The 57,671-nt window shown below is 41.9% G+C and carries 48 protein-coding genes and 2 pseudogenes (1 of these 50 only partly in view); 16 read left to right on the top strand and 34 right to left on the bottom strand.

Annotation, left to right across the window (positions count from 1 at the left end):
- From CDG76_RS19920 to CDG76_RS19910, 3 genes are all read right to left on the bottom strand, one after another.
- On the bottom strand, window positions 1–1,266 hold the 5' portion of the coding sequence (locus CDG76_RS19920) for a DUF3086 domain-containing protein (RefSeq protein ID WP_094350674.1). The gene continues 9 nt to the left of window position 1, outside the view; 1,266 of the gene's 1,275 nt are visible here — the first part of the coding sequence; its start codon is at window positions 1,264–1,266; the stop codon falls past the left edge of the window.
- Window positions 1,267–1,424: 158 nt separating this feature from the next.
- Window positions 1,425–1,811: a DUF3119 family protein gene (locus CDG76_RS19915; RefSeq protein ID WP_094350673.1), complete on the bottom strand. Its 387-nt coding sequence runs from the start codon at window positions 1,809–1,811 to the stop codon at window positions 1,425–1,427.
- Window positions 1,812–1,938: 127 nt separating this feature from the next.
- Window positions 1,939–2,733 (bottom strand): MlaE family lipid ABC transporter permease subunit, encoded by a 795-nt coding sequence (locus CDG76_RS19910; protein ID WP_094350672.1) that lies wholly within the window; start codon window positions 2,731–2,733, stop codon window positions 1,939–1,941.
- A gap of 448 nt (window positions 2,734–3,181) precedes the next feature.
- Here CDG76_RS19910 and CDG76_RS19905 point away from each other — a divergent pair, with 448 nt between their 5' ends.
- From CDG76_RS19905 to aroH, 3 genes are all read left to right on the top strand, one after another.
- Entirely contained in the window at window positions 3,182–3,478 is a 297-nt protein-coding gene (locus tag CDG76_RS19905) for a hypothetical protein (RefSeq protein ID WP_094350671.1), read from the top strand.
- A 544-nt stretch (window positions 3,479–4,022) separates the two neighbouring features.
- Window positions 4,023–4,844, top strand: a complete 822-nt coding sequence (gene sppA, locus CDG76_RS19900) for a signal peptide peptidase SppA (RefSeq protein ID WP_094350670.1) — start codon at window positions 4,023–4,025, stop codon at window positions 4,842–4,844.
- 147 nt (window positions 4,845–4,991) lie between these two features.
- Window positions 4,992–5,402, top strand: a complete 411-nt coding sequence (gene aroH / locus CDG76_RS19895; protein WP_094350669.1) for a chorismate mutase — start codon at window positions 4,992–4,994, stop codon at window positions 5,400–5,402.
- A gap of 16 nt (window positions 5,403–5,418) precedes the next feature.
- Here the strand turns inward: aroH and CDG76_RS19890 are convergent, their stop codons facing one another.
- The 10 genes from CDG76_RS19890 to CDG76_RS19840 form a co-directional block, all read right to left on the bottom strand.
- Window positions 5,419–5,820 (bottom strand): type II toxin-antitoxin system VapC family toxin, encoded by a 402-nt coding sequence (locus CDG76_RS19890; protein WP_094350668.1) that lies wholly within the window; start codon window positions 5,818–5,820, stop codon window positions 5,419–5,421.
- Window positions 5,817–6,176, bottom strand: a complete 360-nt coding sequence (locus tag CDG76_RS19885) for a CopG family transcriptional regulator (protein ID WP_094350667.1) — start codon at window positions 6,174–6,176, stop codon at window positions 5,817–5,819. The genes CDG76_RS19890 and CDG76_RS19885 overlap by 4 nt, the downstream gene beginning before the upstream one ends.
- 122 nt (window positions 6,177–6,298) lie before the next feature.
- Window positions 6,299–6,517 carry a type II toxin-antitoxin system HicA family toxin gene (locus tag CDG76_RS19880; RefSeq protein ID WP_094350666.1) on the bottom strand — a complete coding sequence of 73 codons (219 nt, stop codon included), beginning with the start codon at window positions 6,515–6,517 and terminating at the stop codon, window positions 6,299–6,301.
- Window positions 6,518–6,736, bottom strand: coding sequence for a type II toxin-antitoxin system HicB family antitoxin (locus CDG76_RS19875; protein WP_094350665.1), 219 nt, complete (start codon window positions 6,734–6,736; stop codon window positions 6,518–6,520).
- A gap of 123 nt (window positions 6,737–6,859) precedes the next feature.
- Window positions 6,860–7,237, bottom strand: coding sequence for a type II toxin-antitoxin system VapC family toxin (locus CDG76_RS19870; RefSeq protein WP_262984353.1), 378 nt, complete (start codon window positions 7,235–7,237; stop codon window positions 6,860–6,862).
- 22 nt (window positions 7,238–7,259) lie between these two features.
- Complete coding sequence (locus CDG76_RS19865; protein ID WP_094350663.1) at window positions 7,260–7,520, bottom strand: DUF2281 domain-containing protein; 261 nt, start codon at window positions 7,518–7,520, stop codon at window positions 7,260–7,262.
- A gap of 134 nt (window positions 7,521–7,654) precedes the next feature.
- The gene (locus tag CDG76_RS19860; protein ID WP_094350662.1) at window positions 7,655–8,230 is read right to left on the bottom strand and encodes a hypothetical protein; all 576 of its coding nucleotides are present in this window, start codon (window positions 8,228–8,230) and stop codon (window positions 7,655–7,657) included.
- A 155-nt stretch (window positions 8,231–8,385) separates the two neighbouring features.
- Complete coding sequence (locus CDG76_RS19855; RefSeq protein WP_442946355.1) at window positions 8,386–9,633, bottom strand: ISL3 family transposase; 1,248 nt, start codon at window positions 9,631–9,633, stop codon at window positions 8,386–8,388.
- 576 nt (window positions 9,634–10,209) lie between these two features.
- Window positions 10,210–10,452, bottom strand: a complete 243-nt coding sequence (locus CDG76_RS19845; RefSeq protein ID WP_094350660.1) for a hypothetical protein — start codon at window positions 10,450–10,452, stop codon at window positions 10,210–10,212.
- 220 nt (window positions 10,453–10,672) lie between these two features.
- Complete coding sequence (locus CDG76_RS19840) at window positions 10,673–12,886, bottom strand: transketolase (RefSeq protein WP_094350659.1); 2,214 nt, start codon at window positions 12,884–12,886, stop codon at window positions 10,673–10,675.
- Between the two features lie 186 nt (window positions 12,887–13,072).
- Between CDG76_RS19840 and CDG76_RS19835 the strand changes: the two genes are divergently transcribed.
- The 3 genes from CDG76_RS19835 to crtO all read left to right on the top strand — a co-directional run bounded on the left by CDG76_RS19835 (window position 13,073) and on the right by crtO (window position 17,331).
- Complete coding sequence (locus CDG76_RS19835; RefSeq protein WP_094350658.1) at window positions 13,073–14,455, top strand: cytochrome P450; 1,383 nt, start codon at window positions 13,073–13,075, stop codon at window positions 14,453–14,455.
- A 315-nt stretch (window positions 14,456–14,770) separates the two neighbouring features.
- Window positions 14,771–15,529, top strand: a complete 759-nt coding sequence (locus CDG76_RS19830; RefSeq protein ID WP_094350657.1) for an LmeA family phospholipid-binding protein — start codon at window positions 14,771–14,773, stop codon at window positions 15,527–15,529.
- Between the two features lie 107 nt (window positions 15,530–15,636).
- Window positions 15,637–17,331, top strand: a complete 1,695-nt coding sequence (gene crtO, locus CDG76_RS19825) for a beta-carotene ketolase CrtO (protein WP_094350656.1) — start codon at window positions 15,637–15,639, stop codon at window positions 17,329–17,331.
- A gap of 52 nt (window positions 17,332–17,383) precedes the next feature.
- Here crtO and CDG76_RS19820 read toward each other — a convergent pair whose 3' ends face one another.
- Window positions 17,384–19,108 (bottom strand): trypsin-like serine protease, encoded by a 1,725-nt coding sequence (locus CDG76_RS19820; protein WP_094350655.1) that lies wholly within the window; start codon window positions 19,106–19,108, stop codon window positions 17,384–17,386.
- Between the two features lie 947 nt (window positions 19,109–20,055).
- Here CDG76_RS19820 and CDG76_RS19810 point away from each other — a divergent pair.
- The 4 genes from CDG76_RS19810 to CDG76_RS19795 all read left to right on the top strand — a co-directional run bounded on the left by CDG76_RS19810 (window position 20,056) and on the right by CDG76_RS19795 (window position 25,063).
- Window positions 20,056–20,799 carry a tetratricopeptide repeat protein gene (locus CDG76_RS19810; protein ID WP_094350653.1) on the top strand — a complete coding sequence of 248 codons (744 nt, stop codon included), beginning with the start codon at window positions 20,056–20,058 and terminating at the stop codon, window positions 20,797–20,799.
- 196 nt (window positions 20,800–20,995) lie between these two features.
- Window positions 20,996–21,868: an SDR family oxidoreductase gene (locus CDG76_RS19805; RefSeq protein ID WP_094350652.1), complete on the top strand. Its 873-nt coding sequence runs from the start codon at window positions 20,996–20,998 to the stop codon at window positions 21,866–21,868.
- Window positions 21,869–22,594: 726 nt separating this feature from the next.
- The gene (locus tag CDG76_RS19800) at window positions 22,595–23,146 is read left to right on the top strand and encodes a PEP-CTERM sorting domain-containing protein (RefSeq protein ID WP_190240907.1); all 552 of its coding nucleotides are present in this window, start codon (window positions 22,595–22,597) and stop codon (window positions 23,144–23,146) included.
- A 327-nt stretch (window positions 23,147–23,473) separates the two neighbouring features.
- A complete protein-coding gene (locus tag CDG76_RS19795; protein WP_094350650.1) occupies window positions 23,474–25,063 on the top strand; it encodes an alkaline phosphatase D family protein in 1,590 nt (529 codons plus the stop codon).
- Between the two features lie 265 nt (window positions 25,064–25,328).
- On the opposite strand, the gene gcvP is transcribed toward CDG76_RS19795, so the two are convergent.
- The 3 genes from gcvP to gcvT all read right to left on the bottom strand — a co-directional run bounded on the left by gcvP (window position 25,329) and on the right by gcvT (window position 30,083).
- Window positions 25,329–28,241 (bottom strand): aminomethyl-transferring glycine dehydrogenase, encoded by a 2,913-nt coding sequence (gene gcvP / locus CDG76_RS19790; RefSeq protein ID WP_094350649.1) that lies wholly within the window; start codon window positions 28,239–28,241, stop codon window positions 25,329–25,331.
- 190 nt (window positions 28,242–28,431) lie between these two features.
- Window positions 28,432–28,821 (bottom strand): glycine cleavage system protein GcvH, encoded by a 390-nt coding sequence (gcvH, locus tag CDG76_RS19785; protein ID WP_094350648.1) that lies wholly within the window; start codon window positions 28,819–28,821, stop codon window positions 28,432–28,434.
- Window positions 28,822–28,946: 125 nt separating this feature from the next.
- On the bottom strand, window positions 28,947–30,083 hold the full coding sequence (gene gcvT / locus CDG76_RS19780) for a glycine cleavage system aminomethyltransferase GcvT (protein ID WP_094350647.1): 1,137 nt from the start codon (window positions 30,081–30,083) through the stop codon (window positions 28,947–28,949).
- 216 nt (window positions 30,084–30,299) lie between these two features.
- On the opposite strand from gcvT, the gene CDG76_RS19775 reads away from it, so the two are divergent.
- On the top strand, window positions 30,300–30,797 hold the full coding sequence (locus CDG76_RS19775; RefSeq protein ID WP_094350646.1) for a pentapeptide repeat-containing protein: 498 nt from the start codon (window positions 30,300–30,302) through the stop codon (window positions 30,795–30,797).
- An 83-nt stretch (window positions 30,798–30,880) separates the two neighbouring features.
- On the opposite strand, the gene CDG76_RS19770 is transcribed toward CDG76_RS19775, so the two are convergent.
- The 3 genes from CDG76_RS19770 to CDG76_RS19760 all read right to left on the bottom strand — a co-directional run bounded on the left by CDG76_RS19770 (window position 30,881) and on the right by CDG76_RS19760 (window position 34,866).
- Window positions 30,881–32,647 carry a tetratricopeptide repeat protein gene (locus CDG76_RS19770; protein WP_094350645.1) on the bottom strand — a complete coding sequence of 589 codons (1,767 nt, stop codon included), beginning with the start codon at window positions 32,645–32,647 and terminating at the stop codon, window positions 30,881–30,883.
- Between the two features lie 357 nt (window positions 32,648–33,004).
- The gene (locus tag CDG76_RS38500; protein ID WP_223265303.1) at window positions 33,005–33,247 is read right to left on the bottom strand and encodes a DUF3368 domain-containing protein; all 243 of its coding nucleotides are present in this window, start codon (window positions 33,245–33,247) and stop codon (window positions 33,005–33,007) included.
- A gap of 410 nt (window positions 33,248–33,657) precedes the next feature.
- Window positions 33,658–34,866 (bottom strand): tetratricopeptide repeat protein, encoded by a 1,209-nt coding sequence (locus CDG76_RS19760; protein WP_143854125.1) that lies wholly within the window; start codon window positions 34,864–34,866, stop codon window positions 33,658–33,660.
- On the opposite strand from CDG76_RS19760, the gene CDG76_RS19755 reads away from it, so the two are divergent.
- Complete coding sequence (locus CDG76_RS19755; RefSeq protein ID WP_094350644.1) at window positions 34,848–35,102, top strand: hypothetical protein; 255 nt, start codon at window positions 34,848–34,850, stop codon at window positions 35,100–35,102. The genes CDG76_RS19760 and CDG76_RS19755 overlap by 19 nt on opposite strands.
- Window positions 35,103–35,687: 585 nt before the next feature.
- On the opposite strand, the gene CDG76_RS19750 is transcribed toward CDG76_RS19755, so the two are convergent.
- The 3 genes from CDG76_RS19750 to nfi all read right to left on the bottom strand — a co-directional run bounded on the left by CDG76_RS19750 (window position 35,688) and on the right by nfi (window position 39,224).
- Complete coding sequence (locus CDG76_RS19750; RefSeq protein ID WP_094350643.1) at window positions 35,688–37,646, bottom strand: FHA domain-containing protein; 1,959 nt, start codon at window positions 37,644–37,646, stop codon at window positions 35,688–35,690.
- A gap of 253 nt (window positions 37,647–37,899) precedes the next feature.
- Complete coding sequence (locus CDG76_RS19745; RefSeq protein WP_094350642.1) at window positions 37,900–38,451, bottom strand: FHA domain-containing protein; 552 nt, start codon at window positions 38,449–38,451, stop codon at window positions 37,900–37,902.
- 107 nt (window positions 38,452–38,558) lie between these two features.
- Window positions 38,559–39,224, bottom strand: coding sequence for a deoxyribonuclease V (gene nfi / locus CDG76_RS19740; protein WP_094351059.1), 666 nt, complete (start codon window positions 39,222–39,224; stop codon window positions 38,559–38,561).
- A gap of 242 nt (window positions 39,225–39,466) precedes the next feature.
- Between nfi and CDG76_RS19735 the strand changes: the two genes are divergently transcribed.
- The 3 genes from CDG76_RS19735 (at window position 39,467) to CDG76_RS19725 (ending at window position 42,456) form a co-directional block, all read left to right on the top strand.
- On the top strand, window positions 39,467–39,982 hold the full coding sequence (locus CDG76_RS19735; protein WP_094350641.1) for a hypothetical protein: 516 nt from the start codon (window positions 39,467–39,469) through the stop codon (window positions 39,980–39,982).
- 168 nt (window positions 39,983–40,150) lie between these two features.
- Window positions 40,151–41,329 carry a hypothetical protein gene (locus CDG76_RS19730; RefSeq protein ID WP_143854124.1) on the top strand — a complete coding sequence of 393 codons (1,179 nt, stop codon included), beginning with the start codon at window positions 40,151–40,153 and terminating at the stop codon, window positions 41,327–41,329.
- A 161-nt stretch (window positions 41,330–41,490) separates the two neighbouring features.
- Entirely contained in the window at window positions 41,491–42,456 is a 966-nt protein-coding gene (locus CDG76_RS19725) for an aldo/keto reductase (protein WP_094350639.1), read from the top strand.
- 31 nt (window positions 42,457–42,487) lie between these two features.
- Here CDG76_RS19725 and CDG76_RS19720 read toward each other — a convergent pair whose 3' ends face one another.
- The 7 genes from CDG76_RS19720 to purC form a co-directional block, all read right to left on the bottom strand.
- Window positions 42,488–43,744, bottom strand: a complete 1,257-nt coding sequence (locus CDG76_RS19720; RefSeq protein WP_223265302.1) for a DNA cytosine methyltransferase — start codon at window positions 43,742–43,744, stop codon at window positions 42,488–42,490.
- Window positions 43,745–43,833: 89 nt separating this feature from the next.
- Entirely contained in the window at window positions 43,834–45,003 is a 1,170-nt protein-coding gene (gene lpxB, locus CDG76_RS19715) for a lipid-A-disaccharide synthase (protein WP_094350637.1), read from the bottom strand.
- 228 nt (window positions 45,004–45,231) lie between these two features.
- Window positions 45,232–46,050 carry an acyl-ACP--UDP-N-acetylglucosamine O-acyltransferase gene (lpxA, locus tag CDG76_RS19710; protein WP_094350636.1) on the bottom strand — a complete coding sequence of 273 codons (819 nt, stop codon included), beginning with the start codon at window positions 46,048–46,050 and terminating at the stop codon, window positions 45,232–45,234.
- A gap of 311 nt (window positions 46,051–46,361) precedes the next feature.
- Window positions 46,362–46,892, bottom strand: coding sequence for a 3-hydroxyacyl-ACP dehydratase FabZ (fabZ, locus tag CDG76_RS19705; protein ID WP_094351058.1), 531 nt, complete (start codon window positions 46,890–46,892; stop codon window positions 46,362–46,364).
- A gap of 104 nt (window positions 46,893–46,996) precedes the next feature.
- Complete coding sequence (lpxC, locus tag CDG76_RS19700; protein ID WP_094350635.1) at window positions 46,997–47,863, bottom strand: UDP-3-O-acyl-N-acetylglucosamine deacetylase; 867 nt, start codon at window positions 47,861–47,863, stop codon at window positions 46,997–46,999.
- Between the two features lie 204 nt (window positions 47,864–48,067).
- Window positions 48,068–50,611, bottom strand: a complete 2,544-nt coding sequence (locus CDG76_RS19695) for a BamA/TamA family outer membrane protein (protein ID WP_094350634.1) — start codon at window positions 50,609–50,611, stop codon at window positions 48,068–48,070.
- Between the two features lie 173 nt (window positions 50,612–50,784).
- Window positions 50,785–51,522 (bottom strand): phosphoribosylaminoimidazolesuccinocarboxamide synthase, encoded by a 738-nt coding sequence (gene purC, locus CDG76_RS19690; RefSeq protein ID WP_094350633.1) that lies wholly within the window; start codon window positions 51,520–51,522, stop codon window positions 50,785–50,787.
- A gap of 639 nt (window positions 51,523–52,161) precedes the next feature.
- Between purC and CDG76_RS19685 the strand changes: the two genes are divergently transcribed.
- Window positions 52,162–52,437 (top strand): DUF7219 family protein, encoded by a 276-nt coding sequence (locus CDG76_RS19685; protein ID WP_094350632.1) that lies wholly within the window; start codon window positions 52,162–52,164, stop codon window positions 52,435–52,437.
- A gap of 125 nt (window positions 52,438–52,562) precedes the next feature.
- On the opposite strand, the gene CDG76_RS19680 is transcribed toward CDG76_RS19685, so the two are convergent.
- The 4 genes and pseudogenes from CDG76_RS19680 to CDG76_RS19670 form a co-directional block, all read right to left on the bottom strand.
- Entirely contained in the window at window positions 52,563–55,160 is a 2,598-nt protein-coding gene (locus CDG76_RS19680) for a GAF domain-containing protein (RefSeq protein ID WP_442946382.1), read from the bottom strand.
- Window positions 55,140–55,928: pseudogene (locus tag CDG76_RS38495) on the bottom strand (glycosyltransferase family 4 protein); the annotation flags it as partial. The gene CDG76_RS19680 and the pseudogene CDG76_RS38495, both read right to left, overlap by 21 nt.
- Before the next feature lie 233 nt (window positions 55,929–56,161).
- Window positions 56,162–57,316: an NAD-dependent epimerase/dehydratase family protein gene (locus CDG76_RS19675; protein WP_094350630.1), complete on the bottom strand. Its 1,155-nt coding sequence runs from the start codon at window positions 57,314–57,316 to the stop codon at window positions 56,162–56,164.
- A 172-nt stretch (window positions 57,317–57,488) separates the two neighbouring features.
- Window positions 57,489–57,671 (bottom strand): annotated as a pseudogene (locus CDG76_RS19670) (hypothetical protein); the annotation flags it as partial.

The following is a 57,671-nucleotide window of genomic DNA, read 5'->3' as shown; positions in this document are numbered from 1 at the left end:
ATCATCATAGTTTCTCATCATTTTGGGGTCAGGAGCAAAGGCTAACCATAGGGGAAATTGCAGCAGTGACAAACTGATTTGTTCTTCTGAATCGTCAATGATAATTAAGGGCAGTTGATTGGCTTTCGTCAATCGCTCTGCTTTTTGAGCGAGAGCGTCAGATGCCTCAAATAATACCACACCCCGGTCTGGGCCGAAATCTGGGCGACCGATTCCTAAACAATCTTGCAAGCCACGCCGCCATTCGCCTAATCGCTCCGGCGTATTAGCTAAGACTAAAGTACGGACGCGATCGCCATACAGCTTGTGTAATATCGAAATTGCAGCTGAGGCAATCAGAATATTCTGTAAGCGGCTACCCATTGTCCGCAAACCACCTCGTCCTCCTTGGGTAAAAAACCAGTTGGAGATTCGTTCAGCGTGGATTGGTTCAAAGGTACGGCGTAGTTGCCACGGTGGACCGTAGTAATCTGGTTTATTGCGGTATTGATCGATTAGGCGGCGAATTTGTTTTGTAGTATCTTGAAACTGCTGTTGGGCAAATTGGGGTATTCCAGGTTGGGGTTCGGCTGGTTTAGCCTCTTTGACAGGTGGTTTTTCTCGTTCTACCACACTTGGGGTCAGTTGCAACTGTTCAGCGGCAACAGCCAAATCTTGTAAACTACCCGTGAGATAGTCTTTAAAACCCTGCACCCGAATTGCCAAGTCTTGGGATGCACCAGCAAAAGTGGTTCGCATCTCATTGCGGATACGTTCTTGACGGCGTTCTAATTGTTCTACAGAAATTTGCAGGGTTTGTTTGCGTTGTTCTAACTGTACTAGCGACTCTTGCACGAGTCGCCCCAGTGAGGTTTGAGTTTCACTCACCTGTGTCTGAAGCTTTTCGTAAGAAGCTTGCAGTTTGGCTATTTCTAACTTGAGAGCTACTTCAGCACTCTGCAACTCTGCTATCCGCTGCTCTGCTTCTACATATAATGAATGATTTCCTGATTCTATTTCAGACCCCAAGGCGGCATTTTCCACTTCTAATTGCGCTACAAACTCGCCATTTGAATTTTCTGTTAGCTCTACTGTAGAATCTACCACTTCTGCATTGGAAATGAGTGGCTCAAAATTTGTGTAGTCCTCTGATGAGCTAATGGCTTTTGTGTCTACCACTGACTCAACTGATGGATTTACTGGATGTTCAACTGCATTGTTATCTTCTGGTTTTTCTGTCAACTGCTCATCAATTGGTTCTGGGGTTTGAGATGCCTCTGGGTTCATAAACAATAGTGTAATTCCTATGACGCGAATAAATAGCTTTCAGAAATATTACAATTGACCTGCCATAAAAGTCCTGAGCATGAGTGCTGAGTTCTGAGTCTATATCAAAACGACTCAGAACTCAGCACGGGCTAAACGCCCCGCTACCGCTAACAGCACTAAATACGCGGACAACGTTGTTCTAAGCAAGTTTTCAAGGTGTTGGGGTCAAATAAAATCGGCAAAAAGTGAATACTTTTAATTTCTTTAAAGTAAAACAAAATGGGGACTCTATTCCAAAATATCCGCCAGTTTTGCCATTCCTGGTAGGGAAAGCGCCGAATCAATTTTTCGCCTCTGTAAATATCTAAATCGGTAACGGTAAATTGCAAACGCAACGTTAACGCCTGAAACATGAGAAACAAACCAAACAGCGTAAAAACGGAGCCTACCCACGGTTGTACCAACAGTAGTGGAATCGCGGCAATCACCAACACTATGGGTATATTGTAACTAGGCTTGAGTTCCACAGTTGATGTGGAGTTAGAAGCAAATGAGCTGGTCACAGTTTTAAATCCTGCTTTGTTTAGTAGGCATCTCTCCTATTTTAGGAGTCAGGAGTTAGAAGTTAAGAGTTAGGAGTTAGGAGTGAAGAGTTTTAACTCATAACTCCTCACTCCTCACTTCTAACTTCTACAGCCCTATGAATGCACTGCCAGTCCCCTGAAACATTAACCAAGAAAGAAAGAAGTTGCTCACAAATATAATCAGCAAGGCAGTCACAACAGCAGTTGTAGTTGACTGTCCTACACCTTTAGCACCTCCTGTTGTCGTCAACCCCCAACTGCAACCAATTACAGCGATTAAAATCCCAAAACAACACGCCTTAATCATGGCGCTTAAAATATCCCAGATACCAAGAAAGTTACGGGCTGAGTCTAGAAATACTGTATCAGACAGGTTGTAGATATTTGTCGCAATGATGAATCCTCCGAACATCCCCGTTATCAAAGACAGGAGGGTTAAAATTGGTAACATTAAACAGCAAGCAATAACGCGGGGAATAACTAGATAATCGATTGGATCTGTTTTTAACATCAACATGGCATCGATTTGCTCTGAGACTCGCATGGTACCGATTTCTGCTGCAAAGGCAGAACCGACTCGTCCCGCCAAAACGACTGCTGTCAATACAGGAGAGAGTTCTCGTGTCAACGCTATAGAAAGCACTCCGCCGATAATGTTTCCTGCGCCAAAGTTGATAAATTCCCGCGCCACCTGAATGGTAAACACCGCACCAACGAAAATAGCCGTCAATAGGGCAATAAATAAGGAATCTGGCCCAACTGCTGCCATTTGTTCTAAGGTGTTACGCCGATGGATTTTGCCTCTCAATAGGTGAACTAGTACTTGCCCACCCAGAAAAATCGCTGCCAGCAAACGCTGACTCCATTCCCCTAAACTGGATTTGGATGTAGTCTGGTTCAATGTTCTGTAGCTAACTGGGTAACTGCCTTAAGAATAGCGGAAGTCATGGGAATGGGGAATGGGGGATGGTGAAGAGGGCAAGGGGACAAGGGGACAAGGGGAAAGACTTGTTGCAATTTCTCCCCTCTGCCCCTCTGCTCCCCACTTCCTCAAGAAGGCTAAATATTAACTTAGATTAAAGATGTTCTCAGAAAATGAAGCTGTTCTTAAACGTGCTGCAAAGCAATAAATAAGTAGTACACTTGGCTATAATCTCTATTATGCAAGGCTTTTGTAGATTTAAGTCTCTTTATATATCCCCAGCATAGGCTGTAACGGCTACCCCTTTATTTTAATGAAAACTTAAGATTTTTGACAGATTCGCTGCTCTGGGGCGATCGCTCGTATTGTAGAAAATGACAAACCGCTATCTTGCTTTTGTCATCTCTACTCACGGAGTTTGTCTGAAATGACTATTTTTACTAACTTTCTCCGCTCCCTACTACTTACAATCATTTTTAGTTTTGTCGTTCCCATGTTCCTGATTGGCGGCGGATTCCTTTTTCTATCCCTCATCGGTAACATCCCTGGCTTACAAGATTTAACCGAGGCGATCGCTACTGAGATTATGGATTTTCTCGCCACCTTCGGCAGTGGAACTCCCCTACGCGGATTATTTGTAATTAGCTTGACCTTTAGTTTCGTTGGGGCACTATTTGATATGTTTGTCTATTATCGGTATCAAATTTTACGTATAGATCCTTGAGTAGTGAAATTGCTTCATCAGCAGATTATTGGGCTGTAGAAGACAGGAAAAAGTGATATTTCCCAGAGTGAAAGTACTACTAATCTATAACCTAAATTGAGATTAGTGTTGCTGAATGAATTTGGATTAATTAAATTGAGTGTCGAAGTAATTAATTAAATATTTATATATTCATGAGTTATTAGTTATTAATTACTGACAACTAGTAAACGTGTGCGACCTTAGTAAAACCAGTCCTCAAACATTCAAAAAGCCAGAATAACAAGGCATTGAGAGCTTTTAATTTTGCAAAATAGCTAAAATAGTCTTTCTAAATCATCAGGTTAACGCTAAACTAGAGTTTGGCATTTTATGCTAGCTGTAATCTTTGAGGATTTGATTAGTATTAATCGAGAATATCAAATAAAACTCACTGAAAAATATAAAAATTTCCTTAAAATTCTGACGATCGCAATGCCTACTCATGTTTCTTAACAGAGGAAAGCAGGTCGTCTGACCGTCGGGGATCTTATATTGAATTTATTACGAGGTATGTTGACAGCTCATGGTTTGGCCGTTTAAGCCCAAGTTTAGAAAACAAATTGCGCGGATTGAAATTACTGGTGCGATCGCCAGTGCTACTCGCAAACGCGTCCTAGAAGCCCTGAAAACTGTAGAAGAAAAAAAGTTTCCGGCATTATTGCTACGTATCGATAGCCCTGGCGGTACAGTCGGAGATTCTCAAGAAATCTACAGTGCCCTGAAGCGTTTGCGCGAAAAAATCAAAATCGTCGCTAGCTTTGGCAATATTTCGGCTTCTGGAGGAGTCTACATCGGCGTGGGAGCCGAATACATCGTTGCCAACCCAGGTACAATTACGGGTAGCATTGGTGTGATTTTGCGTGGGAATAACTTAGAACGCTTGCTAGAAAAAATCGGTGTTTCCTTCCAGGTAATTAAGTCTGGCCCTTACAAAGACATTTTGGCTTTCGATCGGCAACTGACCGAACCAGAAGAACACATCCTGCAAGAGTTGATTGACACAAGTTATCAGCAGTTTGTCCAAACGGTAGCTGATGGCCGTTCTTTAACGGTAGAAGCTGTGAAAAGTTTTGCTGATGGTCGGATTTTTACTGGACAGCAAGCCCTAGCTTTGGGTGTTGTAGACCGCCTGGGCACAGAAGAAGATGCCCGTCGTTGGACAGCAGAACTGGTTGGTCTCGATCCAGAAAAAACTCTCTGCTATACCCTAGAAGAGCGTAAACCCTTATTGAGTCGCTTTATACCAGGAAGTCGTCAGTTTTCATCAGGAATTGGGGCCGGTATTGATTGGCTCGAATTTGAAATGTCTACTAGTGGTTTACCTCTGTGGTTATATCGACCCTGATATGAGTTAGGAGGAGCCAGTGCGGTCTTGGGGTTTCCCCAAGTGGAGCAACTGGCGTTTATGAGTGAGGAGTTATGAGTTAACAGTCTTAACTTCTCATTCTCAACTCCTAACTCCTCACTTTTGTGTTTTAAGGAGGATTTTGGCGTGGACTGGCAAATGCGGGCTATTCGCGGAGCAACAACCGCTTCAGAAAATACTGTTGAGACAATCCAAGAGGTAGTTACAGAACTACTAAATGAACTGGAAAACCGGAATCAATTCCAGCCCAAGGACATTATTAGTGTGACTTTTTCAGTGACACGCGATTTAGATGCAGTTTTTCCAGCTGCGATCGCAAGAGCGCGTCCTGGTTGGGATAATGTGGCCATGTTGGATGTGCAGCAAATGCACGTCGAAGGCAGCTTACAGCGCTGTATTCGCTTCTTAATCCACGCTTATCTGCCAGCCTCCGCCTCAATTCATCATATTTATTTACGCAACGCCGCTAGCTTGCGTCCCGACTGGAGTTTGCCTCAGATACAAGCATCACAGCAAGCAGTTAAGTCAAAAGTGTAAGAATACTTAATATTTTTTAAGATGAAATCCAGTTTTCCAACTGTAAATTAGAAATGCGGCTGTAGTGACGAGTGTTGTTTGTTACTAAAGTGTAATTTTCTGCAACTGCAACACTAGCAATTAGTAAATCAAATTCAGCAATAGTTTGTCCTATTCTACGGAGTTCTGCCTTTAATTCACCATACTTTCTAAGGGCAGGATCGGTTAAAGGTAGAACGGGTAAGTTTTGAATAAATTCTTCTGCATTACTTAAGTTTTCTGAAACTCGATTAGAATTGTATGCACCATAATAGAATTCAGCAGCAGTGATGACACAAATGCATACTTCATCCCATCCGACTGCTAATAATTTATCTCTGACTGACTGACGAGCATTAAGCCAATAAATACACGTATCAGTGTCGAGTAAATAGTTCACAAGCTATAATTGCGATCGCTTATAGTACGACTTGAATATATTTCATCAACAATTTCTTCTGCGGTGCGTGTGTCTTCCCAAGTTCCAAAGGTTTCTAAAAAAGCTTCTGATGTATGGGGTTTTGGCTGCTGCTCAGATGAGAGAATGATTTCATTTACTATCAATTGATTTGCTTCTGGGACTCCTAATTTTTTGGTTTCTTCTTTAGCTATAACCATAATTTGCATCAAGGTTATAGCCTGACGCAGAACATCACTTTTATTTGTGCCTATTTTATTTGCTAGTTCGTCTAATATCTGATTTAGTTCAGGTGACAAATCTAAGTTTAAGCGAACCATCTTTTGAGTGTTAGTCATGGTTCCATCCTTGTGTAAAATCTTAATTACATTATAGTTGGCTGAGGCTGCAAGATTGATCGCGATGATTCAAGAACTTCATAAAGTTATTTTGACTAATATAATGATGCTTTTCTCTGAGTTCATTTGTTTTCAAGGAATTCATCAACTGTAATTCCTGCCTGTCGAATCAAACTTCTAAGTAACCCAGGTGCTAATTCCCGATGATTGGGAATTGATAAAGTTGGTTTTGATTCACACCAAAGTATCATGTGGCTTCCTGTTTGGTGATCTAATATATAACCAAATTTTTCAAAAATCTTTACAGCTTCTTTACCAGAGATATTTGATAAACGTCCCATTTATACTACAACTTCCCCGATAAACACTTGCGATTCTTTAACAATATAAGGTTTGCCATGTTTAGCTTGAACGTGGAGATATCCCGTAATAGCATCTTTAATATTTTCAATTGCCTCATCTAGTGTTTTGCCTTGACTCACGCAACCTGGAAGTTCAGGAACTTCAGCAATATAGCCTTCATATTCTGAATCAAAGGTAAAAATTACTTGAAATTTCATAATAAATTAATCTTGGATAGTTGAGGTCTAAAATAAATATAACGCTCAAATCCTAAGTTTGTTACTTCATCCCATTGGTAGAAGAGAAAGTGCGCGATCGCGGCTGATAAATTTATAATTACTTCAAAATAGGATATTTTCAAAAGGATAACTTTGCTTCCAACAATAGGTATTAAAGTCACGCTGATCTACTGAAAAGATGCGTCCATGCCCTAAATGTTCTGCTAAAATTACTAAGGAAGCATCAGCCAAATCCATTGGAAGATCAGCATATTTTTTCATTAATTCAATAATTCGAGCAGTATGGTGAAGTTTAAAATTAAAAATCGTAAATAATTCTTCTTGCAGAGTATTTATAAAAATAATTTCAGCGTCAACTCCCTTGCGAGTTAGCAAAAGATAACAAGTTTCTGTGACAACAGACCATGTTGTAATTAAACGTTCATTATATTGTTTTAAAGCTTGTTTTGCTCTTTCGTGGTGAGTGTCTTTTTTATCAATAAGAGCTAACCAAAATCCTGTATCAACGATGATAATATTTATTATTTAATGTATTAGATAAAACTTCTTTATATGTGGTTGATAAATTTTCGTCAACAGAACAAGAACCAATTAATCCAATTTCATCAAACTTTTCATAGAGACTTTTTTCTTGACTATGACTTTCTGATTCTGATTGAGGATACCGCTTTTTGAGTAACTGAATAAAATCAAGTAGTAAGATTTGAGCTTCTTCTGGTAAAGTATCAATATCTCTATATATTTCTTCAAATTTTATAAGCATAATTAACTTCTAAGATTGAGGAAATTCTTCAGCATGACCTTATTATAGACTGCTTTTCAAGCGATCGCGGCTGATAAATTTATAATTTATAAAGGCATACAGCTAAATCAAGTTTTAAATTTTAAAGCAAATATTTATACAAAAAGTTTTAGTGGATGATTCATCTCTGTTATTTGATCTGGTAAATGCTCATGTTTTAACTTCTGCATCTCTTCTTTAAAAGTTTTCTGAACGATTTTGACGATTAAAGCTTCCAAATCTGCGACTGTCAAACCACTTAGAAGCTGATCTGATGAAGCTTGGAAGTTTTGCATAGAAAATATTTCTGTATCTTGCTGTATTAGCGTGACTGATGGTTTATTCTCTAGCTCAGAGTAATTTAATGATTCACTTTTAATCATATCTTCAGTTATTATAGGATTTTTTTGATTCCAATTTGACACAATTTCAAAATAACCTGCGGCATCTTCTAAACAATACTCAAACATATTTAATAAAATATCTATCCAACCGCTTTTTCGTAAAAATACTTTTCTGGGATTCTTACGAAAATAACTACCAACAATCTTTTTATTTACTTTAATTTCAAGGTGTTCAAACAAACCATTTAAACCTTTATAGCCATATAATTCTGAATAATCTCTAAAATCAAATAACTTTATTTCATTAACGTTTGAATGTATGGCTAGAGCTTTTGATCTATTTCTCAACGTTATCAGATCGCTATCTTTTATATTGAAGCCAATAAATATTTTATTTTTAAATCTTTCAATATCTTTTATGATTTCTTCAACAAGTTGATTTTCCTCAGATTCAAATTCTAAAAACTTAATTTTTATGGTTCTTCAGTACATAGTATGCTTAACTAATAGTTAAAATGCCAATTCAATAAGCATCTAACTCGGAAATTGTCAAAGTTTCTAAATCCATAACCGGAACGTTTAATCAACTTGATCTTGTTATTAATACCTTCCACAGCACCACTACTTGTCCCATTATCAAAGTAAGCAATTATCTCATCAAACCAACGGATAATAGTATTGTTACTCTTGGGAAAATATTTTTTAGCTTTCGATAACCACATACCGAGTTTAAAAACTCCCGGATACCAATTATCTGTCTTATTAAAAATCTTTCTAAATTTTTCTTTTAATTCATGCATTTCTTTTAAGACAGGAGATACATTCTTGACTTCAGAAAGTTTATTTATTTGCTCTTCATTTAAGTCTGACTCATTTTTAAGTAAAACGTACTTACTATTTTTTAATCCCGATAAAAGTTTTTCATATTCAGCTTTTTGTGCTGATAATTGCGCTTTTTTAATTAATTCTTCTAGACTCCGTTTCTCTCGTTTTCTCTGTGTATCTAATTCTTTATTAATCTGTGTCATTACATGAAATCTATCTGCTACTACTTGAGCATTGGGCATTAATTCTGTGACAACGTTTTTATAACCAACCCACAAATCTATACTCACTTCCTCAATTTGTTCTAAGACCTCATATCCCCATTCTAAAAGGGTTTCCTTCACTACTTCTTGCGTGCGCCCATTTAAAATAGTTACTAGCTTAGATGTATCTAAATCTATTAGTACGGCGCAGTAATTACCCTTGCCCTTAACCAGAGCTATCTCATCGATTCCAAGTCTTTTTATCAGAGAAGGTTTGTCATCAGATAATTCAAGCGAAGCGTCTTTTAACATTCTTTCTATTTCTTCTGTTGTCACTATCCCTTGATCAGCTACACTGTGGATATCGTTTTCTACTACCTCTTGTATTATCTTGTGTGCCAGCCGTTTTGTATAAGTTCTTTTCTGGCTCACGAAATCTAAATTCTCACTAAAGGGTTTTTTACATTCTTCGCATTTGAATTGTCTTCTATTTATTTCTAAAAATACTGGTTTCTCACCGAAAGGTAAATCTTTAACAATGTATCGATGATTTTGATGTAATCTATGGCTTTTTGTACCACAGCGAGGACAAGTACTGTATGATTTTATTGATTCTATTTGTAAAATCATTCCTATCCCGACATGAAGGCGATGTGATATAACTTTCACATCTTTTAAATCTAGAAGCTCTGTTAGTATTTTAATATTTTGTTTCCTGTTCATAACTGTAAATAGACAAAAAATACTTTTCTAGTACTTACAGTTAATAATGAATCTGCGTCCTAAGTCAATTATGTCAAAAGTTTTACTAAATATTTTATGCAATTCTTTATACTTTTTAACCTTCGCAGCTAATAATTTAGCATAGTAAGTACTGAAGAACCATTTTTATATATTGTTGCTTACTTGTTTTGAGAAGCCGAGTAATGGTGTATCCATATATTTTTTGTACTGCTTTTCCCTGTACCTGTAAATAATCCGGCCAAAATTCTAAGTCAAGAAAAACCAAATCATAGATAGAACCATTAGAAAAGTTATTGATAAATTGCCCATCAATCTTGACTTCTATCTTATACATAAAATACTTTGGGGATTATTTACATATTAAAAATATACAAAAAAATAATTACAATCAAAACAGGATATACACGTATTGAACCGCTAATCTTTCTGCGTTCATCTGCGTGCATATCCGGTTAAAAATCAGATTTTTCTACCTACAAAACCCAGCTTCAATCCACTAATCCGATCACACCTTTCCTCAACCCTCCACAGTCAATCCATTAAACGCCATATTTTTCATAAAATGTATTGCGCTTTGTCCTGGCTTGTAAATAAATCAAGTTTTGCGACTCGTAAACTAACTTTTGCGACTCGTAAACCAGCTTTTGCGACTCCAAAACCAGCTTTTGTGACTCGTAAAGCAGCTTTTGTGACTCCAAAACCAGCTTTTGCGACTTCAAAACTAACTTTTGTGACTCGTAAAGCAGCTTTTGTGACTCGTAAAGCAGCTTTTGTGACTTCAAAACTAGCTTTTGTCAAAGAATTTCAGCAAATCTACTCCCATTTTTCCTGCCTACTAAGTTCTCTTCAATAAAAAAACGCAAATATACGCATTTCGACGCAATTTTCAGCGTTTTTATACGTATAAATGCGATAAAAGTAGAAACAATTCCAGCTTTATTTAATGTGCGTTGCTGAATCTAGGGATGAAACGCAAAGGAAAATTCAATAAAATCATCCCACATTTATGCAACATCATTTAATGCACTAACGCGATCGCACGTTTTGTTAACGCTTCAGCAGTCAATCCATTAAACGCCATCAACTCACCAGCACTGGCTGTAGTTTCCCCACGTTTCCACGCAAAGGTGTCGCGCTTGGCTGTACTCCGTAACAGAATCGGTTCTAGCATCCCCGCAGCGCCACCAGTAACAGCAATTAACGCATCACCATCAAATAATTCGGCAAATTTCGCATCATCCAAGAAACCACCTTCGGCTTGGGAACAAGTATCCCACGCAGTATCGTGACTACGGTACAATTGCCGAGGATTGATGACAGTAACTATCTTCACACCAATACCTTCAGTTTCCAAGAAAGCAGCAGCTTCAAATACTGGCATTAATGTTAAATCGCCAATTACAGCAAATACAACTTGTTTATCACCAGCGACTTCATGTAATAGCACTGCACCATCGCGCAACCCTTGACGAGTTTGTTCTAAAGTGGTGCGAATTGGTAACGGCGTTTTACTTGCAGTAATCACAATTCCCTTATTCTTAGTTTTCAATGCCCAGTCATAACAAGCTTGAATACTATTAGCATCAGGCGGAAATAATGGGAAAACATTACCATTTCTCATCAACGAAGCAAAATAAGCTTCAATTTCGGGACGTTGGTGAGTCCAACCATTACGCCCTTGCTCTAATGCGCCAGCTGTGAATAAAGTAATAGTCGAGGGAGTTTTACGGCGCAATTCTGCCATTGCTTGGGTAACAGTTTGCCAAATTGGTACTCCGTTGATGGCAAAAGATTCATAAGAACACCACAAAGTTCTCGCACCCATTAACGCTAAACCCGCAGCTAAACCGGCACAAGCATCTTCACTCAATGGTTCATAAACTTGTCCGTTTGGTGCTTGAAAATATAAGTCGTCGGTTGTGGGGTGGATAATCTTTAATGCTTGGTTTATGTTGGCAATTCCTGATGCTTCATTACCATCGGCGTTGGTGACGAGGAAATTCCGATCTTTATTTCCAACTATTCCTACCAATCGTCCCATCGCGGTTGTGGAAACTTTTGGTTCGCCACCAACTGCATATTCTTCTAAAGGTAATTCGCCTAATTCTGGTAATGGAAATTCAAATTCTGTCACCACAGTTTTTGCTGCTGGGCCACCACCGGCGCGTTCGGCATTTGTTCTGACTAATTGCCAAGCTTCCGCGGACAAAGCACGGGTTTGCAATGCACTAATAATGTGCGGCGCATCCAGCGTATCTTTAGGATACAAGTTGTGAGATTTTGCACCCCGCGCGTGGACTCCTGCACCTTTGAGTTGTTTAATAATGAAAACGGTAAGTTTACCACCAAGGGCCGATCGCGCTGCTTTATCTACACCCGAAAGTACTGCTTGCGTAAATTCTAGGCGCTTCTCAAAGGAAAAGGCGGTACTATCAACGTAATCCCCTGGCTGGTTTTGATCGTCGAAATCTTTGGCATCCACTAACACCACTTCATCAAAACCGTTACCTTGCCAATATGCTTGCATCTGTTCGTTGGTTTTTAGGGAAACCATGCTGTGATGTTCTTGGCTGTAACCGTTCCACACCAACACTGGTAAAAAATTGGTGGCAGCAGGATAAGCTGTATGGAAATGTGCGATCGCACTTACAATATAAGGCTCACCCAATCCACCATCGCCAACTGTAAAGGGGAATAACTTATCTTTGTGTAACAGCGCAGCCGCCATTGCAAAGTGTTGCCCTTGTCCCAAAGGCCCCGCAGGTGCGAGAATACCGGGAATGAAACCAGAAAGGTGTCCTAATAATCCGTGTTTTTCTCGAAAGCGATCGCGCAATTCTTGGACTGTAAAAATTCCCATGTCCTCTAGCGAACGATCCAAGAACATGGCACTATAAAATCCGGGGGCGTGGTGTCCGACTTCGGTAATAATGTTCTTGTATCCCAGCATGACAAGAGATGCGTAAGCTTCTGCTTGGCTAGCGAATCCGCCGGGATGCCCAGAAGCCTTACTAGCGGTAACTTGCAAGGTTAGGTAGCGTAAGGCATCAGCAGCAAGTAAAGTTTGATATACAGCTGCTTTGTCTGTGGTCGATGCGATCGCGATTTTGCCCGACTCAATAGCAGGAGTTGCACCATAAGTTTCAAAATCTGGTAAAGCTTCACCAAAATATTGAATCCCTTCAGAAAAATTGGGAAGCGCTGAAGATGCCTTTGGGGAGATTGCAGTCATGCTGAGTACCTTTTGACGATGAGGTGAAACTGTAGATGCTCGTTGAATTTAACCAAAATTTTACATCTTCGAGGTTGTAACAGTTTATTGCTTTTTTGCAACGTTAGAATAAGTACTTTAAATGGTCACGCAACCAAGATTTCAATTAGTTGAAGTAGCAAAAAAATATTAAGTAGGAAAAAATTTATGAAATTCCCAAATGGGCCGCAAACTCCAGCAGTTGTACAGATGCTCCGCTGGGTTGTTAATCCGATGTCATTTATGGAAGCTTGTGCCAAAAACTATGGCGAGATTTTTACTCTCCGATTAGACAAAAATCTGCCTCCTATAGTGATTGTCAGCAACCCCCAAGCGCAACAGCAAATTTTGACAAATGATACCAAGGAATTGGAAGCACCTGGCGATCTGAATCAGCTGTTTGAACCTTTATTGGGCAAGCATTCTGTGATTACCATCAGCGGCGCAGAACATCAGCGCCAACGTCAGTTGTTAATGCCTCCATTTCATGGCGAAAGAATGCGGAACTATAGCCAGGTGATTACCGATGTCACCAAGCAAGTTATCAGCCAATACCAAATAGGTAAACCCTTTAATATTCGGTCTGCAACTCAAGCTATTACCCTGCGGGTGATTATGCAAGCTGTATTTGGTCTATATGAAGGGCCTCGTGCCGAAAAACTACAGAACTTTTTGAGCGATCTTTTAGAAAAGGCTAGTTCTCGGTTAAGTGTGGCTTTGCTTTATTTTCCAGCTTTACAAAGGGATTTTGGGCCAATTAACTTCTGGGGAAACCAGATGCGCCTTCAGCAAGAAGCTGATAAACTGCTCTACGAGGAAATTCGGGAACGTCGAGAACAACCAGATTCATCACGCACGGATATTCTTAGCTTACTCATGGCTGCTAGAGATGAAGCCGGTCAACCCATGACCGATCAAGAATTGCGCGATGAATTGATGACTCTGTTAGTCGCTGGTCACGAAACCACAGCGACAGCTTTAGCATGGGCATTATACTGGATTCACAAACTACCATCAGTGCGGCAAAAGCTACTGCAAGAATTAGATAGCTTGGGCGACAACCCAGATCCCGGCACCGTTTTCAAGTTACCCTATCTCAATGCTGTTTGTTCCGAGACATTGCGGATTTACCCAGTAGCTATACTAACTTTTCCCAGAGAAGTAAGAACCCCGATATCGCTGGGCGGTTACGAACTAGAACCGGGTACAGTCCTACTTGGTTCCATTTATCTGACCCACCAACGGGAAGATATTTATCCAGAACCTAAGCAGTTTAAGCCAGAACGCTTTTTAGAACGGCAATTTTCCGCTTATGAATACTTACCCTTTGGCGGTGGTGCTAGGCGCTGTATTGGGCTAGCATTTGCCCAGTTGGAAATGAAGCTAGCACTTGCTCAAATCCTTTCTAGTAAAGAATTAGAACTAGTTAATAAAGGTGAAGTGCGACCTAAACGCCGTGGTTTGGTGACAGGCCCAGATCGCCCCATTGAAATGGTTGTCAGGAGTCAACGTCAGGTGAAATCCCCCATTTTACAGACAACCACTGTTTGATGCTGGGGGGTTTGATGGTTGCGTTCAGCAAATTTTTTCCTCGTTTTTCCTCGTTTTTCCTCGTTCCCAGTCTCCGACTGGGAATGCATTCATTGAGTCTCTGACTCAATGCCAGACTGGAGACAGAGCCTCAACGAAGGGCATTCCCATGCTCTGCATGGGAACGAGATAGAGGAAAGAACAATTGCGATCGCTGCTTCAATATCGCAGCCCTATTTATAAATCACAAATTACCTATACCCCAATATAGATTTACTCTCCAGAATTAGCCTTTACAGTTACGAGTAAGAGGACATTTAGGAGAATTAATAATTCATGCCTGATGAGCATCGGTTAGAAGAAAAATTTCTATCTCAAGAAGCTGAAAAACAAATATCCAATCAGCTAGATGAAGTAGAACAAATAGAAATAGATGTAAAAACCGATCTGTTAAAAATACTTCAGGGACAGTCGGATGGAGTTTCAGTTGCAGGTCAAGGATTGGTCATTAAAGAAGACATCCGCATACAGGAAATAAAACTGCAAACAGATAGTATAGCCATCAATCCCTTTAGCGCTCTTTTTGGTCAAATAGAACTTAATGAGCCAGTAAATACGATTATTCGGGTTCTACTCACAGAAGTAGATATTAACCGCGCCTTGACCTCAGAGTTTATTCGTAGCCAGATGCAAAACTTTGAGTTGAATGTAGATGGGGAAATTGTCAGTTTTGAGCCAGAAGACATTCAGGTATTTTTACCTGGTAATGGCAAAATAGAATCTAGGGGAAAGGTGTTGTTAAAGGAAATGGGAAATACTCGCCCTTTAGCTTACACTGCGATCGCTCGTCCACGCACTAATTCACAACCCGCTATGCTGGAGGGTTTTAACTGCACTGAGGGAGAGGGGATTTCAATAGAATTAATTACAGCATTCATGCAGAAACTTAAAGAACTGATGAATATACCATTTTTTAAATGGGAGGATATATCGTTTTCTATCAAAGATATAGAAGTACAAAAAGGTACTTTAATACTTATGTTAGAAGCTCAGGTAAAACAAATACCCTCATTATCAACTTTAATCTCTCCTTAGTAGGATTGACACTAATTAAAGATAATTTTTGTTACCGAAGGATGATGTCAATGTAATAAAATTTTTCTAAAATTTGGAAAGTTACTGATTATTTCTAAATTCCAACTATGCAAGAGTATGATGTTGTCCTAATCGGTGCTGGACATAATGGGCTAGTTTGTGCAGCTTATTTGCTAAAAGCTGGTTATAGCGTTCTGTTACTAGAAAAGCGTTCTGTACCAGGTGGCGCAGCCACAACTGAAGAATGCTTACCCCAAGAAGCTCCTGGATTTAAATTCAATTTGTGTGCTATTGACCATGAATTTATTCACTTAGGGCCAGTTGTTGAAGAATTAGAACTAGAAAAATACGGCTTGCATTATTTGGAGTGCGATCCAGTTGTTTTCTGTCCTCATCCTGATGGTAAGTATTTTTTAGGACATAAGTCAGTGGAAAAGACTTGTGCAGAAATCGCTCGTTACAATGAACGTGATGCCAAAAAATATGCAGAATTTGTAGACTTTTGGCAGCGAGCGCTAGGTGCAATGATTCCCATGTTTAATGCACCGCCAAAATCAGTTATAGACATCCTTGGTAACTACGACATCACCAAAATAAAAGATTTAATCTCAGTTATTGGTTCCCCTAACAAAACGCTGGACTTCATTCGCACGATGTTAACCAGCGCTGAAGATTTGCTTAACGAGTGGTTTGATGAGGAATTTCTAAAAGCACCATTAGCCAGACTATCATCAGAACTTGGTGCGCCGCCATCACAAAAAACTCTTGCCATTGGTGCAATTATGATGGCAATGCGTCATAATCCGGGGATGGCCAGACCTCGCGGCGGAACAGGCGCACTTGTGCAAGCTTTGGTGAATTTAGTCACAAGTAAAGGTGGCGTTATTCTCACAGACCAGCACGTTGAAAAAGTTTTAATTGATGATGGCAAAGCTGTAGGTGTGCGGGTTGCTGGTGGTAAAGAATATCGCGCTAAATACGGGGTTATTTCTAATATTGATGCCAAGCGGCTGTTCTTACAAATGACAGATAAAAGCGATGTTGATGGAGCCGACCCCGATTTATGGGAAAGATTAGAACGCCGCATCGTTAACAATAACGAAACCATCCTCAAGATAGATTTGGCTTTAGATGAACCACTGCACTTTCCCCACCACGCTCACAAAGATGAATATCTCGTCGGTTCTATCTTAATTGCAGATTCCGTGGCTCATGTAGAACAGGCTCATAGTAAATGCACCTTGGGAGAGATTCCTGATGCTGACCCATCAATGTATGTGGTGATGCCTAGTTATTTAGATCCAACATTAGCACCACCAGGCAAGCACACTGTATGGATTGAGTATTTTGCCCCTTATCAAATTGCTGGTGCAGAAGGTACTGGTTTAAAAGGTACTGGTTGGACAGATGAATTGAAAAACAAAGTTGCAGATCGGGTGATTGATAAGTTGGCAGACTATGCACCCAATGTCAAAGGTGCAACTATCGCCCGTCGGGTAGAAAGTCCAGCAGAACTAGGAGAAAGATTAGGTGCGTACAAAGGGAATTATTATCATGTTGACATGACTTTAGATCAGATGATATTTTTCCGTCCCTTGCCAGAAATAGCCAACTACAAAACGCCAATTGATAATTTATTTTTGACTGGTGCAGGGACTCATCCAGGTGGTTCAATTTCGGGAATGCCGGGACGCAATTGTGCGCGGGCATTTTTGCAGGCAAAACATCCCATTAGCCAAACTTTGAAGGATGCGCGGGATTCGATTAAGTCAACTGTCGAGTCAGTGTTTGGCATTAATTAAGCCTCCAAAACCCTCATGTAGAGACGCGATTTATCGCGTCTTTCTTTATTTATCAGGCAATCACGAAAATATTTCTATTAGTCATGGCTAGATCCATTCCTAGTTGAGCAACTTGGATTTGACCAGATGAGCCTGTACCATCAGCATCAAAAAATAAACCCCCTGTATTATTGTTGTAGATAAAGCGATCGCTACTATCTTGTGCTACTGAACCAATAAAAAATTGCGTGGCTTGAAGTATACCCTCACTAAGTCCACCTCCAAACCCTATTTTAGAAACATAAATTGTGTCATCTAAGGACGAAAAGTCTGTAATGTTATCAATTCCCTCAGAAAGGGTATTAATAATAAAAACATCAGATCCAGTTCCTCCTGTTAGGGTATCATTACCTAAACCTCCAACGAAAGTATCGTTACCACTTCCCCCTATAAGGATGTCATTGCTATTTCCACCATTTAGCTGATTATTACCAGTCCCATTAATATTGGCTGTACCTGTGGTGAGATTTTCTTCACGGGCTGTTAAAGGAGAGCTAACGGTTGATGAAACAGTCAGAGGTGTCGAAATGGGCGCACTATTGGTAACAGTGAGTAAAGTTCTAAATACCTTTTGGTTGCTGGTTAGACTTTCATCAAACTCTTGGATTGAATTAGTTGGATCTAGAAATGAAATAACGTAGTAATTTCCAATTGGGATATTAGGAAACGCACCGTTCCAAGTCGCTGTTCCCGAATTGAATGGATTAATCGAAGAAATAGTTGTATTACCAATTAAGTAATGAGAACCAATATTATTAGTGATATTGGCATCAGTAGAAGCGTAAAAAGAAGCCGAGAAATTGCCTGTCGCGGCTGTACCATTGTTGCGAGGATAAACTGTGATGCTAAAATTTTCCCCATTTTTAATAGTATTATTACTAAAACTTCCAAGAGTGGTGTTAAACCACATATCAGAATCTACTAAATCAGCTTTGTCAGTGGGTTTGCGTGTAGTAGTGTCTTCGTCGATCCAGTTTTGAATCTCATTATATCGAGTGCTTGTAATTCGGGCGAACTCGTTGTAAAGCGGAGTTTGGTTGGTGGTTGTCTCATTTGAAGCTACTCCATAAATAGTCGGTTTATTTGTGTTGGAATTATTAACCCAGAGAGGGCCTCCACTATTTCCAGGTAAGATATCTAGTTCATTACTACGCAAGATCGAGTCAGTTGTACTTGTGATTTTTCCACTCTGAGTCCACATATCATAGTTATCAAATTTCCCGTCGTTATTGGAATCAAACTTATCAGAAGGGTATCCAGTAACATTCATTAAAGTTCCACTGCTGAGATTATCGTCATATCCATAGTTAAACCAGCCAGTGAAGTTTCCAATATTGCGGTCAAGAGTCACCAATCCTATATCGTATTGAAAAGTTTCGCTTTTCGTCTGATCTCCTTGAATCCATCCTTCAAAAGAACGTGTATTAACAGATTTGGCTTCACCATAGTACTCGTAGTCAGCCCGGTTTGTACCAGCAATGATATTCCCTTTAGAACCAAGCATCACCTCAATTTTATCTGCCCAACCCCCATATCTCGTGTCATACACAGAGTGCCCTGCTGTTAAAAAGTGGTAGGGAGAAATCATAGCACCAGAGCCGTTGAGGATAATATCATCGGCAGTATCAATAACCCCATCTGGGCCTTTCCAATGTATTCTCATTTTTCCTACAGCTCCAAACGGAAAACTCTTCGTGTCGCTAACTTTTGTCCGACCATCAGGAGAGAAAATAGACATATCTTTAGATCCTTAATAGAAAATAATGAATACAAAATATCCAACTTTAATGCCAAAAATTAGCTCATGGTATAAGCATCTCAGCAGCAATTCATCTGAATCATGTTTTACTATTCTTAGAGGTTGTTTGAAAAGTCGTGATTAATGTATCAAATATTTTTTACCCCTCCCTAACCCTCCCCGTATGTATTGGGGAGGGAACCGGATTTTTCTTGTTTCCCCCCTTTACAAGGGGGGACTAAGGGGGGTAAGAACGCAATTAAAATCACAGCAAAACACTTTTCAAACAACCTCTAAGCTTTTAAGTAATATCAAATCTATGAATTACCATATATTTAATATAAATTATTTCTACGATTTATCAATAATGTAGAGTGTAATTTAAATTTTATTTTTCAGGAAAATAAAACTAATTAATAGAGAGAAAAGTTGGAAAATCTAGCTATTTTGATATTACTTCTGTTATCAACCCTGTGACCACCTTCCTATGATCTTTACTGATTTATATCGTCGGCATTGGCGGATTGAAGAAGGTTTTATCAGAGTGAATTACTACACGAGTGCGATGTTTACGACGAGTCACAGCTACGCAATATATATAGCAACACAATTCAAAATTCAAAATTCAAAATTCAAAATTAAAGACATTTTCAAACGGGGATTTAAACCCCGACTGAAACTGGCGCTACCTGTAGAGGTAGGGGTCTTAAACCCTTTGATTTACGATAATTGTTTTTTGAGTAAAGTAGGTTCTAAACGATTGCTTTATGTGTATTTAATATGATAGTATTATACGCGCTTGATTTTAATAAAGTTTTGTGCATCGTCAACAAGGCTCTTTGGGAAAATAAATATAAGTAAATTAATGGGTAAAAACTAGTGTATTTTGATAATACTCAAAAAACTAACAAATTTTAACATCATCTAATAATTTTTGTAGGTACAGCATGGTTTTTCGGCACTGCTTCGTTGCATCTGGCTTGATAGCTTTCTTGGCATTTGGCTGTAGTGGTGGGGCAAACTCATCGGCAGAAAATACTACACAGGTTGTCCAAGAAAGCAATGTAACCCAACTTTTTATAGAAGCGAAGGCTACGCAAAAAGCAGAAGATTACTTTCATCAAGGTAACAATTTATTAGATAGACAAAATTATGAAGATGCCATAAAAGCTTATGATAAAGCGATCGCCATCAAAGTTGAGAGTCCTGAAGCTTGGATTAACCGTGGCATCGCCTTAACATCGTTGCAACGCTACCAAGACGCTCTTGCATCTTATGATAGAGCGATCGCCATCAAACCCGACAAATATGAAGCTTGGTATAATCGTGGCATCGCCTTAACATCGTTGCAACGCTACCAAGATGCTTTTGCATCCTATGATAGAGCGATCGCGATCAAACCCGACAAATATGAAGCCTTAATTAACCGAGGCATAGCTCTGACAAAACTACACCGCTACAAGGATGCGATCGCATCTTATAATAGAGCGATCGGCATCAAGCCGGATTTGCACCAAGCATATTACAATAAAGCTTGCTCTTATGCTTTACAAAGCAATCTGGAATTAGCAATTGAGAATTTAGACAAAGCAATCGAGCTTGTTCCTGATAAATACAAGAAATTAGCAAAAACTGACCCAGACTTTAGCAAAGTGCGTAGTGAAAAGCAGTTTCAGGAATTACTGCAATAGTATTTTATTACCACTACTCAGTGTAGAATATAAGCCTAACAAGATTTTTTCGTGATGCTAGCGGTTTAAGATTAGACCTTTTGCAAAAGTCCCTAACACCCAACCCCTCCCCGCAAGCGGGGAGGGGAGACAAAGCGTAGCTTTGGCGGGGTGGGGTTCTTTCTTATTTTTGATTTATGCAAGAGGTCTATTAGACATGAAAAAATTGTTAATCACCGGAGCAAGTGGTTTTTTAGGATGGCATCTTTGCCAGCTTGCAAAAGAAGAATGGGAGATTTATGGCACTTATTTATCCCATCCTTTAGAGATTCCTGGCATGAAAATTTTAAAAGCGAACTTAACAAATTTTCAGGAATTAAAGCGCATCTTTAATGATGTCAAACCAGAAGCAGTTATTCATACTGCTGCACATTCGCAACCAAATTTTTGTCAAACCAACCCCAAAGAATCCCACGCAATTAATGTTATCGCATCCTGTAATATTGCCGGACTTTGCGCGGATAATTCTATTCCTTGTGCTTTTACCTCAACCGATTTAGTTTTTGATGGCTTAAATGCCCCATATCAAGAAACAGATGCCGTGTGTCCTGTCAATCTTTACGGTGAGCAAAAGGCGATCGCAGAAGCAGATATGCTAGAAAGGTATCCCATGACCGCAGTGTGTCGGATGCCCTTGATGTTTGGTGCAGCAACACCCACAGCTAAAAGCTTTATTCAGCCATTTATTCAAACTTTACAAGCCGAAAAAGAACTAAGCTTATTTATAGATGAATTTCGTACACCAGTAAGTGGAACAACTGCTGCCAAAGGACTTTTATTAGCATTAGAAAAAGTTAACGGCATCATTCACTTAGGTGGCAAAGAGCGGATTTCACGTTATGATTTTGGACAGATATTAGTGGAAGTATTCCAACTTCCTAGCACTGGTCTGAAATCCTGCCGACAACAAGATGTGAAAATGGCAGCACCCAGACCAACAGATGTTTCTTTGGATAGTTCCAAAGCATTTGCATTGGGGTATCAGCCTTTATCTGTAAGGGAAGAATTAGAGGCAATACAATTCAGTTAAGACTAAGTGTTAAAACTAAAAACAGGAATAGGCTATTTTGAAATGCGATTACCTCTGGTATAGCCATTTTCAATCCGGTGAGGTACAGGTATGCAAATAGACCTAACCCCCAACTCGTCGCGGGAAGGCGGAACAATTCCAAGCCTCTCTCCTAAAAGGAGAGAGGAATGGAAGTGAGGTCAAAATTGTACTTCACGCTTGTCGAGAACCTATTCAGGCTCATTACTATAGGAATCATATTTGATTTCTGAAAAAATCTCGGTAGTCTTGTAATGGACAAAAAATTGTAGGTTGGGTGGAGGCTTTGCGTAACCCAACATCCTGATATATGTTGGGTTGCGCCCCGCTTCACCCAACAAAAGTCTACGTCTAATGAACTATTTTGCGTAGACAGTCCACTACGTGCATTTCAAAAATCAAATACTAGTCCTATATTTATTTAGATGTGCTTGCCTTGTAGTTCTCGGCTAACTTTTTCGTTAGCAAGCTTAAATTAAATTTTATTTTTACCTTTGATTAAAGTCTGCTTAAACTCATAATTTTAAAATGGGGTGTCTCAAAACAATTTGGGCAGTTGTTTGCTTCTGATTGAAAAAGAGAAAAATATTGATTTTATAACTGAATCTAACAGTTATGAATTTCCATTTGGAAAGTAAGTTAGATAAAAGCTATTTTGTAGCTTGTAGTTTGCATTGCTTACAGAAGTTAATGGTGAGGAAAACTGAGATGAAATTGGTTACAAATTTATTGGTCACTGCTGCTACTATTAGTTTAGGTTTTGCTACCTTAGATGTAAAATCTGCATCTGCTGCAATTCTTAATTACGCTTTCACCGTTGATAGTCCATTAACAAAGGGGAATGGCTTTTTTAGCTTTGATGACTCAACCTTCAGCAATGACTATAATCCCGAAGCTCCCATTAAGTCACTTTCTTTCAACTTTGATAGCAACTCTACCATTTACACTGAACAAGATGATGCAAATTACCCAGATTTTCCTCTTGTTTTTAAAACCACATCCTTAACAGGACAAACGTATTTTGGATTAGATTATCAGTTTAATGATAAAGCTAATCCTTCCAGTTCTATCAGTTATGAAATTATTGGTGAGGATTTTACAATTTACTCTAAAACTTCTCCCAATGCTGAACTTATATCAGGTACAGTTTCTTATAGACAAGTACCTGAACCTACACCTTTAGTTGGTGTTCTTTTTGCTTTTAGCCTTGGCTCAATGATGAAGAGAAAGGTAGCATCAATGAAAAAGATTAAAATCTAACCTTGGTTAAGTTGATATTAACAATTTCTTTGCCAAGGATTAATCTCTTATTAGTAGGCTTTTATGTGAGGAAACAATATCTGACACATTGATAGTAGAGGGAAAAATTGGAAATTAAAATCTGATTTTGAGAATACCAATTCTCTATGAAGCTGCACATTATGACCCCTCCCAACCTCTCCTTAACAAGGGTGGTGGGGTTATTTCTATGGGTCTTAATAAAGAATTGCTATGAGGGAATAATTACGAAATTTTCCTACGATTACTCCACCATCTTTGTGTTAGCTGTTGCTGTACTTTAACTTACCTGTTAGCCAGGAGTAGAGAATGGTAGATTACCGGAATTTTGAGCAGTTCCTGCACAGTCGAATCAAACGACGCAACTTAATTATTGGGGCAGGAGCATTATCTGGTTTAGCGATCGCTAACCAATTGTCTCCTCAAAGAGCGATCGCCACAAGCAGATTTTCCAATTATCCTTTTACTTTGGGTGTAGCGTCTGGTGAACCCTATCCTACCAGCGTAGTGATTTGGACTCGTCTCGCTCCTGAACCCTTAAACGGAGGTGGAATGCCACCTGTGAATGTGCCAATTCGCTGGGAAGTAGCAACCGATCCAGATATGAGGCGTATTGTCTCTAGAGGTACGGTACTGGCAACTCCAGAACTAGCTCATTCAGTTCGAGTTGTGGTAGAAGGCCTGCAATCTGATACTTGGTACTGGTATCGGTTTCTTGTCGGGCAAGACGCTAGCCCTATTGGTCGCACTCGTACAGCGCCTTTAGCAAATAGCTACTTGAATAAATTTAACTTTGCCCTTGTCTCCTGTCAGCACTATGAGCAGGGGTACTTTACTGCCTACAAATATCTGGCCAAGGACGACCTTAATCTTGTAGTTCATGTTGGTGACTACATTTACGAGGGAGGAATCTCAAATAATCGTCCCAGACAGCACAACAGTGCAGAAATTGTGACTTTGGAAGATTACCGCAACCGTCACGCCCTCTATAAAACCGATACCAATCTGCAAGCAGCTCATGCAGCGTTTCCCTGGATTGTTACCTGGGATGACCATGAGGTAGAAAACAACTACGCCAACAACATCTCAGAAGTTGATACTGAACCCGATCAAGATCGATCAATTTTTCTCCAAAGACGGGCTGTTGCCTATCAAGCTTACTACGAACACATGCCACTGCGCCCCTTATCGCGTCCCGTTGGCCCCGATATGCAACTTTTCCGTCGGCTCTCCTTTGGTAACTTAGCCACCTTCCATGTCCTTGATACCCGCCAGTATCGCACCGATCAGCCCTGTGGTGATGGCACTAAAGAACGTTGCCCAGAAAATTTAGATCCGAATGCAACAATTACCGGCAAGCGTCAGGAAGATTGGCTATATGATGGTTTAAATAGTTCACAGTCCAAGTGGAATGTTTTGGCGCAGCAGGTTCCGATTGCTCAAAGAGATATGACACCAGGAGAAGGCGGAACTTACAGCATGGACAAATGGGATGGTTATGTGGCTTCGCGCGATCGCCTCATGGCTTTCCTCGGACAGCGCCAGCCCTCTAACCCAGTATCCTTGGCAGGCGATGTGCATTCCCACTGGGCGATGAATCTGAAGGCTAACTTTAATAACCCAGAATCCGCCACAGTTGGCAGTGAATTCGTCTGTTCCTCAATTACTTCGGGTGGCGATGGTTCGGATACCAGCCCCGCAGTTGAAGCTTACTTACCCGATAACCCACACATTAAGTTCTTTAATAATCAACGGGGATATGTTCGCTGTGCTTTGACTCCCACAACCTGGAAGTCAGATTATCTAGTTTTATCAAACGTCACAACCCCAAATGGCACGATTAGTAAGCGGGCTTCATTTGTGGTTGAAGATGGTCGTCCAGAAATACAACAAGCCTAATCGTCTAATTCCCAGGTATTGAAACCAGACAATCACAGATAGAAACAGATAAACACTGATGATTTACCTGTTTCTATCTGTGTTTTCATTTTCAGAATTTAGATACGTTTGTCCTGCAAAGATAAGGAAAAAATGCTTAGGGACTTCCACGCGAATAAAAATACCCCATCGTAGGGATGGACAGCTGTGTGCCCCTGCTGTAGAGCAATTAGAGGAGTTAGGAGTTTTAATTCCTAACTCATAACTCCTAACTCTTCACTTCAGTTTAATAAGCATCCATTGGCAGACAAGAACAAACAAAATTGCGATCGCCAAAGGCTGCATCAATGCGACCAACAGCAGGCCAGAATTTATACTCACGAGTCCAAGGTGCAGGATAGGCAGCTTGTTCGCGAGAATAAGGATGATTCCATTCTCCGGTGATGAGACTTTCGGCAGTGTGGGGTGCGTTCTTCAAAACATTATCTTGGATATCCACCTTGCCAACTTCTATTTCGGCAATTTCTTGGCGAATAGAAATCAACGCATCACAGAAACGATCCAACTCTTGTTTAGATTCACTTTCTGTAGGTTCCACCATGATTGTACCCCCCACAGGCCAGGAGACAGTCGGCGCATGGAAACCATAATCCATGAGACGCTTGGCGACATCATCGACTTCGATCGCAGCTGATTTTTTGAGCGATCGCAAATCTAAAATACACTCATGGGCAACTAGACCATTTTTCCCCTGATACAAAACCGGATAGTATGATTCCAGTCTCTTAGCGATGTAGTTAGCGTTGAGAATCGCCACTTTAGTTGCTTGGGTTAAACCATCTGCACCCATCATGGCGATGTACATCCAAGAAATCACCAAGATACTTGCACTACCCCAAGGCGCAGCAGCAATAGCACCAATATTAGAGTCCTGAGTTGAGTCGTTGATAGTGACAACAGGATGTCCAGGGAGAAAGGGTACAAGATGAGATGCAACACCAATGGGCCCCATACCAGGGCCACCCCCACCATGAGGAATACAGAAGGTTTTGTGCAGATTCAAGTGACAGACATCCGCGCCAATATCCCCAGGACGGCAAATTCCCACTTGGGCGTTCATATTTGCCCCATCCATGTAAACTTGTCCACCATGACTATGGACAACAGCGCAGATTTCCTGAATTGGTTCCTCAAAGACACCGTGAGTTGAGGGGTATGTCACCATTAAGGCGGCTAATTCATTGCTGTGTTTTTCTGCCTTAGCCTTCAGGTCATCAACGTCAATATTACCTTGTGAGTCACAGGCAACAGCTACCACCTTCATCCCGCACATCACCGCACTTGCTGGGTTTGTCCCGTGTGCCGAGGTGGGAATCAAACAAACGTTGCGGTGTGCTTCACCCCGATTTTCGTGATATTGACGAATTACTAAAAGTCCAGCATATTCGCCCTGAGAACCAGCATTTGGTTGTAGAGAAATTCCTGCAAAACCAGTAATTTCAGCTAACCATGCCTCAAGTTGCTCAAACAGGATTTGATAACCTTGCGTTTGCGACGCGGGCGCAAATGGATGAATCTTGCCAAATTCTTCCCAACTTACCGGAATCATCTCAGCAGTTGCATTCAACTTCATTGTGCAAGAACCCAAAGGAATCATCGATGTCGTTAGCGATAAGTCCTTCCTTTCTAGCTTGTGCAGATAGCGCAACAACTCAGTTTCTGAGTGATAGCGGTTAAAAACTGGGTGAGTGAGATATGTGCTTGTACGGGAGAGAGGGAGATGGAAGGATGAGTCAGAAGTTAATTCTTCTAAAGTGAAGGGTAAATCATCTGTACCAGCGAAAATCTGCCAAAGGTCGATTAAATCTTCTGGCGTAGTTGTTTCATCCAGCGAAATACCAACAGTTGTGCCATCAAAAACCCGCAGGTTAATTTCAAGTTGTTCGCTAACTGCCAGAATATCTTTTAAATTCTGTTTTCCCAGTTCTACTCGCAGCGTATCAAAGAAATCTTTGGAACTGATGCTGTAACCCAAACGCTTCAGTCCTTCCGCCAATAACACCGTCAAAGAATGGATATTTTCGGCAATTTGCTTCAGTCCAGTAGGCCCATGATAGACAGCGTACATACTCGCCATCACTGCCAGTAGCACCTGTGCAGTACAGATATTACTAGTAGCTTTTTCGCGGCGGATGTGCTGCTCGCGGGTTTGCAAGGCGAGACGTAATGCCAGCTTACCTTGGGCATCTTTTGATACACCCACAATTCGCCCTGGAACCAGCCGTTTATACTCTTCCTTCGTAGCAAAGTATGCCGCATGAGGCCCCCCAAACCCCAAAGGAATACCGAACCGCTGAGTGCTTCCTACAGCAATATCAGCACCAAATTCCCCAGGAGGGGTCAGCAAAGTTAAACTTAGAGGGTCTGCTGCTACCGTCACCAATGCACCCTTAGCATGGGCTTTTTCGATAAAAGCGCGGTAGTCGTAAATAGTGCCATCACTTGCAGGGTATTGCAGAACAGCCCCAAAAATTGCTTGATCAAAATCAAATGTTTGATGATCGCCAACAATGATCTTAATCCCTAATGGTTGAGCACGTGTTTGCAACACGTCGATAGTTTGGGGATGGCAATCACGAGATACAAAATAGGCATTTGCCTGATTTTTGGAGACACCATAGCTTAGGCTCATCGCTTCTGCTGCTGCTGTAGCTTCATCAAGTAATGAAGCATTGGCAATTTCTAAACCTGTGAGGTCGATAATCAAGGTTTGAAAATTCAGCAGCGCTTCTAGTCGCCCTTGGGCAATTTCTGGCTGATAAGGAGTGTAGGCAGTATACCAACCAGGGTTTTCTAAGATATTACGCCCAATCACAGGTGGGGTAATACTGTCGTAATAGCCCATACCAATGTATGAACGGAAAACCTGATTTTTGGCAGCAATTTTTTTTAACGATGCCAGTGCTGCATACTCACTTTCTGCTGCTGGTAACTTTAGCGGTTGCTTCAACCTAATTGTCTGTGGAACTGTTTGGTCAATTAGGGCATCCAGGCTGGGAAACCCCAAAACCTTAAGCATAAGCTGGATATCATCGGAGTTAGGGCCAATGTGTCTTGGCACAAAACTACTTAACTTTTGACTTTTGTCGTCCAGCACTTGCTGCTCATTAGACTTGAGAATAGGGGCGTTCAATACCACAAATTACTCTCCAGATGGTACTATTTCATATTTTGCAATAAATACTCTTAAACTGGGGGCTGGGGATTGGGAAGATATTGGATAGGTGAATAAGAGTAATTGTTAGTTACCTGCTCCACTCACCTACTCCCTTACTCTTCCACTCAGCACGGGCTAAACCCTAGCTATCCGCTAACAGCACTCAGCACTCCTACTCCCCTTCTACTTGGGCGCGATACTCATCAGCTGTCAAGGCATCTTCAACTTCGCCAGGGTCATTGACGCGCACTTTCAAAAACCACCCTTCCCCGTAGGGGTCTTCTGACACTTCTTCGGGAGAATTAATTAAGGCTTCATTCCGTTCTATAACGGTGCCTGTCACTGGTGAATTCAGTTCCTCAACGGCTTTCACTGATTCAATTGTGCCAAAGTTTTCTCCCCTGGTAAGAGCGTCGCCAATTTCTGGCAGTTCCAAAAAGACGATATCACCCAATTCCTGTACGGCAAACTCAGTAATGCCAATGGTGGCAATTTCACCATCGATTCGCACGTATTCATGAGAATCCAGGTATCTGAAATCTTGAGGATATTCAAAAGACATATCACTTCCTCTCCCTTATTAAAAAAATTATTGCCCCAATAGTCATCCAAGCCATATTTGGTAATCAACCTGACTGTAGATTGAATAACTCACAACACATTATTCCTCAAAAACCTCAGCGCTTATTAGTTGGCAACACGATTTTTTGACCGATAAAAGGGACGTTTAACTACAACTGCTGGATAAGCTTTGCCGCGAATTTCCACTTCTAGCTGCTGACCAACAGTTGCTAGCTGGGTGGGAACGTAGCCTAATGCAACAGGATAACCAAGTGTAGGTGACAGGGTGCCACTAGTAACTTCTCCCACAACTTTACCTGTGGATAACACTTGATAGCCATGACGGGCAATATTGCGTCCTTGGGTTTGCAAACCTACCAATCGACGCTTCACTCCCTTGGATTTTTGCTCTGCTAAAACTTCCCGACCAATAAAATCGCCTTTGGTATCTAAGTGAACTAGCCACCCTAAACCTGCTTCTAAGGGTGTGGTGGTGTCATCGATATCTTGTCCGTAAAGTGCCATCGCTGCTTCTAGGCGCAGAGTGTCTCTCGCACCGAGTCCACAGGGGATAACACCACTTTTATGGAGACTTCGCCACAATTTTACTCCCACATCCGGGTCTACCATCACCTCAAAGCCATCTTCTCCGGTGTAACCTGTGCGGGCCAAAAAGGCAGGTTTACCTAGTAGAGTTGCTTCTAAATGTCCAAAGGCTTTGATTGGTTGTAAGTCTTCTTGCACTAATGGCTGGAGATATTTAATCGCTTTTGGCCCTTGGACGGCAATTAAGACTTTATCTGGTGAAAGGTCTTGGAATTGCAATTTATCTAGGTCAAGGTGTTTTAACAGCCATCCTTTATCTTTATTGGAGGTTGCCGCATTGACTATGATGAATGCCTTTTGTGTACCACTGGTGTCTTCACCTTGATAATAAACAATGATGTCGTCAATAATTCCCGCTTGGGGATTTAACAATACGGTGTATTGTGCTTGACCAGCTTGCAAACGACTCAAGTCGGAAGGTACTAGTGGCTGGAGTTGGGAAATCAGGTTTTTACCTTGGAGGGTAAATTTGCCCATGTGGGAAATATCGAACATTCCGGCTGTATTTCTTACAGCCTCGTGTTCGCGGCTAATTCCACTAAATTGCACGGGCATTTCCCAGCCGCCAAAGCTGGTAAGGCGTGCTTTGAGTTCTACACCCAGTTGATATAAAGGGGTTCGCGCCAGAGATTGGGCGTTGTCTTCTTGATTAGCCACAGGTAATTATTGCGTAGATGCGGAGCAACTTGCCGTTAGGCATCGCACCTCAACATCTATCATCCTACGAGAGATTAGGGAAGAGGTGACAGGGGACGGGTGATAGGGAATAATCTCTACCCTGTAACCTGTACCCTATTCCCTCATCCCCTTTGTCCCCTTCTGTAAGGTTTAATAGTTAATAGTAGAAGTGTTGAGATTTATTAAGAAGAGATTATGAAATATTGGCAACTGTTAGCTAGCTTTGTCTTAGCTATGGTTCTTTTTTTGTTTCCCCTATCGGCGCAAGCTGCAAGTTCTTCTAGTATTACCCGTTCTGTGGGTAATGATGAACTCAAGGGCAAGGATTACTCTGGTCAAAGTTTAATTGGTACTGAGTTTACCAATCTCAAATTAGAGAATGCTAATTTTAGCAATGCTGACTTACGTGGTGGCGTATTTAACGGTAGCGTATTGGAGGGAGTAAATCTGCATGGTGCTGATTTTAGTGAAGGCATAGCCTATCTAACAAGGTTTAAGGATGCTGATTTAAGTGATGCTGTGTTGACCGATGCGATGATGCTACGTTCTACTTTTGATGGCGTGGATATCACAGGTACTGATTTTACGAATGCAATTTTAGATGGGATACAAGTGAAAAAGCTTTGTGTTAAGGCAAGTGGTGTAAATTCTAAAACTGGGGTGGATACTCGCAAATCTTTAGGATGTAAGTAAATCTTAACCCCCTCGTTAGTGGAGAGGGGGATATTTTTTTAACGAATTACGAATTACGAATTACGAATTACGCGCAGCGATCGCTACTGATATGCTTCTCTTAAAAAGCTGGCATAATTTGCCCGAACCGTCATAGTTGTCGGATGACTTATACCTAAAGTCCGTTCACAAATTTTCAAAGCTTTCTCAAACAAGGGTTTGGCTTTCCGGTAGCGTCTTGTATAACGGTAGAGTGCTGCTAAATTGTTTAGGCTGATGGCGACATCGGGATGGTTATTTCCCAGCAGGCGTTTACTCAGTTCTAAAGCTTGCTCATACAACGGTTCGGCCTGCTTGTAACTTCCTGTAGATTCGTAAAGTTGTGCCAAATTGTTCAGGCTGGTGGCAACATCGGGATGGTTATCTCCCAGCAGGTGTTTTCTCAGTTTTAATGCTTGCTTGAACAAGGGTTCGGCTTCGCTGTAGCGTTTTGTATAACAATACAATGCTCCTAAATTGTTCAGACTCGTGGCAACATGGGGATGTTCTTCTCCCACTAGGCGTTTCCACAGTTCTAAAGCCTGCTGATACAAAGGTTCGGCTTCGCTATAGCGTCCTGTATATTCGTAGATTAATCCTAAATAGCTCAGGCTAGTGGCGACATCGGTATTTTCTTCTCCTAGCAGGCGTTTTCTCAGTGCTAAAGCTTGCTCAAGCAAGGGTTCAGCTTCCCTGTAGCGTCCTGTAGTTTCGTAGAGTGCTGCTAAATTGTTCAGACTAGTGGCGACATCGATATGTTCTAAACCAAGACGATTTTGAGTTAGTTCTACACACCGTTGCAACCAAGGTTCTGCTTGCTGATAAAGTCCTTGACTTTGATAAAACCAGGCTAATTTGGTAAACAGAGTGATTAGATTTTCATCGCCTAGATATTCGCATAGGTGAGTTGCAACTTCTGTGATGTGCGGGATATGTGGAGTGAGGTTGAGAATATCTTCAGGGTTAATCTGTTGCGGAATTAGCTTTGCTACCTCTAACATCATGGCTGCAAACTTACTTTTTGCTTCATCCGCCTCACTTGATTTATCCAACTTCATTCGCAAAAGTTGTCGAATCTGTGGATTTAGACGATAAATTCCTTTACTTTTTTGTTGTAGCAGATGCAATTCCAGTAAATCGGCTATGGCTTTCTCGTTGAGTTTTTGTTTTTTGTTATCTTCTATTGTCTCAACAGATAGGGGAATGTCAGCTAAAGCACACAAACTTAGCAAACAGCCAAAGCTTTGGGCATTTTCATCCAACTGTTCCCAACTCAATTCAAAAGCTTCAAATATACCGTATTCATCAGGCATCAATGAGTTAGCATTGACTACTGGTTCATGTTCCACTCGTTTCTTCTCTAGCCGCTTCAGCAGTGTTTCCAGAGACAAATCTGGCATTTTATCCAGATATCGTCCCACTAACTCTAACGCTAAAGGTAAATATCCCAAAAACTTACAAATTCTTCTGGCAACCCAAGCTTCTTGTTGCAGTCGTTCTCGAACCACTAGCGATTTGAATAATTTCATCGCTGCCAATGGTTTGAGGGCATCTAATTCGCTATTATATTTTAGGCTCAGATAAGCTTGTAACTTTTCTAGTTTGTCTCGATTGTTGAAAGTCGCTAACTCAGGAGAATTCTGGGCAAACTTGTCATGTACCTCACCCACCCACTTTGTGAAAGCAGTAATATCAACGTTTAATTCGCTGGCAAGTTTAACTTTAGTTTTACCTAAGTTTTCTGTCTGAAAAGATTTTGCAAAAGCTACCGTTTGCTCTAGAGATAAGCCATTCGTAGCAGCTTCTTTGGCTAGAAAATTAGCCCATTGCATAAACAGCTTTGTGAAGTTTATTTTTATTCTAGCTTTGTCTTTATTAGTAAATATTCTCCCTTTGGAGTAAAAATACCATTTGGATAAAAATATTTCAAAGCAGTGGCTTGCCTTTAGGTATCGTCACTTGAGCCTCTGAAGTTCAAGTTTCGAGTTTTGTACTCAAAATGGCTATGCGATGTCTACGATGGGCTACGTCTACGCTCTTTGTCACTTAGCATGAGAATCTAACCGCAGAGGTGCAGAGGTCACAGAGGAAGAGAGAAGAGGGAACAAAAGCTATTTTAAGTTAAAATTGGTGGCGATCGCTATTCTCCTGCTTGAAGTTTTCAGTAAATTGACCAAACTATCGGATAACTACAAACCAGCATCACGCAAAGCTTGAATTCCAGGAGATATGCTTGGGATTAGTCCACGTCTTTTTGCTAATATCAGCAAGCCTCCGGTTCTGATAGCAATAATACCTAAAACTTGACCACAATGCCGTGCTGCTCTATTGTCAACAATAGCGGCACAATCGGAATTTTTTAGTGCCAAACTCAATACTTGTAATTCTCCCTTTCCTAAATCCCAAGCTGCTACAACAGGAGCCAATAGCATTAACTTCTACTGTTTGTATCCAAGAAATACTGGGTAATTGTGTTGATGCGACATCATCATTTTTTGGTGACTTCTTCAAAAACACCGAATGGAACTAAAACTTCTGTGAATAATTAGGGAATTAATTTTGCTTGTTGAGTTTTTAAAAGAACAATCAAAGGTGAAGAGTAAATCTCGAAACAGCTAGCGATCGCTCTACTTTTCACTGTACTTTAGATATAAGGGAACATGAGAATCGAACCGCGAAGGACGCAAAGGGCACGTTCGCGCAGCGTCTCGCAGAGAAGGAAGAGATAAAAAGGAGCGATCGCTGTTTGAAGTTAGAATTGATGGGCGATCGCTGCTAAAATTTGAACATACAACTGTTGTGTAGCATCAATTTGGTGTGATTTTTTGAAAGGGTGCGATCGTTAACGATATGCTTGTCTTAAAAATCTTGCATAATTTCCCCGAACTGCCATTGTATCGGGATGACCTACACCTAAAGTACATTCACAAATTGCCAAAGCTTGCTCAAACAGGGGTTCGGCTTCGCTATAGCGTTTTGTAGACTTATAAAGTCCTGCGAGATTGTTCAGGCTAATGGCGACATTTGGATGGTTGTCTCCCAGTAACCGTTTCCACAGTGCCAAAGCTTGTTGATACAGGGGTTCGGCTTCGCTATAGCGTTTTGTAGACTTATAAAGTCCTGCGAGATTGTTCAGGCTAGTGGCGACATCGGGATGGTTGTCTCCCAGTAAGCGTTTGCTCAATTCTGAAGCTTGCTGAAGCAACGGTTCAGCTTCGCTATAGCGTCCTGTAGAACCGTAGAGTACTCCGAGATTGTTCAGTCCAGTGGCGACATCGGGATGGTTGTCTCCCAGTAAGCGTTTATTCAGTGCCAAAGCTTCCTGATACATGAGTTCGGCTTCGCTGTAGCGTCCTGTAGATTCGTAGAGTACTGCGAGATTGTTCAGGCTAGCGGCGATATTGAGATGGTTGTCTCCCAGTAAGCGTTTCCACAGTGCCAAAGCTTGCTGATACAGGGGTTCGGCTTCGCTATAGCGTCCTGCAAAACGGTAGAGTTCTGCGAGATTGTTCAGGCTAGCCGCAACATCGGGATGTTCTAAACCAAGACGATTTTTAGTGACTTTTTCACACTGCTGCAACCAAGGTTCTGCTTGCTGATAAAGCCCTTGACCTTGATAAAAGTAGCCTAATTTAGTAAAAGGCTGGATTAAATCCTCATCGGTCAGATAGTCGGATAAGTGGGTTGCAACTTCTGCAATGTGGGAGATAAAGGGAGTGAGGTTTAAAATATCTTCACGGTTAGGTTGTTGAGGAATTTGCTTTGCCACCTTTACCATCTGCGCTGTAAACTTTGTTTTCACCTTATCCGCTTCACTTGACTCATCCAACTTCATTTGGAAAAATTGCCGAATCAGTGTATGTAGACGATAAATTCCTTTACTTTGCCATTGTATTAAATGCAGTTTCCGCAACTCAGCTATAGCTTTCTCATTGAGTTCTTGTTCATCGTCATCTTCTATCGCCTCAACAGAAAAAGGAATATCAGCCAAGGCATACAAACTCAGCCTACAGCCTAATAAGAGGTTTAGCCATGAAAACTGCTCTAACAACTCCTGTCAACTCCAATCAAACCACCCAAACTTCGCAATTAATCCCCGCCTCGCCAACATCGGTAGAGAATCCATCTACTTGGATGCGAGATGGATATAGTCCTACTGAAATTATTCTGGCGGCGGCATTTTTAACTTCAGTCTCCATCGCGGGAATTGCCTCTGTGATTGTGGCGATTACGGGTTTAGTTAAAACTTTAGTGCCTGTGATGGTGCAATCCACAAGGGATAAATAATAAGTAGTCAATTTAGAACCAGGGCGAATGGAATTCGCGGCTACACAAACAAAGTCCGCCTACGCGGACTGAGGAAAAATTGAAGGTTTGAAACCAACGGAGGCGGGTTTTTCCTGTGTAGACGCGGTTTTTAACCGCCGATTTTATTCACAATATCAGAGAGTAAGAATTCTGCGTAGGCGTAGCTCGTCGTAGACATCGCCACTTGAACCTCTGAACCTCGACGTTGCACCTTTTATCTTCGACGTTGCACCTTTTATCCTCGACGTTGCACCTTTTATCCTCGAAGTTGCGCTTTTTATCCTCGAAGTTGCGCTTTTTATCCTCGATGTTGCACCTTTTATCCTCGACGTTGCGCTTTTTATCCTCGAAGTTGCGCCTTTTATCCTCGACGTTGCGCCTTTTATCCTCGAAGTTGCACCTTTTATCCTCGAAATTAGGATTTGCTACTCAAAACAGCTAGATAAATACTCTATCCCTTCTGCCTCCTGCCTTCTGCCCCCTGCCTTCTGCCCCCTGCCTTCTGCCTCCTGCCTTCTGCCTCCTGCCTCCTGCCTCCTGCCTTCTGCCCCCTGCCTCCTAATACTAAGGTGACTGATTTAACACCCACTTCAACCACTGGCTAAAAGAACTTATAGTATTCAACCTTTGAATTCCAGGCGCACGGGCAGCGGACAGTCCATCAACGGCGACTAATGCGGCGTATTGCAAGCCCAAAAAACTATCAACTGCTGCATAAGGGCCACCTAAAGTAATCGCCCCAGCCGCATACATTTGACCTCTATCACTACGCATTTCTACTAATTCAAAATTGTTCGCTACAGTCAATCGCCCCAGATGATTTACTGGTAAATTGTAATGTTTTACCAAATCTGCTAAGAGAGGATTGGCATCTACCTTGGCATCCAGTCCAGTAGCATCAACAATAAAGTCAGCTAGCAATTTCATTTCCCCAAAGCTTTGCTCTCGGATACGGGTAATAGTCCGGTTTTGGGCATCTCGTTCCACATCCAGCACCTCACCGAAGGTAATTTGATACCAGCCTTCGCTTAACCCTTGGGCAGTAATTTGCTGCCAATCTCGGCGGTCGGCGGTGGTAGTTCCACCCCAGTCTGCTAGTAAACGCTTGCGTTCATCGGGACTAGCTTTTTCTAACATTGCCCGGAGTTCGCCGCCCCAACAGGCTTTCGGCCAGTTAAAGGGTTGAAATTCGTAATGATTTTTGACTAGGCGCTGGGTATTTTGAAATTTGTTGCCTTGGGGTTTAGGCGATCGCATTAAATGCAAAACTGCAATATTCCGATTTCGTTTTCTAGCTTCATAAATCCGCTGCACAATCCGCGAAGCCACAATTCCCCGTCCCCGAATCAATACCGTACCACCATGTTGCTCTAGTTGCTCATAAACATGATCGTGGGCTTCATAAGCATTAACTACAGATTTAAAGTCTTGATATTTTTCCCTATAAGCTTGCAAATCTGGGAGAAACTGAATTGCTGGATACCCAGTAGCTAAATGTAAATAACGACTAACTAAAAAAGCATAATTTCCTGGGCCGCGAGAATAGGCTACGCAATATCTGCCGTCATCAGTTTTGCGAATTACCCTAACTCGCCCATAGCGATAAATTTGATTCCAGCCAATGCGCTTCGTCTCCCTATCTATGGAATCAAAGACATTACCCGCACGAGGAGTATAAGTTTCTGCAAATGTTGGTTCAGCAAACACTTGCCATAAATACTTGAATGCTGACTTTATCTCTCCCTTGGCTAAGTCTCCCCAAGCTTCACGCAAGGCATAACTAGGCCAACCCCAAATATTATCGGGACAAGAATCAGAATTAGAACGCAGTCTTTCATATAAAGGAATTTGCGAATTCAGACAGAGGCGCTTGTAACGGGCATAAGGTTCCGCCTCTAACCCCAAAGCTACAATTTTGTCAGCACGTACACCACTAATCCGCAACAAATCAGCCCATAAAAAGCTACCCAATCCCGCCCCGATCGCTAGATAATCAGATTCATCTACTGGTAATCCCGTAGCATGAAGTGCTTGCACAGAGACTTTTTGTGCCTGAAACGCCAATGGCGGGAAATTACTTGCCACGGGCGTTAGCGGCTGGACTACAGGCAAGCTGGGGTCTGGGCGATTGGTATTTGCGTTGAAGTGAATCGTTGAAGGGGGGCTGGTATCTGGTGCAGAGGCGTTAGCACCAAATGTCACTGCGATCAGATATGGGCCAATTTGCAACGTATCGCCATTAACCAGGACACTGCGCGTTTGTGGTTGGCCATTGACATAAACACCGTTAACGCTACCTTGGTCAATCACTACTAAATGGTCTTGTTCCCAGTCAATTAGGGCATGGTAGCGAGAAACTTCATTACTGTTAAGCAGCATCCGAGAAACCCGCATTCCCCTGAGTTCAGCAGGTAAGCGAGCAAATTCTCGACCAAAAGCGATCGGCATATTTAACAGTGGTTCTCGCCGTTCACCCGTCGCTGGTTCGTCCCAACTCAATTGGATTTGTAAGTCATTTGTCATTTGTCATTTGTCATTGGTCATTTGTCATTGGGCATTTGTCATTAGACCTCTTCCAAAAGTCCCTAACACCCCACCCCCAACCCCTCCCCGCTTGCGGGGAGGGGAGACAAAGCGTAGCTTTGGCGGGGTGGGGTTCTTATTTTTAATTTATGCAAGAGGTCTATTAGTCATTGGTCAAGAGTTAGAAATTCTTGCCATACTCCCCCTGCCTCCCCTGCCTCCCCTGCTTCCCTTGCTTCCCCTGCCCTCCTTCTCAACTACCCCGTGCTACCAACACACTCACAGCCGCAGCTAAAGATGTTCCACACCAATGACAGCCAATTTGTAGATTCTCTCCTGGGGAAACTTTATGACATTTGGGGCATTCTAAGCCATAAACTCCTGGCGGCGGTGCGGGGGGTGTTGGTTGATGGAGGTGATGTCCGAGATTTACTGCTGGACTGGGTTGTAGCAAAATTGTTGCTGGAATGCTACCTGCGGAAACGCTTGTAACGTTGAGTTTTATTTGTCCCAAAGTCATACTAGTGCCTTCAGTTAAAGGCATTTCACCTTGGACTAATTGCCGTCCATCGATAACGGGGGGATTTTGCGATCGCAAATTCCTGATATAAAAGCGTTGTTGCTGGTGATGAAAAAAGATTTCAACGTGGAGTCCAGACACAGTAGGGTGACTCAGAACAATATCGCACCGGAGGGGGTCACGACCGATGCGGACAGTGCCATGATTTTGACTTGGCTGTTGTTCGTAAATATTCTGAGTTTTATCTTGACCTGCATCGTGCCACTGTAAAGTTAGTGCGTTCATGGTTCTAACTTTGTAAATCGTATTTAGCTACTTCAACATCTTCCTGTGCGATTCCTAACATGATTGAGTAGGTGGAAGCAAGTATTTAGAAAAAACTTCAACAAGCTTTATCTATCCGACGCTAATTTATCAGCAATGCGTGTTGTTTCTGGTAGCCGATATTTGGGCGTGCAGCGCAATACATAGTCAATCGCTGTCGGTAAACTAATTCGATGACCACTGGAAATATACAGAGGTTTTACTCCAGTGCGCGATCGCAAAACTGCCCCAATGGTTTCCCCGTTATATATTAGTGGTTGTGTGCTGCCTTTGGTTTCTGCCAATTCTTCATGCTTACCTATCAACCTCGACTTAGCTACACCAATTGTCGGCATATCTATAAGTAACCCTAAATGGCTAGCTATACCTAATCTGCGAGGATGGGCAATTCCTTGACCATCACACAGAATGATATCTGGTGTTGTGTTAATCTTTTCCAGGGCATCGAGGACAGCTGGAATTTCCCGAAATGAGAGGAACCCAGGAACATAAGGAAAGGTTGTAGGACGATGTGCTAGGCTTGTCTCGATTACTTGCAAATCAGGAAAACTCAGGACTGCAACCGCTGCACGGCTAATTGTCCCATCAGCTTCAAAACCCATATCCACCCCAGCAACATACTGGATAGGTTCTTGCAGTTGATCCTCAGTAATTACTTGGTTTTGCAGCGTTTCTTGGATAACTATGGCTTCTTCTAGCGTCGAGGGCCAAGCATGATCTCGGTAAAATTTCATATTTAGAATTGGAATGAAATTGATTAATATTAATCCTGTTAATTTGGCAAGCACAAAAACACTAGTTTTTGATGTTGATACAGGGAAAATATATTTTTGTAAAAGTCTGTGAAAGACTATCTTTATACTAAATATTTTAGCCCAGGTTAGCTGATATTTTGCATCACAATGTTACTGAAGGCTGTCAAGAGGGAATCCTAAGAATATAAGTTTATTTTCCTAGATTTACTCTTTTACTGGTTATGACACAGCCAAATATTCTAAAACTTGCAAAACAGGGAAATGTAGAAGCGATCGCATCTCTCATGAACCGCCACTTACACCCCAAAGGAATCACTGCAAAAGTTGCCTTCCAAGATGCTTGCTTGGAGGTAATACTAGAATCTGCCCAAGTGCTAAATCAGCCAATTTTACTTGCATTTATCCGCAAAGGGTTAACCGCTTTAGGGGCTGTATCTGTTCAAAAAGTGAAAGTTTACGGGCAACAAACGGGTAAGGAGTTTCCAGCTTGGAGTAAAGAGTTCGATTTGAGGATAGCAGAAATAGAAGCAGTAGATAATGAACAGTCTTCTAGTAATCCTCAAACCCTAACTCTTTCTATTAACCTAAGCGGCGATACTGCACGGGGATTAACAAATAAAGATTTTGAATTTATTGCTAATCAAATAAGTACTGATATTTTATCATCTTGTACTAACGTTTTTATTCAAAAAGTAAGTATTAGTAATGGTAGCTCTGTAATTACAAAGGAACGTTAATGTTTAATTTGCCTCACGCAGAGGTGCAGAGAGAGCCTAAAATCGGGGCTTTTGTAATAAGTTTAATAAATCTATGTAAATTTGAAATATAGGGCTGTAAAGATTTTGAAAATGTTGCTTTTACCTGTAAAGGGGGAATCCTGAGATAGAAGATATTATCTTAGTTTTTTGGATTTATTGGTTATGAAACAGCCGAATACTAAAGAAGTTCCTAAGCAAAAGCTACAAACGTTTTACTGGCCTTTATGGTTTCCTTATCCTACTTCTTGGTTAAAAGCATTGGTTTTGAATCTATTTTTGAGCGCTATTATATTTATACTCAAGAATCCTGGTAAGTTAGGCTACCGTATCGCATATTTTGTAAGCAGTCCAGAATTATTGGCTATATTTACAATACTGTTAATCTTATCTCCAATTCCTATAATTTCTTTGACTCATCACTGCTTACACTTGCTTATTAGTCGGTTTATGTCAGAAATTCAAGCACCCGAAATAGGTAAAACACAAGGATTATTACCAGGAATAATGAGTTGGTGGGAAGGATTATACGCTTGGCTTGTAATTGCAATTTCTACACTGATAGCAGCTTTTTTCTCTACAATCCTCCTACCGTTCTTTAATATTAGCTACGCCAGACAAATTGAATACTATACACCAATGGAAAATGTTAATAATAATATAATATTAGTATTTGGGGTGTTCTATGTTTCTGCTGGGGCACTGGTTTATCAAATTGAATATTTGGTAAGGCGACGAATAATATCTGCTTATTCTGGTAATCAAAAAAAAGATGCAAGCGAATTAAACACTAATTTAAATCCAGATAAAGAACTTAATGAATTGCGCGGGGAAATGGGTTTGCACAAAATAAAATCAAATATTTTATCGAATAATGAACAAAATCCGATTATCGAGACTCGACGGAAGAATCGTAGTTTAAATAAAAAGTTATTGTTCGTTTTTATAATATTTTCAATTTCTCTAGGAATATACTTTTCTTCAAGGTTTTCAGAAATACTCCCCTTAACTTCTCAAAGTTCAACACAAATACCATCAAATCCTGTATTAGTTACACCCTCACCAGTAGCTTCAGAATCGCCGACTGTGTTACTCCAAACTGATACATTCCGAGAGGCAGTAAGTAAAGCAATTAATGCAGCTAACCTTACTCAATCAGCAAAATCTCCAGATGAGTGGAAGACAGTTGTGAGCCAGTGGCAAGCTGCGATCGCACTTATGAAAACTGTGCCATCTTCTAGCCCAAATTATGTAGTAGCCCAGCAAAAAATCATAGAATATCAGAAAAATATCAACTACGCTGAAAAAAATGCCGTCGCTGGCAAGTAACGCGATCGCACCTCAAAGCTAAACTAGAAAAAGCAGTGCGATCGCTCTTATTTTTACCTATCCTGATGAAATGTGATGGATTTATCCTTTAGAAGGATATTCGGTTAATTCTCTCTAGCTAAAATTTTTTAATAAAAGTTATTTCGCCCCCGAAGCCAATCATGACAGAAGGAAAAACGCGGCGTAATTTCCTAATTACCAGCATTGCTATAACTGGAGGTATTGTGGCAACTAATGCTTTTGAGCAAAATACTACCAACACCGCCACACCGCCAGCAACTATCCCAGAACGAGTACTGGGACGCACGGAAGTAAATCTGCCTATCTTCGGGTTTGGAGCAGGACAAATGCCACTATCCGGCGGCGAAGGAAAAGAGGGTGATGCTAAGGCAATTATTCAAAGAGCGCTAGAACTTGGCATTCGCTACTTTGATACAGCAGCTAGTTATGGGCCGAGTGAAGATTATTTAGGCAAAGTGCTACCACCCCATCGCTCAAAGCTGTTTCTAGCAAGCAAGACCGATCAAAGAGATCGGGATGGTGCATGGCGAGAATTGGAGCGATCGCTTAAACGTCTCAATACAGATTATCTCGATTTGTGGCAGTTGCATCGCGTCTCTTTTTCAGAAGAACTCGACACCATCTTTAGTTCATCTGGTGCAATTAAAGCTTTAGAAGAAGCCATAGAACAAAAATTGGTGCGTTTTGCTGGGATCACCGGACATCACGACCCTCAAGTAATTGCTGAAGGGTTACGTCGCTATCCTTTCCACACTACACTGATTCCTGTAAATGCCGCCGACAAACACCACCCACGTCCATTTATTCCAGTGGTTCTACCAGTTGCTCAAGAAAAAAATGTTGGTGTGATTGCGATGAAAGTTTTGGCTTATGGTCGGCTGTTTAAATCAGGTGCGTTGACAGGTATGGAGGAAGCTTTAGGTTACACACTGTCTCAGCCTGGGGTTCATTGTTGCGTGATTGCAGCACAGACAGTCCCACAATTAGAGAATAATGTCAAGATAGCACGGGCTTTTGTACCCCTGAAGGAGCCAGAATTAACAGCGATCGCAGGGCGGGCTGCTAATGTCTGGGAAGATAGTACATTCTTCCGCGCTTGGACTTAGCCCAACCTTGCACATATTACAAAGTGTATTCTTAGCAGTCCCGCTGATAATATTGTGCCGCTTGGGACATATTAAATTGTAGTAGCTTCTCCTCTCCCAACTGGTATCCCAAACTCGGCTTAAAAGGCGAAATATTCAAACTGCGAATAATTTCTGACGCCACAGCCTTTGCTAGTAACGGTGGTACAGAGTTACCAACTTGTCGAAATCCGTGCCATTTGGTTACATGAAATCTAAACCAATCGGGGTAAGAATGCAATCTCGCCGCTTCCCTGACGGTGATACAGCGCGGCGTAGATGGATGAATCGGTCTCGGAGATGTGAAAGAACCCCTATACTTATCTGTTCCGGCTCTTAAAGTATTACAGACACCAGCAGGATGTAGCTTATGAAAACGACTAATTTTTTCTCTCTCGCCTTGTTGAGTCTCCTGAAAACGTTTAACAGTTTCCGCAGAATGTTTTGTTCTTAAACTTGAAGAAAGTATTCGCAAATCATATTCTCGTTTGTAAGAATAATCATCATTTAGGCATTTGATCCCGCGAAGTACAAGAGCATAATTACTAGGCTTTTCGTAGTCTGCAACAACCCAATCTCTTGTTAGTAACTCTGGATATTTTTCTATTTCAGGTAAATCTCCAATTGCATCCCATACTGTAGGACTCGATGAAATGTCAGATATTTTTTTAGAATTTAAATTATTTAGTAAAGCTTGTTTAGTAATCGGCTGAGGATATTTCGGTAATTCTACATCCTCCCTTGCACCTATAAGAAATAATCTCTCGCGGGACTGTGGTACTCCGTAATTTGCAGCATTGAGAATTTTATAATTTTCTTCTACTTTATAGCCGTGAATTCTAAAATCGCTAATTAATGTTTGGAGGATTTGTTTATGTTCACCAACTGTAATTCCCCGGACATTTTCCATCACAAAGAATTTTGGTTTTAGCTCAAAAACCAGCCGATGGAAGTGAAACACCAAAGAGTTTCGGGGGTCATCAACAGCCCGTTTCCCAATTAGGGAAAATCCTTGACATGGTGAGCCACAAATTACCACATCAATTTCGCGATCGCCAATCTTAGACCGATTCCTAATTTCTTGCCCGGTTGTATCCACAACACTTTTGCATAATACTGAGCAATAAGGGAAGTTAAACTCATGTGTTGCACAATGGATCGGGTCGATTTCCACAGACGCCAGCACATCAAAACCAGCTTGCTCAAAGCCAAGAGTCATACCGCCCGCACCAGCGAATAAATCAACTGCGATCGCTCTTTGTTTTTTCATCTCATAAGCCATGACACCTCTAAAGGGATTGGGGATTGGGTATTGGGGATTGGGTATTGAGTATGGCGTATTAAATATACAAAATTTTCCTAGTCCCCAGTCCCCGCCACCATTTGCAAAATTTCTTGAGCAGCGCGATCGCAAACCCCAACTTCTCCCAAACTTTGCCGCATTTCTTCATAATCTAGCAAAGTTTGCTCTCTGCGACTGGGATTGAGTAGTAGTTCCATCGCTGCTTGGGTAATATTTTCTGCTGTGGCTTGCTCTTGTAAAAATTCTGGCACAATCGGCTTCATCACAACTAAATTAGGTGGCGATGCGAAGGTTATTGAACCTTTGAGAATTTTCCGAGCTATCCACGCAGTCAGACGACTAAGGCGATAAACTACAACTTGCGGCACATTTAACAGAGCAAGTTCTAGATTGACAGTACCAGATTTGCTAATAGCAAAATCAGCTGCGGCAAAAACTTCCATTTGTTGACCTGATATAACTGTCGCCCGCAAACCGTAACGCTCAATAGCCTCTTCAATTGGCTGTCTATAGACTTCCAGCGATAAGGGAATCCAGAAACGAACTTCAGGTAATTTAGCTTGAATAGTTTGGGCAGCTTGAAAAATAATTGGTAAAAGATATTTTAGTTCTTGGCGGCGAGAGGCGGGGAGGAGTGCGATCGCAATTTCTTCTGGTGCAATCCCCAGTGTTGCACGAGCTGCTTCCCTACTAGGAGCATCTTGCATTCGGTCAACCAAAGGATGTCCCACCCAACTAACATTTGCGCCTTTCTCGCGAAAGTAACGGGCTTCTTGTGGAAAGATTGCCAACAGCTTATCTGTAAAACCAATAATCCGGTTAGTTCTCCGCAAACTTATTGACCAAGCCCACTCTTGGGGAGCAATGTAATACACCACAGGTACATCTGGCAGATGCTGTTTCATATAAGTCCCAATTTCCAGATTGGGAGTCATATAATCGATCAGCACTACCAAGTCAGGTGGATTTTGCTTTAAGGAAGCGATCGCCTGACGTTGCACCTGAAGAGTCGGTAAAACATAAGGCAGCCCTTCTAGAATACCCATTGAGCCAATACTACTGGTATTTCCCAACAGAGTTGCCCCAGCCTCTACCATTTTTTCGCCACCCAGCGCCACAATCTCTAATTCCAACCCAATCGCCACAGCTTGACGCTTCAGCGCTGAAATTAGTAGCGACCCTTGTAAATCGCCAGATACTTCGCCAGTGCTGATAAATATCCGCATTTGATAATTGGTAATTAGTAAAAACTAGGAGTTAGGAGTTAGGAGTGAGGAGTTAAAATTTTAATTCATCAACTCATAACTCATAAATTATGATGTCTGGGCAATTAACCACAATTCTTTAGAACCACTCCCCGCTACGCTCTTACTCCCCTCCTCGCTTGCGGGGAGGGGTTGGGGGTGGGGTGCTTTGATTATGGGTAATTCGACGGACATGATATATCTTACATTTCACGATTCATCACTTGCGCCTTTTTTCCCTTTACTGGGAATCAAGCCACGTCTTCCAGGCATCTGAGAAAGTAGCAGGAAGCGTCGCAGATGCTGCAATTCTTCGCTATCCCCTAACAATTCCAACTGTTCCAAAGCATCCTTAAAAGACAAATTAGAACGGTAGAGAATGCGGAAGGCTTTTTTCAGCATAAGCAAATCTGCTGAGTCCATACCAGACCGTTTGAGTCCGACAAGATTGAGGGTTCGCACCCGCGCTGGATTTCCCTCCACTAGCATATATGGGGCCACATCCCGGTCAATACGTGCCATACCTCCCACCATTGCTTGTCTACCAATATGCACAAATTGATGGACACCTAAAACTCCACTGAGCCTAGCACGTGACTCTATATGGACATGACCAGCCAACGCCACAGAGTTAGCAATCACTACCTGGTCTTCAATCACGCAGTTATGAGCCACATGGACATAAGCCATCAAAAGATTACCGTCACCAATTACCGTCGCTTCACCTGCACCGGTAGCGCGGTTAATGGTAACGTACTCACGAATTAAGTTGTTATCACCAATTTTGACCCAGGTTGGTTCTCCTACAAACTTCAGATCCTGGGGTTCCATGCCGATGGCTGCACCTGTAAAAATCTGATTTTGCGCCCCAATTTCACAAGGCCCCTCTAGCACTGCATGAGCACCGATTATTGTTTCAGGGCCCACTTTGACATGCGCTCCAATCACAGCATAGGCACCGACTTGCACTGTATGGTGGAGTTCCGATTTCGGATGAATTACAGCAGTTGGATGAATTAGCGTTTTCAAGGGTGAATCTCCAGAACTGTCTTAATAATCCAGCGCCAGGCGGGGTTTTTGAGGCAGCGCGTTACTCTGGTTAAGAGAGTTGTACCGACTACCGCCCCATTGAGGCGACTGGCGTTGTTGAGTGTGAAATATTTCAGTGAACGAAAGTGTCGGGCAAAGCAAGTTAAGTGTGTTTGTGAGTGCGTCTCGTAGAGAGGGCGGCGAAAATCAAGAAATTATTCAGATGCTGTTGTGGATTTTTTAACTGTTATCCTTTTTCAGGATTCAGTAGGGGCATTTCACGGCTATACCCATACCACGAAAGCAAACTTTTAGCTAACCAAAGAGAACATTAATTCCCCTTCACAAGCAAGTTGACCATCAACTTCGGCACGACCTTGCATCTTACCGAAACGACGTTGTTTTACCCATAACAGTTCCACCGTCATTACTAGTTGATCCCCCGGCACGACCTGGCGACGAAAGCGAACTTTATCGATACCAGCGAAGACGAACAGCCCGCCTTCTACCGAAGACATTTGAGTTAGGACAATGCCTCCAACTTGTGCCATTGATTCAACAATTAGCACCCCTGGCATCAGTGGACGTTCAGGAAAATGTCCTTGAAAATGGGGTTCGTTGATAGTGACATTTTTAACCCCAACAGCTTTTTTACCTGGCACGTAGTCAATTATTTTGTCTACAAGTAAAAATGGGTAGCGATGGGGTAGCAATTTCTGAATTTCTTCAGATGTGAAAGTTGTTTTAATCTCAGAACTGATTGTAATCTCATTTATACCCTGTGGTTCAGTAGATGTAAGTGTAGTCGTATTGATGGTATTCACTTCAATGAGGATTGACATTGGCCGTGTAGTTGATTTTTTATCTAAAAGTTGAGTAGGCAGGCGTATATCCAAAGCCTTAATAATCCTAGATGTAAACTTTAGATCAAATCTAAAATCTAAAATCATTCGACTGAGGTAAGCCTAAGTCCAAAATCTAAAATTTTCTGAGCCAGTTGAATGTGTAAATTATGACTGGCTTTATACGCTAAAAAATGAGCACGAGGAAAAGTTCCTAGTAAACTCAAATCTCCTACTAAATCCAAGATTTTATGACGGACTGGCTCATTTGCAAATCTCAATGGTGGATTTAGCCAGCCTTCTGGCCCACAAACGAGTGCATTATCCAAACTGCCACCTTTAATTAACCCTGTTTTTTGTAAGTGTTCAATTTGATGCAGTAACCCAAAAGTACGCGCAGGAGCAATTTCCTTAGCAAAGCTAGCAGAAGCGTTTTCTAGTTCAGCGGTTAGCAACCAACTATGCCATTGATTACCAATAGCAGGCAGGTCAAAATCAATACCGTAACTAAAGCGGGTTTCTGGTGCTGGGAGGGCACATACAAAGGCATCCCCTTGATAGACCCATATTGGTTCTGTAATAGCCAAGGGAACTTGGTTGTTAACGGTTTGTGAGACTAAGCCAACTTGGGCAATATTGTCTGTCCACACACTTGCTGAACCATCTAAAAGTGGAACTTCTGGGCCATCAATTTCAATTCGGGCATTATCCACGCCCATACTCGAAAGTGCTGCCAACAAATGCTCTACCGTGCGAACATATACCTTACCCTTACCCAACTGAGTTGAGAGAACAGTGTGATTAACTGCTGCAACTTGGGCTGGAACGATCGGCAAATCCGGTAAATCCACCCGCACAAAGTAGCGTCCACTTCCCGCCTCGGCTGGTAGTATCCGCACCTGGGTATTCACACCGCTATGCAGTCCCACCCCTATTTGGGTGATTTGGGCAGCTAGAGTGTGCTGTCGCATAGCCGAAAAGTTAATATATTTCCTTTAGTATTGTTCATCGTCTGTTTTGGTAAAATCCCTGATATTCCCTGAAAAATGTCATTAATCCCTTTATCGGAACAGTATTGAGGTAAATGTAACAATTAGCAAGCTAATCCAGAAAAGTTAATTGTCATTTGTCCTTTCTGATTCACTAATGACCAATGACCAATGACTAATGACAAATTAAAATCTTTCCCCAATACCGAAATTAATCCGACTGTCACCATCATCGTTGATACCGTAGTCAATCCGAATCGGCCCCAGTGGAGATTGGACGCGAACGCCAAGACCATAGCCAAAGCCACTGCCATTTTTGTTCAACACTTCAGCAGCCCTAGTACTAGTTCCCAGGTCACTACCGAGATCAAAAAATAGTGCGCCGCTGACTACTGAAAAAACTGGAAACCGATACTCAACTGATGCTTGCACATAAGAGCGTCCACTACCTAATGCTCCTTCTTCATAACCCCGAACGGAGTTGCTACCCCCAAGGGTAAAAGCTTCGTAGGGAGGCAAGTCACCGAAGATGGTTCCTGCTTGCAGGTTAAATGCTAAGGTTTGTGCCCCTTTGCTGAGGCTAATCAGCTTAATGGGTAAATATTGGCTGTAGCTACCCCGCAATCTGGTCAGGAAGATGTTGCCTAGCCCCACTGGGACTGACTGATCGACTCCAAAGCGGAGATAAGAACCACTAGTGGGTTGCAGGGGGTTATTACGGAGATCGCGCTGTGCCCCCACTTGCAACAGTAGTAAATCGTCTTGACCGCTGCTAGAGAGGGTCAGTGGAATTTCATCACTCAGGCGGTTTCCAGTATCATCATCAAATACCGCTCCTGTTTTTCTCAGATTACCATCAGCATCACGGGCGGAAACTCGTTGATACTGTAAGCCCGCTGAGGCAGTCCAGACAGAAGTTTTATAAGGGTTGGCAGATAAGGGACGGGTAAAGGTGACACCACCACCTACACGGAGAATCCGGGGGCGATCCTGAGAATCTACATCGTTGGGATTACCCGGATCAAACGTCCTAATATCTTCATCTTTACCATCGAAAATCAACGAAATAGAATTGCGACGGAAAATATTGGTTGTGTAGGAAGTCCGGTAAGGATCTCCTGCGATCCAGGGGTCAGTATACCGCACGTCAAACAGCAGTTCCCGTTCTCCTACCTGTATTTCTGTCCCCAGTTTTTGGTTCCTACCGTTCAGGTTTTGCTGTTGATAGCTAACTGTTCCAAAAAGTCCGCTAGCAGAGCTAATCCCTGCCCCAGCGGCAATAGAACCGCTGCTGCGTTCAGCCACATTCACTACTACATCCACCTTGCTGGGGTCGGTACCAGGGTCAAGGGACACATTCACATCTTCAAACAGTCCCAGTCCATACACGCGCTGTAGGTCTTTTTGCACTGTGTTGCGATTGAATACTTGTCCTGGCTTCAACTCGACTTCTCGCGTAATGATGTACTCCTGTGTCCGTCCGCGAATTGGTTGTCCCTTTTCGTCTGTCTCTTGACCATCTTTATTGCGGAACCGGACTCTAATATTCTCTACTACCCCTTCTGCTACTTGTAAGGTAACAACTCCGTTTTCAGAGACTTGTGGCGCTCCAATCACGTTGGCTAGTACGTAACCTTGGTCTTGATACCGCTTGTTTAACTGCTTGATGCCTTCTTGCAAGTCACGCAGATTGAGAATTTTGCCATACTGCTCACGAAATACTTCATCCACAGTGTTAGCTGGTAGTACAGAAGCGACACCAGTGCCCGGATTGGCTTGTACTTCTACTTTACTGAGAACGGGGTTAGGCTGTACAACAAAGCTCACCCGCACTCCCAAGGGGGTATCTTCTGGCGCTGCTTGGACGTTGGAGAAGAAGCCAGTACCAAAGATGGCGTTAATATCTTCTTGCAGTTGGCTGCGGGTGGTTGTTTGTCCTGGTTGGGTACGAATTACTCTGTAAACTTGGCTTTCCAGTTCTGGTGATAGTTGGCCAGCCTGGGATCTAACTACTACTTCCGATACCAGTACGCGGGGATCATTGGCTTCTGGGGCTGTGTTGGGTTGAGTATTGCCCGGAGTTGTCGGTGGGGTAACATTCTGTGGAGTGGGAGTAGCGCCTGGGAATGGAGTATTGCCCGGAGTTGTCGGTGGATTAACATTCTGGGGACTGGGAGTAGTGCCTGGGAATGGCGCAGGTGTTCTTTCTTGACTAGCTGGGGGGGGAATTTCTGGAGCGGTTGATGGTTCTGGTGTTGTGGGTAATAAAGGTTCCGTTGTCGGTGGATTGACATTTTCTGGGACTGGAGTGGTCTCAGGAGTTGGGGAAGGCGTTGGTTGTTGAATTTCTGGCGCTGGAATGTCTGGAGCCGGAGACGGCTGTTGAGTAGGGCCGGGATTGATTTCAGGGGTTTGTGCAGTTGTTGGCGTTGTGGAGGTTGGCACAATGACCTCTGGATTCGCGCTCGCTGCTGGGTTGGCAGGGTAAATTGCGACGACGCGGGATTGGGGACGCTCCGCCTCTATAGTTGCTGTAGATTTAGGTCGAGATTCTAGACTTTTACTAGAGTTAACCTGACCAGTGTCCTTTTCTGGCTGCTGATTTGTTTCTAGTGTCAAAACTTCTGTTGTCTGTTTTGAACTGTTGGCAGTTTCTGCATTTGCACTCAATGAGCCACCCAAAGGGGCTGCAATTGCTACTGCTGCCAGCAATACGGGAGATAAACGCATTTTACTTATATTCCTCTTCACGACCACACACACCATCACAAGGCAATAATGCCCTTATCCCAAAGGTAAAACTCAAAACATAATTTTTTTCTTTTGCTTTTTTACTTTACAAGGCAAAAGGCAAAAGGCAAAAGTTAAATATAATTCCTTCTCACCTTTTGGTTTTTACTTGGTTAACTTGTAGTTTCTACTGCTTTTAGCACTCTTTGTAAGACCTCCTGGTAGGCATCCTCTACATTTCCTAAGTCTCGGCGAAAGCGATCTTTGTCCATTACCCGGCGGTTTGAGTCCTTTTCTGCGGTATCCCACAAACGGCAGGTGTCGGGGCTAATTTCATCTGCCAAGAGCAACTGCTGTTGTGAGTCCAAACCAAACTCTAGTTTGAAGTCTACTAGGGTAATGCCACACCGCTGCCAAAAGTTATTGAGAAATTCATTGATTTGCAATGCTAGATGTGTAATTGCGTCTACTTGTTCCGCAGTCGCTAGTTCTAGTAGGTACAGGCGATCGCGTGTCAACAAAGGATCTCCTAATTGATCGTTTTTATAATAGAACTCAACCAAAGGCTGTTTCAGAATTGTACCCACTGGTAAACCTGTTTGCTGACACAAACTGCCAGCAGCAATATTTCTGATCACCACTTCTAAGGGTAAAATCTTTACTGCCCTCACCCGCATTTGATTCGGGGCAGGACTATCGATAAAGTGAGTCTTTATACCATAAGCCTCCAACTGTTTAAAAAGCTGGCTGGAAATGCTACAATTAATTTTTCCTTTCCCTTCGATGTTGCCACGCTTTTGGGCGTTAAACGCCGTGGCATCGTCCTTAAAATCAGCCAACAAGACTTCTGGATCGTCCGTTGTATAAAGAATTTTTGCTTTGCCTTCGTATAACTTGGAATTAACAGACATGGTGGCAGGTAGTGTTTTAGGCGATGGACAAAAATTGTCCTTTGAGGCTTCACCATTTTATCTTTAGTTATTAATTATTAGCCATTGGTGATTATTTAAGAGGAAGCAGGGGCAGGTTAAAATAATTAATAACCAAATACCTAGCCCAATTTTCTCTGCGCGATCGCTGCTTAATAGCTAATTGCCAAATATTTAGAACTAAATCTCTAACTTTTAACAGAGGACAGTTAGCTTTCGTATCTAGTATCCTCACCTAAGTAGTTTTACTATCAGGATTTTAATTAGTTTTAAGAGAATAAGTTACCAAGGCATACTGATATGTCATAATATATTTGTACATAAAGGTTTCGATTGAAGCTAATTACAATTTGAATTTCATAAATTAAGATGAGATAAATTGACAACCGTGAGGAAAATCAAATATTCTCTCTAGTAACTTTAGCAATTTTTTTTTGTAACATTTAACACAGAAAATATTTCCAGCTTCAACCTCTAGTCTCAAAATCTGAATTAACCAATTCCCGATCAACAATTGGAAAAGGAGTCGGATGATCTGATTTACCCCAATCTGACATAAGTAAAAATTAGGTTAGCTAGTAATTCAGCTTCAGAAACCCAAACACAAGGTGAATTGAATAAATGGACAAAAAAATAGTGAACAAGGATGATTTTCTCTTCCCTCGCGGTCGCTATTACGGTCAAGTTAAGCCAGAAAACTTGGTTTTTAATGCAAATCTCCAGGAATTTGCTCAACGGGTAAGTTACATTTGCAACTTAGAAACAGGCGGAAAAGTGCCTCCAGGTGCAGCTTACGAACAAATAAAGGATCTGTGGAAACAGTTGAAACGCTCAAAAAAAGAGCTAGGAATTGGCGAAGAGCCGTTTCAGGATGACCAGGGAGAGACTAAAGATTGAACGGGAGATGGGGGAGATGGGGGAGACAAGGAGAATAAGCAATGACCAATGACCAATACTTCTCTACGAGAGGCTCCGCCAACGACTACGCTCAGTACAAGTGACAAATGACCAATGACAAATGACTACTTAGTAAGCATTGTCCAGACACCATCCCAGGACTCTGGAGGCGGCGTTTGTTGGTAATTACGCGCACGCTCTAGGTGGATATCAACAGCTTGGTCTTGGGGTTGGATAGATTTGGCGGACTCGAAACAAGCGATCGCTTGTGAGAAGTTGCGCGATAAATAAGCAGCGCGTCCAGTATGATAATGAAATAAAAACTCTTGAGTGTTGGCATCTAACTCAGTAGTGTCATCGCCAATTAACTCGTAGATATTAACTGCCTGGTGTTTCCCTTTGACTCGGATTTTATCTAACTGGCGCACCCAAATGCGATCGCTGCACAATTGGTAAGTAAATTCACTCAAAAGAATATCACAACCGTAATCTTTAGTTACCGCTTCCAAGCGCGAACTTAAATTTACACCATCTCCAATGACGGTGTAATCCATCCGTTTGCGGGAACCAATATTACCCGAAACCACATCCCCAGAACTAATCCCAATGCCAATACGAATTTGCGGCTGCGCCTGGATAATTCGCCGTTGGTTAAATTCCTCTAAGCGGCGTCTCATATCTAACGCTGACTGTACAGCCCTCCAAGCATGATTTTCTGTCAATGGTAGCGGCGCACCAAATACCGCCATTAAGGCATCACCAATAAATTTATCGAGAGTGCCTTCGTGGTTAAAAACCGCCTCTACCATCGTTTCAAAATACTGATTGAGCAGCAATACCACCTCAGCTGCACCAAGATTTTCCGTAAGTGTTGTATAGCCCCGGATATCAGAAAACAAGATAGTTACTTCCTTCCGTTCGCCTACCATTAAAGCATCTTCCCCTAGTGCCATAACTTGTTCAGCGACATGGGGCGTCAGGTAGCGGGACATGGTAGTTTTCATCCGTTTTTCCTGAGTAATGTCTTCTAAGACCACCAAACCACCGCGTACACCGCCTTCTGGGTTGGTCAGGGGATTAACAGTAAGATTGATACTGCGCTCTAATGTTTGTACTTCATCAGAAGTGAGAAACTCAGATTGGGGAGTCAGAGGTTGATTCCAGGGAATAAAAACATCGGGGTTCGTGCGATCGCGCAGTGCTAAAATTGGGTGCTGATTCCTAAGTCCTGTTAGCGGATAGCTAGGGTTTAGCTCGTCCTGATTTTCACTTAGCGCTTGATAAAGTCCCAGCATCAAACTTTGCTCTGGTACATAATGTTTAGCTCCAGTTTTGAGACTATCTTCTAGTCGCATTTGGAGATTTTCAATTGGCACAACTTCCCAAACTAGGCGACCAATCAAATTTTGTTCCCACAAAATCTTGTTGTTTTTACTATTAGCGTCTCCTATCGGACAACCCAGCAACTCTAGGGCTGCATCATTAATCGTGACAATCTGTCCTGCCATATCTGTAGATATCACAGCATCTGACAGACTTTGTAAAATATCTTTTTGATACTGTTTTTCTAACAGCACATTTTCAAACAGCCGAGCATTTTCTAAGGCAATTCCTGCCTGATTATTAAAAGCCCGCATAAACTCTTCATCAGAAGCAGTAAAACTGTTTTGTTGCTTATTAATTAATTGTGTAACACCAATCAATTCATTTGCAGAATTAAATACTGGTAAACATAGGATATTGCGAGTTATATAACCAGTTTTTTTATCTATAGTTGGGTCAAAGCGGGGGTCTTTATAAGCATCAGAAATATTTAAGGCTTCACCAGTGGAAGCTACATAGCCAGCAATGCCACGGTTAGCGGGAATGCGAATTTCTATCAAGTTTGTGCCATCTGCTGCCACTGCAACTTTCGTCGAGAGTTCGTTTAGCTCTTTACGATATAAAAACAGTGTGCTGCGGTCTGCTTGCATTAAAATTCGAGCTTGTTCCATGACTATCTGCAAAGTTGCTTCTAAATCTAAACTTTGCCCCAGTGTCTGAGTTGCCCGCAACAAAGCCGTTGCGCCTCTTTGATTACGAGCCGCTACATAAAAAGATTGGCAGCTTTCCAGGATAATCCCAATTGAAGCCGCAAAGTCTCGAAAACGTTCTTCATCATCATGATTAAACGGAACATTCCCGGTTTTATTAGCTAGTTGCACTACCGCTACAGTCTGGTTTTTGCTACTGATAACGGGCATACATAAAATATTACGGATTTTATAGCCCATTTGTTTTTCAAGTTCTGGGCTAAATAGGGGATGAGTATAAGTTTCAGATATATTCAGGTATTGACCTGTACTAGCAACATGGCCAGGGATACCCACTGTAATGGGAGTACGAATTTCTAAGAATTTTTGGGTATTATCTTGAGGAACTTTTGACCACAGTTGACCTTTGTCATAATCAACTAAAAAAATGGCTGTATGTTCTGCTTGGAGAATTTGACCAATTTTGAGGGTGATAGCTTCTAATACTTTCTCCAACATAGTTTCTAGAGCTTCATTATTGATCAGTTCAATAGCTCTCAGAAATTGCTGGAACTCAGCAGTTATAAAGTCGAGTAAGCAAACAAATTCATTAACAGATAAGTCTTTGACGCGTAAGCCTAGTGTTTCTGTACGGGAAGGAAAGATGAAAGCATCAGCACTCGCAAAGGCAGAACCTAACTCTTGCCCCATAAGATAGCCAACAAAATAAGTGTTTGTGCCAGCAAAGTGTTTTTGCAATGCTTGACGGTGCGGCCCATCTCCAACCAATGCCAACCGCGCTTGGGGAATTGCTTCTAAGATTGGTTTAATGCGCTCAATTTCTTTTTCAGCGGAAAGCCGGCCCACGTAAAGTAGCAATGGGCTTTCTGGATGATTTTGTGATAGACGCGATCGCATCTCTACACTAGCTAAATCGGGGTGAAATAATTCTGTATCCACCCCACGCTGCCATAAATCTACACGTTCAATACCATGTGCTGTCAATTCCTCTACCATTGCTGTGGAGGTACACAGATTCAACGCTGCTTGATTATGAGCGCCTTTGAGCAGTTCCCAAAGAAAACCCTCCAGCATCCCCAAGCCGTAATGCTGGAGATATTGGGGTAAATGGGTATGATAAGAGGCCACCAAGGGGATTTTGAGGATTTTACTATAAAATATCCCAGACAAACCCAAAACGGCTGGATTCACGACATGAATAATATCAGGCTTAAACTCTTCTAAGATGTAACCAATGGCTGGGCGAGGTAATGCCATTTTCAATTCTGGATACAATGGCAGAGGAAAGCCAGTAACGCCGTAAACTTTAGCGCCTTTGTGTTCTGTAATGCCTCCATCGGGGGCAATCACCAACACTTGATTACCACTGCGCTGGAGATGATCGACAGTATGGCGCAGGCGCGTTACAATGCCGTCAACCTTGGGTAAAAAGGTTTCGGTAAATAGGGCAATTCTCATAAAAAACTATTCAGTCCAGGCAGATAATCTCAGCTTTGCTTGCATTTCGGTATCAAACACAGAGTAAACTCTCTCGCGTGGTGTAATCAACTCTCCACAGTCAAAATAACTGTAGTAAACGGCAAATTTAGTAGTAGCTGGACAATACGCCTGATAAATAATAACTGGTTAGTCGTCATATTGTGCTAAAATATGACGACTAATTTTAGACCCACGATTTACTGGGGTTTACGCTAATTTCTGTGCCAAGAGACTTTAGGCAGAATTTGTTTGTGATCAACTCGTTCCTGATACTTGATGGCAAAGTTTAACAGAGAATCGAGGAGAGAATCAGAGAGCAGGTGAGGCTGCAAACCTAAATCAAGCAATTTTGTATTTTTAGCGTTGAAGTAATGTTCTTCTTTTTCAACTCTGGGATTATCTAAATGATTGATTTCTACGTTCAATCCGATAGCGTTACCAGCTTTTTTCACCATCAATGCCAAATCGCCGACGCTAAATTGTTCGGTAAATTGATTAAATACGCGGAATTCACCAGCCTCGGCAGGGTTAGCGATCGCTAATTCCACACATCTGACTGTATCCCGAATATCCAAAAATCCGCGAGTTTGTCCACCTTTACCGTAGACAGTTAACGGATGTCCAATTGCTGCTTGAATACAAAAGCGGTTTAGTGCAGTACCAAACACACCATCGTAATCCAGCCGATTAATCAATAGTTCGTCTATCCCCGTTTCTTCGGTTAAAACGCCATAAACTACACCTTGATTTAAATCCGTTGCCCGCAAGCCCCAAATCCGGCAAGCAAAGTGGATGTTATGACTATCGTGGACTTTGCTTAAATGGTACATCGAACCGGGTTGCTTGGGATAAGGTAGGGTATCCTTGCGTCCATTGTGTTCAATGGTGATATACCCTTCTTCGATATCAATGTTGGGCGTACCGTATTCGCCCATCGTTCCCAGCTTCACCAAATGACAGTCGGGGAAGTCTTCCCGCATGGCGTACAGTAAGTTCAACGTCCCAACTACATTATTGACCTGGGTGAGAACTGCGTGTTCTCGGTCAATCATGGAAAATGGGGCCGAACGCTGTTCGCCAAAATGCACCAGAGCATTTGGCTGAAATTGCTGTAATGTTTTATGGAGAAACTCGTAATTCGTAATATCGCCGATGAACAAGTCGATCGATTTACCTGTCAAATCTTGCCAGCGCTGGAGACGTTGTTGAATTAGTGCGATCGGAGTGAGAGTTTCGACACCAAGTTCATTATCCCAGTGCCGCCGCACCAAACTATCTAGAATTCCAACTTCATAACCTCGATTGGAAAGGTAAAGAGCAGTTGCCCAACCGCAATATCCATCACCACCAATAACCAGGACTTTCATCTTCACCAGTTTTTACTCGCTGATAGCTAAATCTATCAGGTTTCTGTACCCTCTTAATCATTATTCTGGGGGAGATGTGGATTTTGGGGATTGGGGATTGGGGACTGGGGATTGGGAGTGAGGAGTTAATAGTTCTTCTTCTTCCTCGGTTCCATGCCCCATGCCCCATAACTCAAGACTTTGAAATCCGATACTGCTGGGCAATGTAATAAAACAAACGATAGTAATTTTGAAATTCTTGGCTCTTACTCCGTCCCTGTAAATGGTATTTCACTTGACTCTGAGTTAGCGTCAGTGTCATCGAACTTACTCCTCGTTCGACTTCTACAAGCAGTACCCCAGCGACTCCTTGAGC

This window comes from Nostoc sp. 'Peltigera membranacea cyanobiont' 210A (assembly GCF_002246015.1).
GTDB lineage: Bacteria > Cyanobacteriota > Cyanobacteriia > Cyanobacteriales > Nostocaceae > Nostoc.
This window is presented reverse-complemented; position numbering and strand designations above follow the sequence as displayed.

Coding starts and splice junctions, on each gene's coding strand:
- CDG76_RS19905 (WP_094350671.1), top strand. CDS start 3,182: ATGACTATTTTTACTAACTTTCTCCGCTCCCTACTACTTACAATCATT.
- sppA (WP_094350670.1), top strand. CDS start 4,023: ATGGTTTGGCCGTTTAAGCCCAAGTTTAGAAAACAAATTGCGCGGATT.
- CDG76_RS19885 (WP_094350667.1), bottom strand. CDS start 6,176: ATGACTAACACTCAAAAGATGGTTCGCTTAAACTTAGATTTGTCACCT.
- CDG76_RS19880 (WP_094350666.1), bottom strand. CDS start 6,517: ATGGGACGTTTATCAAATATCTCTGGTAAAGAAGCTGTAAAGATTTTT.
- CDG76_RS19875 (WP_094350665.1), bottom strand. CDS start 6,736: ATGAAATTTCAAGTAATTTTTACCTTTGATTCAGAATATGAAGGCTAT.
- CDG76_RS19865 (WP_094350663.1), bottom strand. CDS start 7,520: ATGCTTATAAAATTTGAAGAAATATATAGAGATATTGATACTTTACCA.
- CDG76_RS19855 (WP_442946355.1), bottom strand. CDS start 9,633: ATGAACAGGAAACAAAATATTAAAATACTAACAGAGCTTCTAGATTTA.
- CDG76_RS19840 (WP_094350659.1), bottom strand. CDS start 12,886: ATGACTGCAATCTCCCCAAAGGCATCTTCAGCGCTTCCCAATTTTTCT.
- CDG76_RS19835 (WP_094350658.1), top strand. CDS start 13,073: ATGAAATTCCCAAATGGGCCGCAAACTCCAGCAGTTGTACAGATGCTC.
- CDG76_RS19830 (WP_094350657.1), top strand. CDS start 14,771: ATGCCTGATGAGCATCGGTTAGAAGAAAAATTTCTATCTCAAGAAGCT.
- crtO (WP_094350656.1), top strand. CDS start 15,637: ATGCAAGAGTATGATGTTGTCCTAATCGGTGCTGGACATAATGGGCTA.
- CDG76_RS19820 (WP_094350655.1), bottom strand. CDS start 19,108: ATGTCTATTTTCTCTCCTGATGGTCGGACAAAAGTTAGCGACACGAAG.
- CDG76_RS19810 (WP_094350653.1), top strand. CDS start 20,056: ATGGTTTTTCGGCACTGCTTCGTTGCATCTGGCTTGATAGCTTTCTTG.
- CDG76_RS19805 (WP_094350652.1), top strand. CDS start 20,996: ATGAAAAAATTGTTAATCACCGGAGCAAGTGGTTTTTTAGGATGGCAT.
- CDG76_RS19800 (WP_190240907.1), top strand. CDS start 22,595: ATGAAATTGGTTACAAATTTATTGGTCACTGCTGCTACTATTAGTTTA.
- CDG76_RS19795 (WP_094350650.1), top strand. CDS start 23,474: ATGGTAGATTACCGGAATTTTGAGCAGTTCCTGCACAGTCGAATCAAA.
- gcvH (WP_094350648.1), bottom strand. CDS start 28,821: ATGTCTTTTGAATATCCTCAAGATTTCAGATACCTGGATTCTCATGAA.
- CDG76_RS19775 (WP_094350646.1), top strand. CDS start 30,300: ATGAAATATTGGCAACTGTTAGCTAGCTTTGTCTTAGCTATGGTTCTT.
- CDG76_RS19770 (WP_094350645.1), bottom strand. CDS start 32,647: ATGCAATGGGCTAATTTTCTAGCCAAAGAAGCTGCTACGAATGGCTTA.
- CDG76_RS38500 (WP_223265303.1), bottom strand. CDS start 33,247: ATGCTATTGGCTCCTGTTGTAGCAGCTTGGGATTTAGGAAAGGGAGAA.
- CDG76_RS19755 (WP_094350644.1), top strand. CDS start 34,848: ATGAAAACTGCTCTAACAACTCCTGTCAACTCCAATCAAACCACCCAA.
- CDG76_RS19750 (WP_094350643.1), bottom strand. CDS start 37,646: ATGACAAATGACTTACAAATCCAATTGAGTTGGGACGAACCAGCGACG.
- CDG76_RS19745 (WP_094350642.1), bottom strand. CDS start 38,451: ATGAACGCACTAACTTTACAGTGGCACGATGCAGGTCAAGATAAAACT.
- nfi (WP_094351059.1), bottom strand. CDS start 39,224: ATGAAATTTTACCGAGATCATGCTTGGCCCTCGACGCTAGAAGAAGCC.
- CDG76_RS19735 (WP_094350641.1), top strand. CDS start 39,467: ATGACACAGCCAAATATTCTAAAACTTGCAAAACAGGGAAATGTAGAA.
- CDG76_RS19725 (WP_094350639.1), top strand. CDS start 41,491: ATGACAGAAGGAAAAACGCGGCGTAATTTCCTAATTACCAGCATTGCT.
- CDG76_RS19720 (WP_223265302.1), bottom strand. CDS start 43,744: ATGAAAAAACAAAGAGCGATCGCAGTTGATTTATTCGCTGGTGCGGGC.
- lpxB (WP_094350637.1), bottom strand. CDS start 45,003: ATGCGGATATTTATCAGCACTGGCGAAGTATCTGGCGATTTACAAGGG.
- fabZ (WP_094351058.1), bottom strand. CDS start 46,892: ATGTCAATCCTCATTGAAGTGAATACCATCAATACGACTACACTTACA.
- lpxC (WP_094350635.1), bottom strand. CDS start 47,863: ATGCGACAGCACACTCTAGCTGCCCAAATCACCCAAATAGGGGTGGGA.
- CDG76_RS19695 (WP_094350634.1), bottom strand. CDS start 50,611: ATGCGTTTATCTCCCGTATTGCTGGCAGCAGTAGCAATTGCAGCCCCT.
- purC (WP_094350633.1), bottom strand. CDS start 51,522: ATGTCTGTTAATTCCAAGTTATACGAAGGCAAAGCAAAAATTCTTTAT.
- CDG76_RS19685 (WP_094350632.1), top strand. CDS start 52,162: ATGGACAAAAAAATAGTGAACAAGGATGATTTTCTCTTCCCTCGCGGT.
- CDG76_RS19680 (WP_442946382.1), bottom strand. CDS start 55,160: ATGGGGCAAGAGTTAGGTTCTGCCTTTGCGAGTGCTGATGCTTTCATC.
- CDG76_RS19675 (WP_094350630.1), bottom strand. CDS start 57,316: ATGAAAGTCCTGGTTATTGGTGGTGATGGATATTGCGGTTGGGCAACT.